The organism is Bacteroidales bacterium (assembly GCA_014860575.1).
GTDB lineage: Bacteria > Bacteroidota > Bacteroidia > Bacteroidales > JAAYJT01 > JAAYJT01.
This window is the reverse complement of record JACZJK010000025.1, coordinates 1-57671: the sequence shown is the minus strand read 5'-3', so window position 1 is coordinate 57671 and position 57671 is coordinate 1. Positions and strand designations below refer to the sequence as shown.

The following is a 57671-nucleotide window of genomic DNA, read 5'->3' as shown; positions in this document are numbered from 1 at the left end:
CGAAGCCAGGGAATTTATCCGTATCATGGATAAAATGTCGGCCAATCATACCTTACAACAGTGGATTCCATTGGGTAAGGAGAACAAGGGCAAGTTCAAGGTGGTGATGAATGAAACCGTTGCCGATTTACCGATTGATGCAAGAACTGTTTTTGGCGATAACAAACCCGATCATCGCATTTTAAATGCTGCCCTGGTTTTACAGAAGGAAAATCCTGAAAGAAAAGTTATCCTCGTAACAAAAGACGTCAACCTCAGGTTAAAAGCCAAATCGCTCAACTTGCCCGCCGAAGACTACAAAACCGGGAAAATCAAAGACGTTGAAGGCTTGTATTCAGGCAAAACCTTATTGGAAGGCCTTGATAAGGAGGCCATTGACACACTTTACCAGGATGGTGTATGTGATCCTAAAATTGTGGGTGTCAGCAACCCCATCCCAAATCATTACTACATCCTGAAAAACACCCGCAATTCTGCACTGGCATTCTACAACCCTGTAACCAAGCTTATGGAAAGGATTGAAAAGCGCAGTGCTTACCGTATCAATCCGCGCAATGCCGAACAGGTCTTTGCTATTCATGCGCTACTCAACCCCAATGTTCGACTGGTTACGCTGCAAGGTGTTGCCGGAACCGGAAAAACCTTGCTTGCACTGGCTTCAGCGCTTGAGCAGAAGCGCAATTTCAAGCAGGTTTACCTTTCTAGGCCTATCGTACCACTTAGCAACAAAGATATCGGTTACTTGCCTGGTGATATTAAGAGCAAAGTGAACCCATATATGGAGCCACTGCACGATAACCTGAAGTTTATTCAGAACCAATACGGCGAAAAGGACAAGGAATACAAAAGTATTACTGAATCAGTAGAAAAAGAGAAACTGCTGATCCAGCCTTTGGCTTACATACGTGGGCGTAGTATTTCCAATGTATTTTTTATTGTTGATGAAGCCCAGAACCTGACACCACACGAAGTAAAAACCATTATCACAAGGGCAGGTGAAAACACCAAGATTATCTTCACCGGCGATATTTACCAGATTGATACCCCTTATCTCGATTCGCAAAGCAACGGCCTTTCGGTGCTGATTGATAAAATCAAATACCATCCAATTTACGCCCATATCCGCCTCGAAAAAGGTGAACGCTCTGAGCTGGCGAATCTAGCCAATGAAATGTTATAATTGCTGGTTCTCGAGGTAAAGAACAGTGAGAACTGTTTTGCCCACAGCCTTCAGTGTGTTTTTATCAATCACATCCATATTGTCGTTTACGGTATGCCAATGTTCGAAAAAACCTGTTTCGGTATCTGTTGAATAATGGATGATATCAATCGTTGGAATACGGATTATCTCATTCACATAAGTGTGATCATCCACAATCGGGTTGGTTCGCTGGTAAGAAAAAAATGAGCCGTAGCTGATTTGATGGGCAATGTCCCACACTTTTTTCATGATGTCCGGAGCGTAATACATTGAAGTACCTTCCATTGTAAACACTGCATTTGATGCGCCTACCATATCCAGTAATATTCCGAACCGTGCTGTGTAATTTGGTTTATGTGGGTTTCTGGCCCAGTATTGCGAACCCAATGCCCAAAAATCACCTGTTCGTGCCTGCATGCTTTGATGCTCTCCATAATCCTCAGCATCAAAAAAGATAATGTCAACACCTGTATTTACTGGATTCAGTGAGAGTTGCCTGGCCAGTTCAAGTAAAACCCCCACGCCGCTGGCTCCATCATTCGCACCTAAAATCGGAGAATAATGATTTGCCGGATCCGGATCGTGATCAGCATATGGTCTTGAGTCCCAATGTGCGCATAATAAAACCCGGTTTTTTGTATCCGGGTTAAACGAACCAATAATGTTTTTGATGTTCAGGATCGTGCCATCATAGGCTTTTACACGCGCTTCCTGAACAATAACATGGGGTGTGAACCTTCCCAGGGTTTGAGAAAGATAATCTGCACAGGCTGCGTGGGCAGAAGTATTTGGAACCCTCGGCCCGAAATCAACCTGTTGTTTTACAAAATGGTAAGCAGAATCAGGATTAAAATATGGCACATCGGCTTTCATGATCCTCTCAGCCAGGCTGGGTGTATGAACACCTGATGACTGTTGCCTGCCACCACAGGAATAAAACAACATGATGAAAGCTATTGTGTATATCCCCAATCGCAAATCCGAAATCGCAAATCGTAAATTCTTATGTTTGTGTCGTGTCGTGTTCATGTTACTTAGCTGTTCACTTGTCATCAAAGAGCCCGCTTGGCTCTCCATACTTTTTTGTGAACACAAAGGTATCGAAATTATTGCGAACGCGCTCTGATTTTTCACCAGGCTGAAGGTTCGGATGAAGTTTGGATGCATCTCCCGGATAACCGATAGCCATAACTGCTAATGGTTCAATTTCAGCAGGAAGTTCCAGCAATTTCCTGGCTTTGTCCTTGTCAAAACCACCCATCTGGTGAACAAAAAGTTCCTCATGGGTTGCCTGAACGCTAAGCAGGGCAACAGCTTGTCCTACGTCGTATGAAAACACAGGACTTGGCTTATCGGTTTTTTTGCTGATGGTTTGGCCACAAATCAATACCAACATATAAGCTTCACCTGCCCACAACTGGTTAAACTCTACAAGCGTATCAAAAATTTTCTTGTGGGTTTCATCTTCTTTGAACCCAATGATAAATCTCCATTCCTGATCGTTAGAACTTGAGGGTGCCCAGCGTGCAGCCTCAAATAATCGTTTAATTTTATCAACAGGAATTTTCCTGGATGAAAATGCACGTGGGCTCCAGCGATGGGTAAGCAAAGTGTGTATCTGGTATTGAACAGGAGCAGGTTTTTTCATTTGTTTAAGTAGTTTAAGTTATAGCCTTAACAAGGGAAATATAATATATGTTTGGTTATAGTTAATCTTACAAGGATTTGGTTCATGATGATTGGAATGCCTGTAGGGCATCAATTATAGTAGTCGGTCATTGTATCGCACACAGGTTTCAAAATGTTAACGTAAAAATGCTCCCCTCACCCGGTTTCGATTTCACCGTGATATTGCCTTTGTGCAGGTACATCATTTGACGTGAAATACTCAATCCAATGCCATTTCCTTCGCGTTTGGAAGTAAAAAAGGGCATGAATATTTTATCCAGGATATCAGGTTTAATGCCATAACCGTTGTCAACAACATCAATAGATATACGTCCGTTCAGGTTTTGGTATGCAACCATAGAGATCATTGGTTCGCGATTGTCTTTTACTGCTTCCATTGCGTTTAGCATCAGGTTGATGATAACCTGGTCAATCAAATCTGGATCGGCAGTGATCATTAAGTTGGCAGGGATAATTTTGGTAGTAAATTTTATGCCGAGTTGTTCGATCTTTGGGCTCAGCAATATTTCGGCACGCTCAATAATTTCACTCACCCCGAAATACCTGAAGTTTGGTTTTGGTATTCTTGTAAGGTTACGATATATTTCCACAAAACTAAGCAAGCCCTGCCCACGGTTTTGAATCGTTTTTAATGCAAGCAGCAAACCCTCGCGATCCTCGTGATCCAGTTTATTTAATGTTAGGTCACCGTCTTCATTTTTGAAAAGCATTTGCAGTATGGTTGAAATAAGCGAGGATATTGGCGTAATAGAGTTCATGATTTCATGGGTCAGCACCCTTATAAGCTTTTGCCATGATTCAACTTCTTTCTCATCCAATTCGGCGCTTATATTTTGCAGCGAGATAAGCACATATTCCTCACCACGCATCCTGAATTCGGTGGCATAAACTGATAATTGCAGCAATTCGTCCTCAACAAAGATTTTGCAGAGGTGTTTATCGCCAGCCTTCATGTGAAGCAATATTTCCGGCAGATCTGATTTTAGTTTTGCGAGATCATTGATCAGGCGTAGGTTGTTGATGCGCAGCAGACCTTTTGCTGCATTGTTAGATAGATCAACCTTACCATCTTTTCGGAAGGCGATGATCCCAATGCTTACATGTTGCACCACAGTTTGCAGATAATTGAAGTGTTCTTCTTTTTCGGCACGCGTTTTTTTAAAATCATGGATGACCTCATTGAAAGCCCTGTTCAGTTCTTCAAAGCTTTTGCCTTTACCCTTATCGCTGAAAGAACTTGCAAAGTCAGAATGGCGGATGCTGTCGAGAAACAATGTGAGTTTACGATTGGTTCGCTCAACAAACCTGATCAGTTCGAAGATGAGTAAGATATTAACGAATATCATGATGATTCCGCTTAAGTAGTGACTGGTCAGCTTGAGCAGGTATATGGTGAGCAGGATCGCAATAGCCAGTAATATAACCCTTGCGATCACACCAAAGCGGAAACTTCTATAGACCATATTTTTCTATTCTGCGGTACAACGATGCCCTGGTGAGGCCTAACTCCTTGGCTGCTTTGCTAATATTGCCGCCATGCTTGTCGTACACCTTACGGATCAGCATTTTCTCGGTTTCTTCAAGGTTCATGTTGGCAGGCAGCATACTCTCAGCACTCGGATCTTCCATGTGAGGAAGGAAAAAATCATGGGGTTCAAGAATATTGGATTCACTCATAATCACAGCCCTTTCAATAGCATGTTGCAGTTCCCGGATGTTACCGGGCCAGCTGTGTTTTTCAAGCCGTTTAAAAGTTACCGGGCTGATTCTTTTATGAGGCATTTTGTATTTCTTGCAATAGATTTGCAGGAAATGATCCGACAAAGCAGGAATGTCTTCTACTCTTTCACGGAGCGGGGGCAAAAGAATTTCAACGGTATTAATACGGTACAAAAGATCCTGCCGAAATTTTCCGTCGTTTACCATCTGATACAATGGCATATTGGTGGCACAGATCAAGCGGACATCAATCGGGATTTCGCGGTTGGTTCCTATCCTGACTACCTTACGGTTCTGGATCACGCTCAGTAATTTCGATTGAAGCGGGAATGAAAGATTCCCAATCTCATCGAGAAAAATGCTTCCTTTATTTGCTGCTTCGAACCTTCCGGCTCGGTCTTCCTTGGCATCAGTAAAGGCTCCTTTTTTGAACCCAAAAAGTTCACTCTCAAATAAGGTTTCGCTTATTGCACCCAGGTCAACACTGATAAATACTTCATCAAGCCGCTTTGAAGCCCGATGTATTGCCCTTGCTATCAATTCTTTTCCCGTTCCATTCTCGCCTAATATCAGCACATTGGCATCGGTTTTGGCAACTTTGTCAACAGTAGCAAGCACTTTCTGCATTGATGGTGATTGCCCGATAAGGTTTCCATAGGCCTGATCCTGATGAGTGAGAAGTATTTTTTGTTTCGAACGCAATTCGTCAATTTCCTGCTTTGAGTGCCTTACCTGTAGGTTGGCGGTGATGGTGGCCAATAGTTTTTTATTGTCCCAGGGTTTGAGTATGAAATTTGTCGCTCCTTCCTTAATTCCCTGAACCGCCAGTTCAATATCTCCGTATCCGGTGATAAAAATAACTACGGCCAGCGGATCAATTTCAAGGATTTTGTTTAGCCAGAAAAAACCTTCCTTACCGCTGGTGGCATCACGTGAGAAATTCATGTCGAGCAGGATGACATCGTAATTCTCAGTTTTCAGTAGTGTGGGAATATTTTCCGGTACTTTTTCTGTGTGAACCACATTAAAATGCTGGCGCAGAAAGAGTTTGGCAGCCAGCAATACATCGGCATCGTCGTCAACGATCAGGATTTTGGAGTCTAATTTTTCGCTCATGTTTCTGGGGTTTGTAACCGCTTACAACAAAATGATTCTTACAATCCCTTGGAACTCGGTGTCGTAGCGGATATATGTCTTGTTTTACCTCGTGTTTGGCATGGCTAAATTAGTAATTGTTCGAAAGCGGACAACTATCTTGAACAAAATACCAGCTATTTTTTTAAGTTTCCAAGCGCTTAAGGTTGGAAACTAACCAACATGTTGTCGCTATTTTTGTGATGCAGTGTTGCAGCAATACAGTGATGCAGTGATACAGTATGGGGTTTTTGCCACTGCAGTCTGCCAACTGCCAACTTTTCCCTGAAGGGCGGAGAAATTTAGGACATTTTATGCAATTGATCCCAGAGCGCCTTTTGATAAACCTCAGTTTTTTATAAGCAACTTTCGCGCATCTTCATGGCCATTTGAACTCATTTTCAGAAAATATAAGCCCGGTTTGAGCCTGTTGATTTGAAATCCGATATCATGTGACCCTGTTGTGAAATTGCCTTCAGCAACATCCAACAATTTCTCTCCCAAAGAATTATACATAATGATCCGGGCATAATTTTTTTCCGGAAGCTGGAAACGGATGCTTACAAAAGATGTTGCCGGGTTTGGTTCAATGCTTATAATACCAAATAACGCAGTGTTGGGTCGTATATCATCCATACCGATTGTTCCGGTTACGATGTATTGTACAGCCGTGGAGAAATTACTTTCACCGGCTTCATTCATGGCTTTTACCCTTGCATAGAAGACACCATCAGGTAAAGTGATTTCCAGACTTGGTTCAGCAGTATTTTCATCAATAACCAGCGATTCAAAGAAAGGGCTTTGACTCACTTGTAGATTGTACTGGTCAACCACTGGCCCTTCTTCCCAACTGATGGTGTGAATATTATAAACTGTATCACCACCTGACGGTTCAGAAATTAATGGCGCTACCGGCACTGCCAGCAAACTGAGTATGCTGCCGCCGCTATAAGTCAGCACATATATCTCACCTTCTTCATCAACACCAAACGAGGAAACATTGCTGATTAAATCAAGAAGCTCAATATTATTGCCGGCTTCGCCATTTTCGTAATCATAATCAAGTGCCCATATCCTGCCGGATGTAAAATCGCCATAGATGTATTTCCCGTATAATGCCGGATTTTTAGAACCATAATACACAAAACCGCCGGTAATCGAGCGGTCTCCATTATCCTGACTGTATTCAAAAACAGGCATTTCAAGTCCTGTTGTATCACAGCCAATTGGAGGATTAAAACAATGCGAACCTTCAATAACACGCCAGCCGTAGTTTTTGCCATTCTCAATAATATGTATCCACTCCCAGGCATTCTGCCCAACATCACCGGCCCACAACGAACCGTTTTGTGAATCAAAACTAAAGCGCCAGGGATTGCGCAGTCCCCAGGCAAATATTTCGTCTCTTCCATCGGGTGAACCGGCAAAAGGATTATCAGGAGGAATGGCGTAATTAAGCTCACCAGAAGTACTATCAACATCAATGCGCAGCATGGCTCCCAGGAGATTTTGAGTGTTTTGGGCATTGTTTTGCGGATCACCACCAGAGCCTCCATCACCAGAGGCAATGTAGAGATAGCCATCAGGGCCGAATGCTATATCCCCACCGTTATGGTTTGTGAAAGGCTGGTTGAACACCAGAAGAATGGTTTCAGAATCTGGAAGTGCATGCCCGGTTTCCGGATCCGTTTCAAAGGAAGAGATGACAGTTCTCAAAGGACTGGGAGCAGTGTAATTTACATAGAAGCGGCCATTGTCTGCAAAATCAGGATGAAATGCCAGCCCGAGCAATCCGCGTTCGCCACCAGAAACCAGCCTGTCAGTAATATCAAGCCAAATCTCAGCAGTGGGATTTGAACTGTTTTTGTCAAAACGATAAATGCGGCCTTGCTGGCTCACAGGATACAAATATCCGGATTGATCGCCGGCATGCTCAAGACCGAGTATAAGGGGAACAGAAACCCCTGGAAATGGAGTTTGTGTAATAACGGACTGCGCCATTATGCCTGAATGCAGAAAAAATATTATAGGTGTTATCAGTAACGATTGAAATAGACTTTTCATGCTGCTAATATTAATTGATTTATAGAGAGTCTTCTATAAATCAATTAACAGCGTTCTGCAGTTGATTGTTTGCTTTAGATTCAACCACATGAATAAGTGCCCTAAGCCATTGTACGATCAGCTAAGTTCTAATCCATCAGGAGGTTCAGAAGAAAACAACGGGATGCTTACCTGTGGGATAAAATTAAATTAATGTCTGTGAAAGAGCTTGGTAACAATCTTCCATCCTTCTTCAAAGCGATACAAACAAAGATAATCAGTGAACAGGAGTGTACCTTCGCGGTGCAGTTCCAGTTTTACAACTGCTGCATCGCCGGTAACATCCACGTCAAGAAACTTGCAGGTTACTTCCGGAAGGTCTGCACTTGCAGGGTCAGCCTTGCGGCGCTTGATACTTATCATCCAGTTATAGATCGCCAGTTTGTTAAGTGCATTGTTTTGCAGTATAAGCATATCAAAACCGGGATGAAAGCCTTGTTCAACGGCTTCGACATCGCCCGCATTTTGAATTCCTTCAACGTAGGCTGAAAGAATAACTTGTTTGATGTCTTCTACTTCTTTATCCAGTTCCTGTGCTGAGGCAGAAGCAAGTAATAATGCCTGACAAATCAGAATTGTAATTAATTTCTTCATGGTACAGATTATTTTGGTGATAGTTGTTATTTGCCGAAACCATGCCATATTTTTCAATCCGCTAATTTACAAATAGTTGGCTTGATAAATCGTAAAGTCTTTAGTTTAGATAGTGTACGCAATTTTAACTTGCTTGCCCGAAATTGAACACACAGGAAGGATATTCATTCATACTTAATTGCATCCACCGGATTGCTCACGGCAGCCTTATAAGAATGATAACTTACTGTGAACCATGTAACGGCAATTGTGATCAATGCTGCCAGCAAAACCGAAGCCGCTTTGATACTCGTATGGAATGCGAAATCCTGCAGCCAGCGCGTAAGCAACCACCAGGCAACGGGTGTTGCAACCACAAAAGCAATTGCCAGCAACAGTGCAAATTCACGGTAAAGCAGGGTAAGGATAGCCGGTACAGTTGCCCCATGTACTTTCCTTATCCCTATTTCCTTAGTTCTTCGCTCGGTAAGGTATGAGGAAAGTCCAAGTAAGCCCATCAGAGCGATGAAAACGGAAAGTACGGAGAAAGTGGTAAATACTCTGCTGGTAGATGCCTCTGCAGAATAGCTTTCGTTTAATATTTCTTCAAGAAATTCATACTTGAGCGGGTGATTGACAGCATAATCCATCCATTTTTCACTGATTAAGGCGATAGCTTGTTGCTGTCGGTCTTCAGCAATGCGAATACTTAGAAATCGCCGGGGCCTGTCGCTTAAGAAAATTGTTATGGGCTCGATATCATTATGCAAAGAGGTAAAATGGAAATCCTTTAAAACCCCTATTACCTTGGTATTTCGGTTGGCAGTGCCGTCGAGTTGAATGCCGAAATCAATCTTCTTGCCAAGAGCATCATCGCCCCAGCCCATCCTGCGTGCAGCCGTTTCATTGATAACAACTGCCTCATTCAGGTCGGTTCCCATTTCGCGGTCGAACCAACGGCCTTCTTTGAGTGCGAGCCCATACATACTCATGAAGTCATAATCGGCCAGAAACAAGTTAAAAGTGTATTCCACCATTTGCTCTTCCTGCTCGGCCCGCATTACCTGGATTGAACGGATGTCACCTGGAACCGATGTGCTTGTGGCCATCGCGACGATTTCAGGATGATGAAGCAGTTCATCCCGGAAGGATGGCACTTTGCGGATAAATGCCGTGTCCTGCAATTCAATCACAACAATATTGTTTTTATCGTACCCTAAGTCTTTGTTTTGCAGATATTTTAGTTGCTCCGTAACAACCAAAGTGGCAATGATCATCACTATTGAAATGATAAATTGGAAAGTCACCAGTAATTTACGAAGTGTTCCTTTATTTCGACCAGCCTGAACGGAACCTTTTAAAACGGTAACAGGCTTGAACGAAGAAAGATAAAATGCCGGATAAACACCTGCCAGCAGCCCGGCGATTAATGTAATAATAAATGTAACTGTCAGTAAATTGGCTGAGAAGAGTTGTGGCAGCAGAAGCATTTTTCCGGCAAGTATGTTAAAATAGGGTAACAAAATTGCAGCCAGCGTTATAGCAATTAACATAGCAAAAATGGCTACCATCACCGATTCGGAAAGAAACTGCATGACAAGTTGTACGCGGTATGCACCCGCTACTTTACGGATCCCGGTTTCACGGGCACGTTTTTCTGATCGGGCTGTTGCCATGTTCATGTAGTTGATTATGGCAAGTAGCAATATAAACAACGCTAAAGATGAGAAGATATAAATATAAGCCCTGTTGCCGGTTGGTAAATCGGCCTCGAGCTGCGATCCAAGATGAATTTCATCAAGACGTGTCCACATAGGCGCAAACGTGGCGTTGATCTGATTGCCAATAGGTTCAATATATTTCTCATTGAAAGGTTCGTATTTTTCATAAATACCCTCCATAGTTGCACCTTCGGTAAGCAGCAAATAAGTAAAAGGATTAACATTCCAGAAACCTATGGGATCCAAACTGTTGAATTGTTCGAAACCAACAGTTTTTGCTACTGTTGCCATTGAAAGCAAGCCAATGAAACGCAAGTGAGAATTGGCAGGCAAATCCTCAATCACAGCGGTAACCCTGAAACTTTGGTTGTCCTGCGACTGAACCATTTTATTAATAGCCTCCTCATCACCAAAAAGTTTCTTTGCAAGGCTTGCCGTGAGAACCATTGAATTTGGTTCAGTAAGCGCATTTTGCGGCGAACCACTTATAAACGCATGTGTGAAAACATTAAAAATGGTTGAATCAGCAAAATAAATGTCTTTTTCACTGAAACTATTTTCTTCATACTTGATGATGAAGTTATCTCCCGGGCTGAACATCCGGACATATTCTATCACTTCAGGATATTCCAGCTTAAGCGCCGGACCAATAGGAAAAGATGTAATTGCAAACTTATCATGCCGCCCCGATATATTAAAATCTGACTCAAGTCTGTAAATGCGACTGTAATTCTCATGATGCTTATCAAACGAAAGTTCATCACTGAGGTAAAGCAAAATCAGGATGGTGCATGCCAGCCCAATGGCCAGCCCCATGATATTGAGCAAAGCATGAAATTTATTCCTGCTTAATGCCCGTAAAGCGTATTTGAGGTTGTTTGCTAGCATAATTTTCTAAGGTTATACAGTAATGCTGTGATGCAGTGGTGGAGTTATGGAGTAATGGAGTATTGGAGTAATTGAGTGATGTGTTGTTTAGTGGTTAAATTGTCAATTGGTGGTGCTTTGAATTTTGAATTTGGGACTTGGGACTTGGGATTTGGGACATTGCTACCTTGCCTGCGCTGCATGAATATTCTCCGTAACAATTTGCCCGTCGAATAACTGAATGATGCGTTGGGCATAGGAAGCATCATGCTGGGAATGGGTTACCATAATGATAGTTGTTCCGGCGTTATTAAGCTGGCTGAGCAACATCATCACTTCTTCGCCATTGGCTGAGTCAAGGTTTCCGGTGGGTTCATCGGCAAGAATTAGCTTGGGATTGGCAACCACAGCCCTGGCCACGGCAACTCTTTGTTGCTGTCCACCCGAAAGTTGCAGTGGGAAGTGTTTGCGGCGATGCATGATCTGCATACGTTCAAGTACTTCATCCACTTTTTGCTTACGATCTGCCTTAGAGATGCCCAGATAAATTAAAGGCAGCTCAACATTTTCAAAAACATTGAGTTCGTCAATCAGGTTAAAGTTCTGAAAAACAAATCCGATGTTGTGCTTACGCAAGTTGGCACGTTGCTTCTCCGAGAAGGAAGTAACTTCGTTGTCGAGAAAAAACATTTGTCCTGATGTTGCATTGTCAAGCAGGCCCAGAAGATTAAGTAAGGTTGATTTTCCGCAGCCTGAAGGCCCCATAATGGCAACAAATTCACCTTCATGAATACTGAATGTGACTTTATTCAGGGCAGTGGTTTCAATCTCATCAGTCCGGAATACTTTTGTAAGTTCAGTTGTTCTGATCATACCGGTAGTTATTTTTGGATATACTGGATTTAGACGTGAATTGATGATGCTATGTTACATTTTGTCAGGAAAAATTAGCAGCATGATTTTTGTACAAATCTAGCTCTTGTTGACAGGAATACTGTTTCACAGTTTGTTAAAAGATGTTAAAGTTACGTTGAAATGCGTGTTGAAGTAACAACTTATTAGCGTTGTTTAATAATCGGCAAGCGTTGAAGACTTCATCCACTTGTTTGACCCGTATTTAAATGCTAATCTATTAAAAGGACAGGTTAATACTTTACGGCACAATTTATTGATTAGAATTACTACAGAATGCAAAAGAAAGACATTGAAAAAACATTTGAGGCTTTTGATAACTATATGATTGCGAACCGAATCAAGGATGCTATTGAAATGCTGGAACTTAGCGAGCCCGCCACGGCAGAGTTTACTGATGAAATTGCGCGCATCAGTGAAACCTATCATAATCTTGTAAAATATACAATGCTTGGTGTGGACGATCCGCAGCGTTCAATAATTTACAAAAGCTTGCAACTGGGCTTGTATGAACTTTCGGATCGAATAAAACACAAACTATCAGAAAACATCAAATCTCAGATATACCTGCAAAACCCAGAGTCGGACCAGAAGGTGATGCAAACCTCCGCTTACGTAACTGAAATGTTTGAAAGCTATTCATTTGACTCGGAACTCAATGATGCCTTCATTGAAACAGAAATCGAGACGGGAAAATCGCCTCAGGATAAAGAACTAAGGAAAAAACATTTATTGTTTGTTTTGTTTGGCTGGTTGTGGTTTGGTGGCAAATTGACTGAAAGTGATAAACAACTCGTTCAGAAAATTCTCAACTCAGAAAGATTTGAATGGCACGAGAAATGCCTGGTAATTAGCGCTGTGACGATGGGGCTGGTCAAAGGGTTCGATGCATTCAAGTTCGAAATACTCTTTGAAAGTTACGGCCATAATGAACCTCAAATTTCGCAACGCGCTTTCACCGGGCTGTTCATTGGTCTTTATCGTTATGATGATCGTTTGTTTTTATACCCGCATATACTGAACCGCCTCAAAGCCATACAGGGTGATGAAATTCTTGAACGGGATGCCAAAACCTTGATTTTTCAATTGTTCAAGGCGAAAGATACCGATAAGGTTACAAAAAAGTTCCGGGAAGAAATTATGCCCGACATTGTGAAACATGCTCCCAAACTCGAAGACAAACTGGGACTGAATAAGATCGTTTCAGACGATCCTTCGGCAGATAAAAATCCAAAATGGCAGAAATTCTTTGAAGATAGTCCGGATCTGATAAATAAGTTGGAAGAAATCACACGGATGCAACTCGAAGGCATGGATGTGTTTATGAGCACTTTTGCCAATCTCAAGCATTTCCCTTTCTTCAATGAATTGATGAATTGGTTTATGCCGTTTCATACAAAACACAATATCGTTGAAGAAACGCTTGCCGGTGAGGAACCTCATTTCAGGGATGTGTTCATTGACGGTTTGACCCGCTCGCATTATATGTGCAATTCAGACAAATTTTCGTTTTGCCTGAGCCTGGGTTCAATGCAAAGCCAGCAAAAAGAAATAATGATTCAAATGTTTTCAGCCGAAGTGGAAGGCATGAAGGAAATGGAAAAGGAAGAAGACATTCTTGATGCCCGTAAGAAGACCAATAGCATTTATACACAGTACATCCAGGATTTGTATCGGTTCTTCAAGATTTACCCACGGCGGCAGGAACTTGACGATATTTTCAAATTCAGGTTCGATTTTCACAATAAAGGCTTCATGAAGCATATTATAACAAACAGTGCCGCATGGAAGAGCTATGCAGATTTCTACTTCGAAAAGGAATACTTTGGCGAAGCAATTGAAATTTATAAAAGAATTAACGAGGAAGGGGATAATACGCAGGAAGTGTTTGAGAAAATTGCCTACTGCTATGAAAAACTAAATAACTACCCTCAAGCATTATTATATTACCGCAAGGCTGAACTTTTTGAACAAAACAGGGCATGGAACCTGCGTAAAATTGCACGGGTTGAGTGGATGTTGAAAAATTATGAACAAGCCATTACAAGCTACAAGGAAGCAGAAAATCTTGAACCTGAGAACCTTCATTTACAAATCACAATCGGAAATTGTTATCTTAATTTAAAGGATTACAAACAGGCCCTCAATTACTATTATAAAGTTGAGTTGGCCTCTCCCGGAAACCTTGGGGTGATCAGACCAATTTCATGGTGTCTTTTCGTATCAGGCAAACTGGAGGAAGCAAAACATTACTATGAGAGATTGATTGAAGGTGATCCCAACAAATATGATTTTATGAACCTCGGGCATGTTTTGCTTTGTCAGAACCTAAAGCAGGAAGCAATCAACAGTTACCTTCATAGCCTGAATCAAAAGGATAACTCAATGCAGCAGTTTATGGCCGGTTTCGATGACGACAGGCAGTATTTGATCAAAAATGGCGTTAATGCTGAAGACCTTCCCTTGCTGGTTGATTACCTCAAATACACATTTGAACAGCAGCGCAGTTAATCGTAGCGCGAATAGTGTTATCTTTTATTAGACTCAAACCACAATTATAATGTGCTTGTATCAGGCTTCGAAATGTTGTAAATTTGGCATCAAACCAACATGTTGAACCATGAAATCAAATACTGTTATTGAGCGGTTTGGAGGCCTGATAAAAGAAGAACCGCTTACTTGCCTGAGTGATGAAACTTTGCAAGCAAATACCTGCGTGCTTGAATCGGTTTCGCCTTTTTTTGGATATTATAACCATGAACCCAAGGCACAAAAGCCTCAGTATCTGTATTTCCCTCTAAACGGATACTTCTCACTTGAAACCATTTCACGGGCTACCCAAAACATTCGTAAGAAATTCAGGCAACCGTATGATATGGTTACCGGCAACATTACTTTATTTGGGGTAACCAGCCAGGTTATCCGTATTCGAAATCTTGAGTATTATAACCACATTAGCACCTTGCAGAGCCTGTATCTCGATGAAGGGATTACATTCAGCAATAAATTCCGAAAGGCCAATAATGTTATGGCTATGATCAAGTTAAGAAAGTTCTTTTTTCTCGAACCTATTGAAGAAGATATCTTTATAGACAAAGCACAGCAGCACCATGCGTATTTTCTTGTTCCGGAACAAATTGATTGGGAAAGGTTCAAAAGCCTGACCGAACAAGTTAAATACGATCCGATCTATTTTTATTTCGACGGGGCAATTGCATTCATTTACCATAATGGAGATGTTAAAGATATGATAAGGATTTACCGCGAGAATTTCGCGCTAAACGAGATTAAAGCTATTAAGAGGAAATACATTGATCTGCTTAAGCGATAAAATCTCTATGTTTGCCTTTTTCGGGCACAATCTGATAACTGTATGAGAAAACTTAGCCTTGCTGAACTGGGCAGAATGAATAACGAAGAGCACAGAAAGGCACAGAAATTACCTGTAATTGTGGTGCTCGATAATCTTCGCAGTCAGCATAATATTGGATCCATCTTCAGAACCGCCGATGCCTTTAGGTTCGAGGCAATATACCTATGCGGAATCAGCGCCACGCCGCCACAACGCGAAATGAATAAAACCGCCCTGGGAGCCACAGAATCAGTAGCCTGGAAATATTTTGAAACTACCCTTTATGCGATTGAAGAATTAAAAGCTAAAGGCTACAAAATTTGTTCAGTCGAGCAAACCGAAGGCAGTACTCCATTAAGTGGGTTTGAAATACCTGCAGCAAATGGGTTGGCAGTTGTTTTTGGCAATGAAGTTACCGGTGTTGACCAGTCAATTGTTGATGCATCTGATTTTTGTGTTGAAATACCACAATATGGAACCAAACATTCTCTGAATGTGGCGGTTAGCGCTGGTATAATCAGTTGGGAAATTGTCAATCAGTTTATTGCAAGGCACCCGGGAATTATTAGTTAAGATAATAGATCAGCCCGAAAGCGAAGTAACTATACTTATCCCTTACTTCCCTTAGGGTTAGATCTGCATCCAGTTTGTTGGTGTTCACATTGTGGAGAACGAATTCAAGCGTTATATCTGTTTGAGACAGAAAGTAATTATTGGAGTTCAGGATTTGTTCAAGATTTGAATGAACGATAACGCCCACAGGTATTGACATTTCCCTTGTTATTACTGTAGATTTTGATCCATCAGGATTATATCCGAAAGCCCTTACAAAACTATCATCAGATAATTTTCGTTTGATGGTTCTGAAATCAACAAAACCATAACCTATGATTGCGTAAACATCAAGAGGTGTATAATCGTAATCATAAAAGAACAGGCCATTCAGGTTTATCAGGGCTTGCACTGAATAATCCAGGATGTTGGCAATAAAATATTCATCAGTTGATGGCTTTGCACCAGCAAGTTTCCCATTTGTTAACGAACCACGAATGCTTAACATAGGATTGAGGGAGTAAGTTGTTTGCAGGCCAAAGCCGGCTCGCAGTTCGTTAAATCCTTTGATGGCCGGGGCAAATTCATTGGTTTTGATATCCCCATAAAAAACCAGCAGGCCGCTATGGATTCCAGCGGACCATTGTGGTTTAAACACTTGTGCATTGACCATCTTCCCCGGAAGACCTGGAATATTGAAAACGACAACCAAATATATGAGCAGGGTTTGATGGCTCAAAATAAATTTCTTGATAGAGTAAGGGTATTTGCCTATTTGTTTGTCAGAAAATTGCTTTGTTTGGTTTTGAAGACCCATTACTGTATTGATTAATATGAATGGCTTTTTTTTAATTTTGCAAAATTAAATTATCACATCATATAAATACGAACAAACTAATAAGAAAGGGGTAATGTTTAAATAAAAATTGCAGTAAATCAACCAAATAATGTTTAATTAAGATCACATGGTATCAATAAACATTTATGAGTTTTAGCAGTTATTTTTTTGATCAGAGGATTTTCTCCCTATATTTGCATGAGAAAGCATTAAGAATTAATCAAATCAACCAAAATCTTTAGAATATGAGAAACAGTTATGAATTTTTAAAAGTGGTGGCAATTGCCTTTTTTATCGCTTTTTCACCGATGTTGACTTTTTCACAGGACAGCGGAGAGACCACAACACCTAAGGCAACTTCATCTTTCAGCCCTTACTGGTTTATAAACGGACATTTGGGATTTAACCAGTTTTATGGCGACCTAAACGAAGATTATTTTTTCCAGAATCCTGTTCAATGGAAATTTGCCGGTGGTATTTATCTTGGTCGCCAGTTTTCTCCTTTGCTTGGTTTACGCGGCGAGTTACTTTATGCAGGTCTCAGCGCTGAAAGCGATGTTGAAAACATGTATATGGTTGGCGATCTTTACGAATATAATATTAATGCCACATTAAGTTTCATCAACCTTTTTTCTAGCTACAACCCTGAACGCAAGTTTGACCTTTACGGCTTTGCCGGCATCGGACAATTCCATGCAAGAACAAACACCCGCGATATCTCCACTGACCAGCGCCTTGGCGTAGGCTACTACGGCAGGGTTGGTTACTTTGGCAAAGGAATTGACAATCGTGGTTTGTTCTTGGCCATCCCTTATGGATTGGGTATAAGCTATTCAATTGCAGAAAAATGGGACCTCACTTTTGAATCATCGCTGCGTTATACCGGTGCTGATGAATTGGATTCATACGTTGCCAACAAGTATGATCAATATGGTCCAACCACTTTTGGCGTAACATATAAGATGTATGCCGGAGTTGACCTGAATAAAATGGCCCGTGACTTTAACACCATACTTTTCACAGCTACACCAGAAGTTCTAGAGATGCATGGCGATTCGGTCCGAGTAACCATCACCGGCAAGGTTCCCGAAAATTATTTCCACAGCAAAGCAGCCATTCTTTTCACCCCTGTGCTTACTTACGAAGGCGGCGAAACACCACTGAAATCCATAAATCTGCTCGGCGAAGATGTAGTTGGTGATGGAATTACCATTAAAATGAAAGAAGGTGGAACATTTACCTACACCGAGGTATTCGCCTATAAACCCGAAATGGCAGTTTCAGAATTAGTGGTCACACCACTTATTTACGAACCCAAAGCCCCCGTTCCTGCTGGAATTACTGAAGAAGAAATCAAAGCAATGTACCGCAATGTTGAAGCTCCACAGGTTAAGCTTGTTGATGGTGTTATTGTAACCTCAACCAGGATTATGCATGATGAAATCGCCTTAATAGCTGATCATGGTTACGAAAAAGAAGTTATCATCAGCAAGGAAGCTAAAATATTTTTCCAGGTGAATATGCATAACCTTAATTGGAACCTTGCTCTTAATAAAAATGATGATGCAAAGAAAGGATTGAAAGAACTGGAAGATTTCCTGCGCCAGGGTTGGAAAATCCGCGACATTGATGTTAATGCATGGGCATCACCCGAAGGTGAGGAAAGATTCAACCAGGGTTTGTCAGAGCGGCGCTCACAAACCGGTTTGAAATATACCCAGGATATGCTTCGCAAATTGGTTCGCGAAAAAAACAGCATCCTAACCATTGCAAGTGTGGAGAACGATATTAAATATAACGTTCAAGCCCGTGGCGAAGATTGGGATGGTTTCATGAAAGCTGTTCAGGCTTCAAATATTCCAGATAAAAATGTAATTATCAATGTGGTTAATTCACAAGCTGATGTTAAAAAACGCGAACAGGAAATTCGCAACATGACCATTGTTTACAAGGAAATTGAAGAAAACATCCTTCCTCCGCTGCGCCGTGTTTCAATTAGCGTTAATGCTTACGAGCCTAAGAAAACCGATGAGCAAATTGCCGAACTTGCAACAACTGATCCTGGCCAGCTTGATGAGAAAGAATTGCTCTTTGCTGCTACGCTTACTGATGATAAGGACGTTCAACTTAATATCTTTAGATCAACAATTAACCAGTTCCCTGACAGCTATAAGGGTTATAATAATGCTGCAGCAATTGAACTTGAACGCGGAAACGATGCCAAGGCTGCCGAATATCTGCAGAAGGCTAATGAATTAGGTTCAGGCAAAGCAGAAGTATTAAACAACATGGGTGCTCTTGAGTCGAAAAAGAAAGACTTCAAGAAAGCTGAAGCCCATTATGCTGATGCACGCCGTTTAGGTGCAAATGTTGACCATAATCTCGGCATTGTCATGATCAATAAAGGCGATTACAGCCGTGCACTCACCTATTTTGGCGACAAAACCTGTAACCATAATGTAGCCCTCGCTCAGTTATTGTCGGGCAATATTGCAGGTGCGAACCAGAATGCAAAATGCGCTCCCGAAAAAGCCGAAACATCATACCTGCTTGCAGTTATTGCTGCCCGCACCAACGATGCACAGGCAATGATCAGCAATCTCAGCAAGGCCATATCACTTGATCCGGCATTGAAGACTGTTGCCAGGAATGATCGCGAATTCCTCAAGTTCTTTGAGAACCCTGAATTTAAAGCATTGGTACAATAAATGCCGATAGCGTTTTGAAATAAAAAAGGCTGGCCATTGCGGCCAGCCTTTTTTCAATGGTATCTAAAGGTTTTATTGTTTAAGCATTTCAGTGTAATACTTGTAAAAATAAGGAATGGTTTCAATTCCTTTATAGAACATCTCTACCGGATAGTTTTCATTGGGCGAGTGAATGGCATCAGACTCAAGTCCAAATCCCATCAATATGGATTTCTTGCCTAATACTTGTTCAAAGGTTGAAATAATAGGAATGCTTCCACCACTTCGTACCGGTACTGGCTTCTTGCCAAAAGTGGTTTCATACGCTTTGCTGGCTGCTTTATAGGCCGGGGTATTGGTAGGTGAAACATAACCTTGTCCACCGTGAAGCGCTTTTACTTCAACAGTTACATAAGGAGGTGCAATCGCTTTGAAATGTTTGGAAAAAAGTTCGGTAATTTTTAGGTGATTTTGATGAGGAACCAAACGCATTGAGATTTTTGCGTAGGCTTTGGAAGGCAAAACTGTTTTTGCTCCTTCACCGGTGTAACCACTCCATATACCATTCACATCAAGAGTAGGGCGGATGCCAGTGCGTTCATTGCTGGTGTAGCCATCTTCACCCCAGATTTCCTTAAGTTTGAGAGCTTGTTTATAATTTTCGAGGTTGAAAGGCGCTTTGCCCATTTCCGCCCTTTCTTCCAGACTGACATCTTCTACATCGTCGTAAAATCCAGGAATGGTAATATGGTTATTTTCATCATGAAGCGAGGCAATCATTTTAGCCAGGATATTGGCTGGGTTCGCAACTGCGCCACCAAACAAACCCGAATGCAAATCATGACCTGGGCCAGTAACTTCTACTTCAACATAACTCAACCCACGCAACCCGCTTGTAATTGATGGGATGTCTTTTGCTATCATACTGGTGTCAGAAACCAATATAATGTCAGAAGCGAGCATCTCTTTATGTTCTTCGCAAAATTTTCCAAGATTGGGCGAACCAATTTCCTCTTCACCTTCTATCATAAATTTTACATTGCAAGGCAGTGAATCGGTTTTAACCATTGCTTCAAATGCCTTTGCATGGATGAAGCCTTGTCCTTTATCATCGTCAGCACCACGGGCGTATATTTTTCCATCACGTACCTGAGGTTCAAACGGTGGTGTAATCCATTTTTCGATCGGGTCAACAGGCATTACATCATAATGAGCATACACCAGCACGGTTGGAAGTTTAGGGTCAATTATTTTCTCGCCGTAAACGACTGGATTGCCGGGTGTTTGAAAAATTTCCGCTTTGTCGGCTCCGGCCTTCAGGATAGTTTGTTTCCAATATTCGGCTGCTTTGTGCATGTCGGGTTTATGGTCGGCGATTGAACTGACAGAGGGTATTCTGATCAGGGCAAACAACTCTTCTAAAAACCTCTCCTTGTTGCTTTGAATGTAACTTTGAACTTTTTCCATCTTAAAAATCAATTAATTAATAGTGAATGATTGTAAAAAGGCAAAATTAAGAATTCTTTGTTAAACCTTTCCCCAAAATCAAATCACTACTTTTGTCAAGGATTCTGTTTTATGAAAATTTAACATGCTGTCTTATGAGAAAAATTCGTGTGGCTATCAATGGTTTTGGCAGAATTGGCCGGATTACCTGCCGGGCAATGGTGAACAATGATCAAATGGAACTCGTAGCAGTGAACGATCTGACCCAGGCCGATAACCTTGCTCATTTGCTGAAATATGATTCAGTGCATGGATTGTTTCCTCAAAGCGTTTCTGCCGAAGATGACTACCTTATTATTAATGGGAACCGGATAATTGTATTCAGTGAACCTGATCCTGCAAAAATTCCTTGGAACAGTTGCGATGTAGATGTTGTGATCGAATCAACCGGCAACTTCACCAACCTTCCGGATGCCATGCAGCACATCAAGGCAGGAGCAAAAAAAGTAATTATCTCAGCGCCGGCAAAAAACGAATCAGAACATGTGAAATACATTGTGCTTGGAATCAATGACCATATCATAGATAAGAGCGACCTGGTAATTTCAAATGCATCCTGTACCACTAACTGTGTAGCCCCATTGATCCAGATCATTGACGAAAACTGGAAAATTGAAAAGGGTTTCATTACCACAGTTCACAGCTATACACGCGATCAGAACCTGATTGATGCCCCACACAAAGACTGGCGGCGGGGACGGGCAGCAGCCTATTCAATTATTCCAACAACTACTGGTGCAGCCAAAGCTGCCACAAAAATATTTCCGCATTTAAAAAATAACCTGGGTGGCGCCGGCATCAGGGTTCCGGTTCCTGATGGATCTCTTACCGATTTTACATGCACCGTAAAAGAATCAACCAGCATTGCTGAGATCAACGCAGCATTTAAAGAGGCGGCTAAAACCCGTTATCCAAATATTCTACAATATACCGAAGACCCGATTGTATCCGTTGATGTGATCGGAAATACTCATTCGGCTGTTTTTGATGCAGGCCTTACCGCTGTGTTGGGCGATAAAAACAAGCTTGTGAAAGTGGTGGCATGGTATGATAATGAAATGGGATATGCTGCCAGGCTCGTTGAACTCATTCAAAAAATTTTCTGACCAAAAACCACTCTTTTTAGGGCGGTGCCGGATTCAATTACTCTTTCCATTAACTTTTCTGCTATAAGGGGGTTATTATATAGTGTTTTTAAATAAAATACTTAAACATTCTTTTAAAAAATCAATTACCCAAACCCTAATGAGTATGAAAACAGAATCCGGATTTACTTTGATGGAAGCTCATGAGTTCACCGATTGGCTCAATACACAAGATGTGAGCCGTGTGATCAATATCATACAGAACCATCATACCTACATTCCAGCTTACAGTCATTTTAATGGCAAGAACCACTTCGACCGTTTGAAAGCCATGCGTGATTATCATGTTGGCCACAACGGATGGAGTGATATTGCCCAAAACTTCACCACATTCCCTGACGGAACCATTGCCACCGGAAGGCAATTGCAATCCGTTCCTGTAGGCATAAAAGGACACAATGCACGCGGAATTTGTATAGAGCATCTGGGCAACTTCGATGCCGGGCAGGACACAATGACCGAAGCACATCGTAATACAATTATTCTAATCAATGCAGCACTTTGCCAAAAGTTTCGGCTCAATCCCACAGTTGATACAATTGTTTATCACCACTGGTTTGACCTGAACACCAGCCAACGCACCGGCGGAACAGGTGTAACCAAATCCTGCCCCGGAACTGCTTTTTTCGGGGGAAACAAAGAAGAAGCTGCAGTGAAATACTTCATCCCATTGATTCTCTCTAAGCTAACTGAATTGAGAGGCGGTGCTGCAGTAGCTGATAAGCCAGCCATTCCAGTCAGGTTTTATTACCACGTAACTGCCAGCAACCTGAATATGCGAACCGGGCCGGGAACAAACCACACACAGGTTGGAATGATCCATAACGGATCGGTGCTACCGGTTTATGAAGTTTCGGATACATGGCTAAAAGTTGACCCGGCGGGCAAATGGGTGGCTAAAAGCTTTGGTCTTTTGTTAGGGCAGGCAAGCATTAACGCCAATGTGCTTAACGTTAGATCCGGCCCGGGAACTAATTACCAGGTGGTTGCTTCTGTTAAAAAGGGCGAAGAGGTTTTTACTTATGCTGTTGAAAACAATTGGGTCAAAATTGCCATCAGCGAACAATGGGTTCATAAGGATCATATTGCCATGAAGCTCACCGCTCCTATATGACACGGTTTTCTAAGTTTCTCCATATTATAAAGGTATTTGTGTCCATACATTAAAGAACAGATGTACCAATTATCACCGAACCAACACAAGGTGGAAAATGGATTTTCGAATCATCACTATTGGTGATATAGCTTGTTGTAAATGAATATCCAATTGTGAAAAATCACCTTTTTACGCTAATTTTGCAAAAGTTCCGTTTGTTAATATTCGGATCAACTGGTTTTAAAGCTAACTATTCATCCCATAGGTCTCAATGGATATTCAATCAATTAAACTGCGCTTCGGGATCATTGGCCATTCTCCTTCACTTGACCGGGCGATTGACATTGCCAGGCAGGTTGCTCCCACAGATATCTCCGTACTGGTGAGCGGAGAAAGTGGAACAGGCAAGGAAGTATTCCCCAAAATTATTCATCAGCTCAGCGCCCGTAAACATGGGCCTTACATTGCCGTGAACTGCGGTGCCATTCCCGAAGGAACCATTGATTCTGAGTTGTTTGGCCATGAAAAAGGATCTTTTACCGGTGCCCACGAAGCCCGCAAGGGATATTTTGAAGTTGCAAATGGTGGAACCATCTTTCTAGACGAAGTTGCTGAATTGCCGCAATCAACACAGGTAAGGCTGCTGCGGGTTCTCGAATCGGGTGAGTTCATCAAGGTAGGATCATCAAAGGTGCTCAAAACCGATGTGAGAATTGTTGCTGCTACCAATGTGGATGTGAATGACTATGTGCAAAAAGGCAAATTCAGACAGGACCTTTATTACAGGCTGAATACAGTTCCAATTCAGATTCCGCCTTTGCGGGATCGGAAAAGTGATGTTTTGCTCCTTTTCAGAAAATTTGCCACCGATTTTGCAGAACGCTACCGTATGCCTGTAATTGAACTCGAAGAAGAAGCTCAGCAGATTCTGACTAACTACAGATGGTACGGTAATATCCGTCAGTTAAAAAATATTTCGGAACAGATTTCTATTATTGAAGAAAAACGCCTGATCAGCGCACAAACCCTGTTAAAATATTTACCCGAAGGCCAACACCGCGATTTGCCAATACTTTATAGACCTGAGCAAATCACCGGCGAGCTTTCTGAACGCGAATTGCTATACAAGGTACTATTCGATATGCGTCGAGATATTACTGACCTGAAAAAATTGGTTTTTGAGATCATGCAGGAAACCGGAAGAACAGAAACCTGGGCCAAAGAACTACCTCAGAAAATGCACAGGCTTTTCAAAGATAGCGAAGTGCATACACCTGAAGTGGATGATGTTTCCATTCATCAATCCTTTGGATCGCAAGACGAGACACTTGAAGAGCCCGAAGTGCTCGAAGAATCATTATTGCTTGAGAAAAAAGAACGTGAATTTATCGTAAAAGCGCTTGAAAAGCATGGAGGTAAAAGGAAATCAGCCGCCAGGGCGCTTGGTATTTCGGAAAGGACATTGTATAGAAAAATCAAGGAATATGACCTCAATGAATAAACTTGCAGTTTATTATCTGTTAGTCTTCTTTCTGGCCCTAACTTCGGGCTGTGGCGTATATTCGTTTACAGGCGCTTCAATTCCACCCGAAGCCAAAACGATTTCAATCCAGCAGTTTCCAAACAACGCACCCCTTGTTCAACCCGTACTCAGCCAGCTGCTCACTGATGCATTGAGTGACAAATTCTCCTCACAGACCAATCTGAGCCAGGTTCCTATAAACGGGGATCTTGCATTTGAAGGCTCTATCACTGATTACCGCACACAACCGGTAGCTATCACCGGCGACCAAACTGCCGCGATGAACCGGCTAACTATTGCAGTAAAGGTTGTTTTCACAAACCGTGTAGATGAAAAGCAGAATTTTGAGACTACTTTTTCGCAATTTAAAGATTATGACAGTTCCCTGCCACTATCATCCGTAGAAGAAACATTGATGGGTGAGATAATTGAAGCCCTTGTGCAGGACATATTTAACCGATCTGTGGTAAACTGGTAGGCATATGAATCTCCAGGATTTTGAAGCATATATTGATAATCCCGCTTTACTTGATGCCTCGGCAACAGAATTGCTGAAAAACATCCTGGCAGAATATCCTTATTGCCAGTCGGTTCATGTATTATATGCCCGCAATCTTAAGAACCTGAAACACATTTCTTACAGTTCTCAACTTCGGGTGGCAGCCGCTTATGCCGGAAACCGGGCAATATTAAAAAGTGTTTTGCATGCCGAACCCAAAGCTGATAACTTTGTATCAGACCGCGTAGATATTGAAGAAGAGTTTGAAGTACTGCCTGTGGGGTCGGATTGGTCCGGCACAGCTCAAGCTCCAGATACTGACGAACCACTAGTAACAACCAACCTTGAGGGTGAAGAAAAACCTAGACAAGAGATTTTGTCGAAAGATGAAATCGTTGACCGTTTCATTCATGCGAAACCGCATATTTCAAGGCCCCAGAAGGATTTTTTTAACCCGGTGAATTATGCCCGCCAAAGCGCTGTTGACAATGAAACAATTGTGAGCGAAACACTGGCAAAAATTTTCCTCAAACAAGGACATACCGAAAAAGCTATAAAAGTTTACGAAAAACTGAGTTTGGTTTTTCCTGAAAAAAGAACTTACTTTGCAAACCTTATCGAAAAAATAAAAGACAATCACAAGTAACACATTATCAATTTAATAACATTTTTGTCATGGGCGGATATATTTTAATTTCGGTGTTAATATTAATCACATGCACCCTTTTGGCCCTCATCGTTCTGGTTCAGAATTCAAAAGGCGGTGGATTAGCTTCAAATTTTGCTTCATCGAACCAATTCATGGGTGTTCGTAAAACGGCTGATTTCCTCGAAAAATCAACATGGACTCTTGCAGTTGTACTGTTGGTTTTAAGCCTTTTTAGTGTTTTTGTTATTCCCCGCCATCAGGCCACTAATGTTGCCGATACTGAATTAAGGCAACAAATTGAAGCCGGCACCGCAACTCCTGTTCAGGATTATCAAATGCCACCGGAAGAATAAGCTCTATTAACTCAATCTAATCAAATGTCAGAATGTCACTGGTTCTGACATTTTTTTTTGCCATAACCGGCATCATTACCTGACTTAGTAATTTTGGCAATTGCTGATTAGAACTTAATATTCGGAGTTAAATTATTGAACGGTATAGATTTACAGACACTGTTGCTCATTAATTACTGATACGCACCGAATACTATATCCTTCTTTGGCACAAATTATGTCAGTGAGGCGCTCAGGAAAAAATCCACATGAAGTTATTGTATGTCTAACATAAAAATCAATTAAAAATGGCAAGTTTGAACATTAAACCAATTGCAGGAACGCAGAATCGCGTCGTTATAGAACCTGCTCCAGCTGAGGAAAAAACCAAAAGTGGTATCATTATTCCCGATACCGCAAAAGAAAAACCACAAAGAGGAACAGTAATATCTGTTAGCGAGCTGGATGAGAAAGGTAACAAACCTTCAGTAAAACCAGGCGATAAAGTATTGTACGGAAAATATTCAGGAACTGAGATCAATGTGGAGGGTTCTGATTACCTGATCATGCGCGAATCGGACATTCTCGCTGTTATCTAATTTAAAATTCAGTTTAATCTTAAAAAAATATAACAATGGCTAAAAAAATAATATTCAATCTTGAAGCCCGCGATCAGCTTAAAAAGGGCGTTGACGCATTATCAAATGCAGTGAAAGTAACATTGGGACCCAAAGGCCGCAATGTAATTATTGATAAATCCTATGGCGCACCAATGATTACGAAGGATGGTGTTACTGTTGCAAAAGAAATTGAACTCAAGGATCCCATTGAAAATATGGGCGCACAAATGCTTAAAGAAGTTGCCTCAAAAACTGCAGATGTAGCCGGTGACGGCACTACCACTGCAACGGTTCTTGCCCAGGCAATTGTAACAGCGGGCTTGAAAAATGTAGCCGCCGGCGCAAATCCAATGGATCTGAAAAGAGGCATTGACAAGGCTGTTATCAAGGTGATTGAAAACCTGAAAAAACAATCAAAGGAAATTGGTGACAGTTTTGAAAAAATTGAACAGGTTGCTTCTGTTTCGGCCAATAATGATGCCCACATTGGCAAACTGATTGCCGAAGCTATGGGAAAGGTTAAAAAAGAAGGTGTGATCACAATTGAAGAAGCCAAAGGCATTGAAACAACTGTGAAGGTTGTTGAAGGTATGCAGTTTGACCGTGGTTATATTTCTCCATACTTTATTACCGATGCTGAAAAAATGGAAGCAGTTTATGAGAACCCTTATATCCTGATCCATGATAAAAAAATCAGTGTCATGAAAGACATGCTTCCTGTGTTGGAAAAAGTTGCACAGTCAGGCCGTCCGATGGTTATTATCTCCGAAGATGTTGATGGCGAAGCGCTGGCAACCCTTGTTGTAAATAAGATCCGCGGTTCGTTGAAAATCGTTGCCGTTAAAGCTCCTGGTTTTGGTGATCGCCGAAAAGAAATGCTGGAAGATATTGCCATCCTCACCGGCGGTACAGTTATTTCAGAGGAAAAAGGCTACAAACTTGAAGATGCAACCCTCAGCTATTTGGGTCAGGCAGAAAAAGTAAGTGTTGATAAAGACAACACAACCATTGTCAGTGGCAAAGGACAGAAGTCGGATATTGAAGGCCGGATCAAACAGATTAAAGCACAAATGGAAACCACCACTTCCGATTACGACCGCGAAAAACTACAGGAACGCCTCGCAAAACTTGCCGGTGGTGTTGCCGTGATTTATGTAGGCGCTGCCAGTGAAGTGGAAATGAAAGAGAAGAAAGACCGCTTCGACGATGCTTTACATGCAACACGTGCCGCTATTGAAGAAGGCATAGTGCCAGGTGGCGGTATTGCTTACATTCGTTCGATTGATGCGCTTGGTTCAGTAGATTGCGAAAATGAAGACGAAGAAACAGGCGTTCAGATCGTGAAAAGAGCCCTTGAAGAACCATTGCGCCAGATCGTAGAAAACGCAGGCATGGAAGGATCAGTTGTAGTTCAAAAAGTAAAGGAAGGCTTAGGTGATTATGGCTTCAATGCCAGGACCGATGTGTACGAAAACCTTTATGAAGCCGGTGTTATTGATCCAACCAAAGTTACCCGTGTTGCGCTTGAAAATGCCGCTTCTATTGCAGGAATGCTGCTTACAACTGAATGCGTTGTAGCTGATATTAAAGAAGATAAAGACACGCCTGCCATGCCAAATCCCGGAATGGGTGGTATGGGCGGAATGTACTAATCAATTCCTGTTTACCTTATCTCCAACAGCCGTTTTGTCAGCAAAACGGCTGTTGCTGTTTTATATCTGAAGCCTGACACGCTTATTTACCGGTTCCTGAGTTTTTTATACCCGGCTTACTTAATTTAACTAACTTCGTATAATTAAATATAAATTTTACTGATTATGAAATCAATAAGATATTTCCTGGCATTGATGATAATGTTGTTTTTCGCTTTTGTTAATCTATATTCGCAAAACATTGAACAAAGTTCAAAAATCCCTGTTGATGGTGTTACTGGTTTGATCACGTACCAGGATGTAGTGCAAACAGAAGGCAACAAACAGGAACTATTTAACAGGGCCGTTGGCTGGGTTAACCAGTTTTATGTGAACCCAACAGAAGCAACAAAGGTAAGAAGTCCTGAAAGCGGCATAATTGAAATAGTTCACCGTTTTAAGATCACCAACGAAGTGGAAGGGGGTGTCCAAGCCGATGCAGGCACTATCTTATATTCTTTGAAAATTGAATTGCGTGATGGACGGTTCAGGTACTCAATGGACAATTTCGTTTTGCGGCAAGCTTCCCGGTTTCCTGTAGAACGTTGGCTTGACAAAAGCGATCAGGCATATAATCAGAACTGGGATAACTATCTGAGTCAGGTTGATGTTTTTGCAATAAGCCTTGTGGAAAGTTTGAAAACGGCAATGCAACCAGAAGTAATATTAAAAGAGGAAGAGTGGTAAAACACTTTAAGGTCTTTTTGTGAATTTATAACAGTAACATGAAAAAGAATGATACAATCAAAGGGTTTTCAAAATTAAGTAAAGAAAACAAGATTGAGAGGATCGCATCTTTTCTTCAGGAACCGCAAGCGGGGGTAAGTTTGCTTAAGTCGTTCTGGCATGCAGATTCAGGTGTTCAAAAACTTCTTGATGAGTTTAGTGAAAATACCATTTCAAATTATTTTTTCCCCTATGGTGTTTCACCCAATGTTATGATCAACGGTGAAGTACTGATGGTTCCGATGGTTATTGAAGAGAGTTCGGTAGTTGCAGCAGCCGCCAACAGCGCCCGTTTCTGGATCGAGAGAGGTGGATTTCACAGCAAGGTAATTTCAACAACAAAAGTTGGTCAGGTGCATTTCATCTGGGAAGGTGATCACGATTTATTAAATGCATACTTCCATGAGCTACGCTCATTAATGCTTGGTCGAACAAGGACCATTACTGCAAACATGGAGAAACGGGGCGGTGGTATTTTGGATATTGAACTGCTCAATAAGCGTCATGAGATTTCAGGCTACTATCAGATTGTTGCTTCGTTTGATACCCGTGATGCCATGGGGGCAAATTTTATAAATACCTGCCTTGAAGAATTTGCTGAGGTTCTGAAAACAAACCTGGATATGAATCCCAAATTAGGAGGCTACGAATGCCAGGTGATCATGTCAATATTATCAAATTATACACCTGAATGCCTCGTTGAAACATGGGTCGAGTGCCCTGTTGAAGAACTTAAAGGCATTGATGATGCCACTGATCCTGAAGAATTTGTTAAGAAGTTCATTAAAGCTGTTGAGATTTCGCATGTTGATGTATTCAGGGCCGCGACCCATAACAAAGGTATCTTTAATGGAATTGATGCAGTAGCCCTTGCTACTGGTAATGATTTCCGTGCCGTTGAAGCCTGCGGGCATGCTTATGCTTCCCGCACCGGCAGGTATAAAGGCTTAACCGAGGTTGAAGTGAAAAACAATATTTTCAAATATAAACTTTCTATTCCGCTGGCCCTAGGAAGCGTTGGTGGTTTGACCCACTTGCATCCATTGGCAAGATTCTCACTTGAATTGATGGGAAACCCATCAGCAGAAAAACTTATGATGATTGCCTCTGCTGTTGGTCTTGCGAACAATTTCAGTGCATTAAAGTCGCTGGTGACCAAAGGCATTCAAAAGGGTCATATGAAAATGCATTTGCTTAACATACTGAATACCTTTAAAGCTTCAGAGACTGAAAAAAAACTGGCAGTTGAATATTTTAAAACAAATCTTGTATCGAACCTTAATGTTTCAAACTTCCTTAATCAAATAAGGTTCAAAAAAATAAAAGGTAACTAAACGTGGCTCCCCATTATTACAAATCGAACGGTAAATTATTGATTTCAGGTGAGTACCTGGTGATGCATGGTGCGGTTGCCTTTGCTATTCCGGTCCGTTTCGGTCAAAGCCTGGAAGTGCTGGAGTCTGATGCTGAAAGCGTGTTAAGGTGGGAGACGTATGTTGAGGAAAATTCCTGGTTCAAGGCTGAATATGAATTGCCAGGGCTTGGGATCGCAAACCATAATAACAGTAAATCTGCTGCATTTGTACATGAAGTTCTTCTTGCCGCCCAAGGTGTGAACCTAGATTTTTTAAATGGTTCTGGCGGATTGCAGGTTGATTGCAGAATTGATTTCAACATGGAATGGGGTCTTGGATCAAGTTCTTCCCTCATTTCCAATATTGCTTATTGGGCTGGTATTGATCCTTTTATGCTTCATGAAAAGGTTTCAAATGGCTCAGGCTATGATATTGCTTGTGCGCGATTAAACAAACCTATCTTATACGAAAACTCAAATGGCACCAAGAAGATTATTACCGTTGAGTTCCAACCGAAATTTCTTAAGAACCTGTATTTTATTTACCTCGGCAAAAAGAAAGACTCTCAAGCCGATGTGAAATTATTTAAGAATGATAAGCGTGACTTCATAGTTGAGGTTAAACAAATCAGTGACATCAGCAGGAAAATGGCATCCAGCAACAACTATGAAGAGTTTGGCAAGCTGATGCGCGATCATGAAGAGATACTGACTTCAGTATTGGGGAGGCCATCACTCAAAGAAACCAATTTCAACGATTTTGACGGCGAGATAAAATCTCTGGGAGCCTGGGGTGGTGATTTTGCAATGGCATTGTGGCCTCATGAATCGGAAGAACTTAAAATGTATCTTGCCACGAAAAACCTTGGTGTCTACTTTGGCTATAATGAAATGATATACAAAACCGATGAGCAGGCATAACGAGAAAAATAAAATACCAGCAATGGACGAACCAACATTTGAGTTCGAAGCAGGTTGGCAAAGTCCATCTAACATTGCGCTTGTAAAATACTGGGGAAAAACCGCTAACCAAATTCCCATCAATCCGTCGTTGAGTATGACCCTGCATTCTTCAGTTACCCGAACGAGTATTCGGGCGGTGAAGAAGAATAAAGCATCAAGAAAAGTTCAGCTTAAGTATAGATTCGAGGGAGAGGAAAATATTGCATTCCAATCAAAGGTCTTGGTTTTACTTAATAACCTGGTTGATGAATTCCCTTTTTTAAATGAGTATTCACTTGAGATTGATAGCACAAATACATTTCCGCATTCGGCTGGTATTGCATCTTCGGCGTCATCCATGAGTGCACTTGCACTTTGCCTGTTAAGCATTCAGGAAAAAATCACAGGAAAAAAAATGAATTTTCATGCGTTTTATAAAAAAGCCTCTCATATTGCCAGGCTTGGATCAGGAAGCGCAAGCCGCTCAGTTTACGGAAATTATGTTTTGTGGGGCAAGTACATCAAGGTGCCTAAATCGGGCAATTTAACTGCCATTCCGTTACCTGTGAAATCCCATCCTTTATTTTCAAACCTTAACGACAGTATTCTTGTTATTGATCAGGCAGTTAAACCTGTATCAAGCCGGGCCGGACATGAGAAAATGGGAACACACTTTTTTAGAAAAGGTCGCATCGAGCAAGTAAACGAACATTTAATAGTAATAATAAAAGCAATAATGTCAGGCGATTGGGATTCTTTTAGCCGGGTTGTTGAAAATGAAGCGTTCACATTGCATGCGTTAATGATGAGTTCTGATCCCGGCTTTACCCTTATGCAACCTGCCACATTAAAAGCAATTGAGAAATTAGCTTCTTTCCGATCACAGTACGGTGTAAAGATTACCTTTACACTCGATGCAGGCCCCAACCTTCATCTGCTCTATCCGGATGAAAACAAAGCTAACATTCAGGATTTTATCAAACAAGAGCTTGCCCCCTTATGCACGAACAATTACGTTATTCACGATCGGATCGGTTCAGGGCCGGTTCAAATCAATTAAACCATCATTCATGAAAAAAAAACCAGATATATTTTATTCCAAAATACTCTTATTTGGAGAGTACAGTATCCTCTGTGATTCTATGGGGCTTACAATACCTTACACCCACTTTAAAGCTGAACTGAGTTTTGTCAAAGACAATAAATATACTGACCTCGATTATGCCCACAGCAGCAATGAACTGTTGGCCCAATATCTGCCTTACATCCAAAATCTAAAGCTCAAAAACGAATTGAAATGTAACTTTGATGTTGATGCATTTGCCAGGGATCTGAAAAATGGTCTTTATCTTGAAAGTAATATTCCGCAAGGATATGGTGTAGGAAGTTCCGGCGCACTGGTTGCTGCTTTATACAAAAGATATGTTTCCGATCCGTTTCCTGATGATGGTGTAATGACATCAGAGCAAATTAACGAGTTCCGCTTGCAGCTATCTCAATTGGAATCATTCTTTCATGGAACCAGTTCGGGCATTGACCCATTGAACTGCTATCTTGGACAACCTCTCCTCATCCGTTCGCGCAAGGATATTTCAGTTGTGGGTATTCCAGGTGATGAACAGAATAAAGAAGGAGGTATTTTCCTGCTGAATACCGGTACGCCAGGAAAAACTGAACCATTGGTAAATTTGTTCATGGAGAAATGCCAGGATGATTCTTTTAAGCAAAACCTCCAAAACATTATGATCCCACTCAACAATAATTGCATCACAAGCCTGATCAATGGTGAAACTGCAGCATTTTTTGAGAACCTTCATAAACTTTCTGCCTTCCTGCTTGAGAACCTCAAACCTATGATCCCGCATAATTATGAGAAATTATGGAAACTTGGCCTTGAATCCGGTGATTTCTATATAAAATTATGTGGTTCCGGTGGAGGTGGTTTCCTCCTTGGGTTTACACGTAATTATGAAAAAGCCAAACGCATATTGAAGTCGCAGAACATTGATGTAATTCCTGTCTATCTCAATTCGTAATACATGGTTCTGGCTATTTTTATAAGTGTATTGACATGCTTGCAGTCATGACCTATATTTGCAAATGGGTCATCATTTATTTTATGTTTATAATTCATGCATGTTATGCCAACAGACAAACTCATTTTATCTGGTCAAATAGTTGATGTAATCAACCGAAGGATATTTCCGGGACATATCGAAGTAAAAAATGGAAAAATTCAAACTGTGATTGAAGACGCAGATGTCCCGTCGCAATTTATCTTACCCGGTTTGATTGATGCGCACATACATGTGGAAAGTTCTATGCTGATTCCATCTGAGTTTGCAAGTATAGCCGTGGTTCATGGCACTGTGGCTGCAGTAAGCGATCCGCATGAAATTGCCAACGTTCTTGGAATTGCTGGCGTAAAGTTTATGATTGAAAATGGCAAGAAAGTTCCTTTTAAGTTCTTTTTCGGAGCGCCTTCCTGTGTGCCTGCAACTGGTTTCGAAACATCAGGCACATCTTTAGGACCCAATGCAGTTGCTGAAATGCTGGACTGGAAAGAAGTTTACTACCTCTCTGAAATGATGAATTTTCCTGGCGTACTTTTTCACGATCCCGATGTAATGGCCAAACTTGAAGCCGCACAAAAGCGTAATATGGTGATTGACGGGCATGCACCTGGCCTCACAGGAGAGGATGCCCGGAAATACGCCCAGGCTGGAATTTCAACCGATCATGAATGTTTTACATTGGAAGAAGGGCGCGAAAAAGCTTCTTATGGCATGAAGATCCTGATCCGCGAAGGCAGCGCTGCTAGAAATTTTGACACATTAATTCCCCTGATAAAAGAATGCCCTGATCAGATAATGTTCTGTTCTGACGATAAACATCCAGACGAACTCATTAAAAGCCATATCAACTGCCTTGTATCAAAGGCTGTAAATGCAGGGTACGATGTGCTGGACACTGTAAGTGCCTGCACAGTTAACCCTGTAAGACATTATGGTTTGCCTGTAGGTTTGCTGCAGCCGGGTGATGATGCAGATTTGATCGTCGTGGATTCGCTTGCAAACATGAATGTTTTACAAACATATATCAAGGGCGTTAAGGTAGCGGAAAATGGACAATCACTTCTATCAAAGATTGATGAAAAACCGATAAACAGGTTCGAAGCAACAAAAGTGACTTCAACTGACATAGTAGTTGCGGCTCAAGGTTCACATATTAATGTTATTGAAGCCTTGGATGGACAGATTGTTACAAAACGTAAGACAATGAAAGTCAGCGTTCAGAATGGTAAAATAGTTAGCGATCCTATCCGGGATGTGCTGAAAATGGTTGTACTCAATCGCTATTTTCCCGCTCCACCATCTGTAGGGTTCGTAAATGGGTTCGGAATGAAGCGAGGTGCAATAGCATCAACAGTAGCGCACGACAGCCATAATATTATCGCTTTGGGAACCGATGATGCAGCGATTTGTGAAGCAATCAATCATTTAATTGATGCCAAAGGTGGAATAGTTGCCGTTGATGACAATAACCACCTGCTGCTTTCACTTCCTGTTGCCGGACTGATGTCGCTTGAAAATGGATTCGAGGTTGCCCGTAAATATGAGCTTCTCGATGCGATGGTTAAGCAAATGGGATGCAGTTTATCTGCCCCCTTCATGACTTTGTCTTTCATGGCTTTGCTGGTTATCCCGGAGCTAAAACTCAGTGATAAAGGGCTTTTCGATGGAAACAAATTCGCATTTGTTTCTTTGTTTGACAACAAGGATAAATAAATTTATATATTTAACAGCAAGTTATGTCAATTGGCTTATATTTGCACAAATAATTATTCACATGAAAAGCAACGATTTGGACGTAGTTAAACTAGAAGCTGCTGCGAGCAAGCTTAGGGCCATGGCCCACCCCATGCGGATAGCCATCATTGATCTTCTGAAAGAAGAAAAGAAATTGAGTGTAACTCAGATTTACGAACGCCTTAATATTGAACAGGCTGCTGCCTCCCATCATTTGAATATCTTGAAAACCAAGGGTATATTGGTATCAAAAAGAGATGGAAAGAAAATCCATTATGCGCTGAAGCATAAAGCACTTACTGATATAATTTATTGTATCAATAAGTGTCATAGCGACTAAGCCTGCAATAGTAGGCAAAGATCAATCAGCAGGTTTTGAAGTTTAGTAGATAATCATTTGATTGTTCTCAGAAGTTAGCAGTTAGGCATAAATTAATCTGACCCTGCAAGGTGAAACATTCAAATTCACCGTGCAGGGTCGTATTTGTATCCGAGGTTCTGTTTCAGTTGCCGGGTATAGTAAAGGTTTCTTCGAGATCCCAATTGGCGCGCAATTCCAATGTTTTGTCGAAAACATACACACGCTCAGGCTGATGAGCCGGGTACGCTCCTGTATCCCACTTATTATTTGAATTGATATCGTGAGTTAGTTTTACCTGGTACTTAACGGGGTTTAAAAATGAAAACCGAATTTGTTTTTGCTCCAGACCAATGATTTTCTGTTGCATTACCACGCCTTTTTCATCAAGCAAATCAACAATAAGTTGTCCCTGAGAAAAGCTATGTGCCAGGTTGACCACTAAATTGCCATAATCGCTTTGCATTTTCGTTTTGAAACTTTGCTGAAGTGTATCATTGCTATGGCCAAAAATACTAACAAAAGTTGAGTCAGGGATGAGTAAATCGTACATGGTGCTGTCCTTCCATTTGTAACTTAGAAATGCCAGTCTTTTTACTTCATCAATGAACTGAATTTCTGGCTCAACCCGTATAGAATCTTCGAGCAGCAAAATCTTTTCCAGGTCGAAGGAATCAACGGGTTCATTGAAAGTCAGTTTTATCGGTTGATGAATATCCAAAGGCCCTGAACGGGGCAAATTACTTTTGATATCCAACCAGGTTTTGGTTGTATCAGATTGTTTATCTGCTCTGTAAGTTTGCATTTGGGTAAGGGCAATTCTCACGGTATCGGTTTCCATCCGGCTTGCGATCACTTCCATTGCAATGCTATCCTGCTGAAAATTCATAATCCAGTAGGTAATTGTATCAGAGTTGCTGCTATTCTCAGTGATTTTCCATTCCTCTTCGATCGGTGGTATTGGATTTATGCTTAAACCTTTAACCGGAAACCGGAAAATGAACTGTAGTTTGTTTGGGTGCAGGTATTCGGATTGCATTAGGCGTTGGGTTGAATCAACTTCGTTAAACAAGAATAGCGTCAGGCTTTTGGTTTCCAGGCTTATATCCAATGAGTCGTTTGCGGCTATGGTATCTTGAACAACCAATGAATCCCGTTCCACCAGCACCACTTCATATTCATCTTTTTTATCATAATCGAGATCCAGACTCAGCTCATCTTCCGGATGATGGAGCAGTACTGTGTCAATTACGGTTATGTATTCTTTTTCCTGAACCAATGTATCAACTTCGGAAAGTGTATCTGCTATCTGGGGCCTCACGGGTGCATTGGGATAAACTTCGGTTTCTAAAAAGGCGATTTCCTCATTAGGCTGATCGTAAATGAGGTTAGCGTTCACATCGCGCAAAGCGAAGATTTTGTAAGGGATATCACGCAGGTTTGTAAATGTAAAATCACCTTTGTCGTTGGTTCTGGAAATATAATATGGCCGCTCCAGCATCGGAATTGAATCTTCGTAGCTGTCGTAAAGCATGACAAACACTTCTTTTTCAGGTAGCAATGTTTTGGCATTAAGTACCTTGCCTTTTAATTCCATTGAGTCAAGGACCGCTCCGGTTGAAAAAACAAAACGGTAATTATCCAAAGGGTTTCCTTCGTTGAAGTCTGAAATTGCATTGCCAAAAAAGAGGGTATAGGTAGTCTTTGGCCTCAACTCTTCGGTGAGCTTAATAACAAGAGATTTGCCCTGTAGCCGGGTTTCCGGGGTTTTAATAAATGGCGGCGAGCTTAAAAACTGCTGCGAAAGATTCTTTATCTGTACATATTCATTGAAAGTGAGCCTGATTTCAGAAGCAGCAAAATTAACTGAACCGTTTTCTGGTTCGGATTGCAAAATAACCGGAGGTTCTGTATCACGCGGGCCACCGGTTGGCGCTACAGGGTTGGCACAGGCTGAAAGGATCAGCAAAACAATCATTGCAAAATACCTTGAAGGAAAATTACACAAAATACCCGGAATCGTTTTTTTATTACTCATGCCTGTGCAGAAAGTGCTGATTGAGTTACAAACCTAAATGAAATATCTTTATGAGCGTAAATCTGTGCCAGATTATTGCGTTATATGCATTAATAAATACTGTGGGTGCTAAACCCTTATCTTTATCTGTTGTTATGTAAAAGAACAAATTCTATTTTTTGCCATGAAACAATTTATCTCTCTATTACTTTGCCTTGGATTTGGTTATATACTTTCAGCGCAGGTGCATGACTTTAATCCCGAACACATTGGTTGTGCCTGCAACAAGCAAATATCTCACCTAAGGCTTGAGAATAAGCCTGAATCCTCAGGTTTGGAGATGGATCAGAAATATAACCGATATGAATGGTTTATTGATCCGGCGGTTTTGTATATCAGCGGCGCGGTTACTTCAGTACATGTATTGAATGAAGATAGCGATCAGGTTACCTTTGATCTTTCCCCGGCGCTAACAGTTGATTCAGTAATATATCACGGCCAGGCAGCAGGCTATCTTCATGCCGGCCATGTGCTTACAATATCCCTACCTCAAACTGTGATGGCAGGCTCGCTGGATTCAGTAAGCATTTATTATCAGGGCGCACCCCAATCAGGTTCTGGATTTGGCTCATTCGTGCAAGATTCTCATGCCGGTATTCCGATTATCTGGACACTTTCCGAACCTTATGGCTGCTCCGACTGGTGGCCTTGTAAGAACGGGCTCACTGATAAAATTGACTCTATTGATGTTATTGTTACATCACCACTACCACACCGCACAGCATCGAACGGCTTACTTGTAAATGAATGGGTTGAAGACGGAAACAGGACGTGCCACTGGAAACACCGTTATCCCATTGTTCCTTACCTGGTTGCTATTGCAGTAACCGATTATGGGATTTATAGCGATTGGGTTCCATTTGAAAACGATTCCATTGAAGTGCTCAACTATGTGTTCCCGGGCCAGATGGGGACTATACAAACCCAAACGCCTGGCCTCATACCAATTATGGAGTTATTCAACGATTTGCTCGAACCTTATCCTTTTATCCTCGAAAAATATGGGCACGCCCAATTTGGATGGGGTGGGGGAATGGAACATCAAACTATGAGCTTTATGGGAAGCTTTGGCCATGAATTGATGGCCCATGAGCTTGCACACTCCTGGTTCGGAAATAAAATTACTACAGGTTCCTGGGCCGATATATGGATAAACGAAGGTTTTGCTACTTATTTAACCGGGATTACCTACGAACATATGTTTGACGGATTTTATTGGATGCCCTGGAAAGAGCAGAATATTAACTGGGTAACATCGCAGCCTGGAGGTTCAGTTTTTGTTGACGATACAACATCGGTTTCCCGGATATTCAGTTCAAGGTTATCGTATAGCAAAGGAGCGCTTGTACTGCATACGTTGCGATGGGTTATTGGCGATGAAGCTTTTTTCCAGGCACTTCATGATATGCTTAACAGTCCGGAGCATGCCTACAACTTTATGGTAACTCCTGAATTGATCACTTTTTTTGAACAAGCCTCGGGAATGGACCTAACCTATTTTTTCGATCAGTGGTTTTACGGACAAGGTTTTCCTTCTTATATTACCCAATACCATACTTTTGATGAAACCGAAGCCGTAATTACACTTTATCAGAGCCAGTCGCATTCATCAGTTCCGTTTTTCCGTTTGCCTGTTCCTATCCGCTTAAGCGCTCCAGGCTACGACACCTTGATCGTATTGGATAACACATTTAGCGGTCAAACCTTTGCAATTGATCCGGGCTTCGTGCCAACGAGCATTGAGATTGACCCTGATCTCTGGTTGATCTCAAAAAATAACCAGGTAATTATTGGCATAGGAGAAGTTGAGAAAAACAGCCAGGTTAAGGTCTTTCCCAATCCGGCTGCTGATAAAATTTTTATTGAAAGTCAATTGCCAATAAATGCCATAAGCTTTATTGCGGCTGACGGAAAAATGGTGCAAGCCAAAGAGTTTGTTCAAACGCATGGAAGTCTTTATCAGGCAAATGTTGAATTTCTTTCGCCCGGTTTTTGGGTTGTGAGAGTTCAGGTTGGCGAGCAGGTAATGCATCAAAAAGTAATGATTGACAGGTAGTGTCTGTTTCAAAAGGCCTAAATAATCAGGTAATGCCTGGAACTGATTATCATTTTCTTACACACCTGACAAGATAAGCCTGAATAAGGTTCAGATTGCATTTGATTTAGTACAAGCTCCTGAATGTAACATAAGAAATAGTCTATCTGAAGTTTTTTATGTAGGTTTGATCTCTAAATTTCAATGCATTGGTAGCAAACGCAAGTCAATCACTTTATACTCGAAATTTTGTTTTACTCTGTATTGCCAACCTCTTCATGGGCACAGGTTTTTATTTCCTGATCCCAACCTTGCCCGTGTATATTGTTGATGTGTTGGATGCCGGACCCGGCATGGTAGGTTACATTCTGGCTGCATATACACTTTCTGCAATGATTATTCGTCCACTCATCGGCTATTCACTGGATGCTTATGGACGTAAATGGATTTACCTGTTTTCGTTTCTGGCTTTTTCGGCCATGCTTGGACTTTACACACTTGCCTATACCTTCATCTGGCTGATGATTCTGCGTTTTATGCATGGATTTGCGTGGGGCGCAGCTACCACTTCCTCCTCCACCATTATTGTGGATATTGTGCCCGGAAAAAGACGCGGCGAAGGTATTGGTATTTACGGACTCTCGTTTACACTGGCAATGGCCATAGGGCCGGTAATCGCGCTGGCGATAATGGGCGATGGCAATTACAATCGCATGTTCCTCTCATCAATGGCGATTGCCCTTACGGGATTTCTGTTGGTGTTGCTTGTAAGTTTCCCAGCGTATGAAGAACCTGTAAGTCAGGGCAAGCTTAGTTTAAGCCGTTTTATTGAGCCAAGAACCTTGCCTGTAGCTTCGATCCAGTTACTTTTTGGTATTGCCTACGGTGGCCTGATGTCGTTTATTACCCTTTATGCCAGGCACTACGAAGTGGGCCAACCAGGTATATTTTTCACTGTTTTTGCCATTGGAATAATGGTTTCCCGCCTTGTGTCAGGCAGAATATTCGATCGCAAAGGCCCGTCGCTGCTAATGCTTACCGGCCTGGTTTCAGGTGCAGGCGGCTTTCTGGTTCTGGGATTGATGGGAAGTTTTTCAGGATTTATACTGGCAGCAATACTCGTAGGGATTTGTATGGGAGTGGTGATGCCAACCCTTCAAACAATGGCCAACAATGTGGTTGAATCCCACCGCCGTGGCGCTGCCAATGCAACATTTATTACTGCCTTTGATATAGGTATTGGCGGAGGGTCTATGGTACTTGGTTTACTTGCTGAATTAACCTCGCTGAAGGGGATGTACCTGGTATCGTCAGGAATTTTGATTATTGCTGTAATACTGTTTTTTACGTTCGTGCTCGGATTTTATAGGAGAAACAGGGTAGTGGATATATAGTTGATATTTTGTGAACACAAATCTGCCGTTCAATCTTTGTTTGCAGTTGAGCCTGAGTTTAATTCCGATGTAAAGTGAAATTCAATTTCCGGGAAAGCTTCCCGCATAGTTTTCAGCATCCACTCACTTTCGGCCAGGTAAACCGGGCGATTCTCTTTGTCGTAAGCAATATGCTGGATCCGGTTCTGAATAAATTTGTCCAGAACCGTCTTACTGGCTGAGGTAATCCAGCATGCCTTGTAGTAGTTGAGTGTATGAAACGAGCAGGAAGCGCCATATTCGTGCAAGAGCCTGAACTGTATCACTTCAAACTGCAATTCGCCAACGGTGCCAATTACTTTAATATTTCCTGGCTGCTTAACAAATAACTGGGCCACACCTTCATCGGTCAACTGGCGGACTCCTTTTTCAAGTTGTTTTGTTTTTGCCGGTGTTTTATTTATCAGTTCCTTGAAAATCTCGGGAGAGAAACTTGGAATTCCTTTGAAAGAAATTACTTCGCCTTCAGTCAGCGTATCGCCAATTTTAAAAGTTCCTGTATCGTATAAACCAATTACATCGCCGGGAAAAGCAACATCAATTACATTTCTGTCGCCGGCCATGAAACTTGCCGGACTTGAGAAACGGATTTTTTTGTTGAGCCGCACATGATGATACACCTTGTTTCGCTCAAACATGCCCGAAACAATCCTGCAAAATGCAATCCTGTTGCGGTGATTGGGGTCAATGTTGGCATGGATCTTAAATATGAACCCGGAAAAAGTTTCCTCTGAAGGTAGAACCGTTCTTTTATCCGTTTCCCGGCTTCGGGGCTTTGGCGAAATGCGGATGAAGGTTTCCAGCAGTTCCTTGATGCCGAAGTTGTTGATTGCACTTCCAAAAAACACAGGGGCCAGGTATGCTTCGCTATACAAATGCTGGTCGAAAGGTTCGTAAACATTTTCAATCAAATCAACTTCTTCTCTTAGTTTTTTTGATGCTCTTTCGCCAATCTGATTTTCCAATTCCTCATCGTTCAAGTCGTTGATTACTATTTCGAGGTCAGAAAGGCTTGTTTTATTGGGTGCAAAAAGCCGCAGGTATTTTGACAGCAAGTTATAAACGCCCTGAAATTCAGATCCCATTCCTATAGGCCAGGTAAGCGGGCGGGTATGAATGTTGAGTTCTTGCTCAACCTCTTCGAGCAGATAGAATGGGTCTTGCCCTTCGCGGTCTAATTTGTTGATGAAAATGATGACAGGTGTATGGCGCATCCGGCAAACTTCCATGAGTTTGCGGGTTTGCTCCTCCACGCCTTTGGCACTGTCAATCACCAGTATCACACTGTCAACAGCCGTTAATGTCCGATAAGTATCTTCAGCAAAATCTTTGTGGCCGGGTGTATCAAGTATATTGATCTTGTGATCCATATACTCAAAACTCATCACGGAGGTAGCAACCGAAATGCCTCTCTGCTTTTCAATTTCCATGAAATCGGAAGTGGCGGTTTTAACGATCTTGTTGCTTTTTACAGCGCCCGCAGTTTGTATAGCCCCTCCGAATAAAAGCAATTTTTCGGTCAGCGTGGTTTTTCCGGCATCAGGATGACTGATTATGCCAAAGGTTCTTATTCTTTCAGTTTCTTTTTTTAGTCTCACAATAGTCAGTTATAAGTATGGGGATACAAACCCTCTTTCAATTAAAATCCGGGATACTTTTATACGAAGCGCAAATATTATATTTTAACGCGCCTTGAATAGCGCAGGATCAGGGCGGGATTTGTAAGTAAAGGCAGGAATGTAGCTTCATAAGGATTTGCAAAATCACCTCATCAACCCCTCAATTATCTTCTCCACCCCAACGCCATCGGCTTCGGCTTTGTAGTTGCGCACGATGCGGTGGCGCAGCACATCATAGGCTACGGCCTGCACATCCTCAATATCGGGAGAATATTTGCCGTTGACAGCGCCGTGGCATTTGGCGCCAATGATCAGGTATTGCGATGCCCTTGGCCCGGCGCCCCAGGTGAGGTAATTATTGACTTCGGCTGTGGCTTCGGGTGTTCCCGGACGGGTTTTGGCCGCTAATTTCACGGCATATTCATACACGTTGTCAGCCACTGGAATACGGCGGATCAGGTTCTGAAAAAACACAATTTCTTCGCCGGTTAAGACAATTTGTGGCTGGTAACTACTGCCTATGGTTGTGCGTTTCACCACATCCACTTCTTCCTGAAATGAAGGGTAATCAAGCCAGATATTGAACATGAACCTGTCGAGCTGGGCTTCGGGCAGTGGATAGGTGCCTTCCTGCTCAATGGGGTTTTGGGTAGCCAATACAAAGAAAGGTTCATTCAAGCGGTGACTTTGCCCTGCAACAGTTACTGAGAGTTCCTGCATGGCTTCCAGCAATGCCGATTGGGTTTTAGGTGGGGTGCGGTTGATTTCATCGGCAAGGATAATATTTGCAAACACAGGCCCGCGCACAAACTTAAAATGCCTGTCTTCGTCAAGAATTTCTGTTCCGGTAATATCCGATGGCATCAGATCGGGTGTGAACTGTATGCGCGAATAGGTCAGCCCCAGCGATTTTGCAATCGTATTCACCATTAAGGTTTTGGCGAGGCCCGGAACCCCAACAAGCAACGCGTGCCCTTTGCTGAATATTGAGATCAGGATCTTCTTGACCACCACATCCTGGCCTACGATTACTTTGGCTATTTCTGTTTTAAGATCCTGGTATTTATCCTTGAGAGCATCAAGTGCTTCAACGTCTGACTTATATTGCATTTTTATAGCTGATTTAGTTGGGCGGACAATAGGGTTGCTGAAAGATCAATTAATTGATCCAACCAGTATTAAATTCGCATTCACGGTAGCGCTCAACAATGTTTATGTAAGTTATTTTATTCTTTTCCCTGACCCAATCAACGATTGCCGCCCGTTGTTTGTTTTCAAGGGCCCAATTTTTTATGCGATCGTAGTCATCGGTTAAATTGGAGCGGTGCGGATCGGTTCGCACTTTCAGATAAAGCAAACGGAAAGCGCTGTATCCTTCTTCATCAAGAAATGGAACAGCATTTGAAACTTCACCCAATTTCATTTTATCAACCACAAAGAAAACAGCAGGGTCAAGATGTTCTGCTTCATGGCGTGGAGTGCCTGAGTAGGGGCTTATCATCAGGCCACCATGCATTTTGCCTGGATCGTCAGAGTGTTTCAGCGCATCTTCAAAACTCAGATTTCCAGCCCTGATTTCGAGCGCGAGGCTATCGAGGAAGGTTCGGGCTTGTTCAAGTTCAATGGGTGATGGCTTGGGTCGCAGCAACATATGGCGCACATTCACAGTTTCGCCGCGGCGCTCAATCATTTGTATGATATGAAAACCGGCTTTGGTTTTTACTACATCAGAAACTTCGCCTTTTTCGAGCCGGAATGCAACAGCTTCAAACTCAGGAAATAATTCTCCACGCCTGTAAAAACCCAATTCACCTCCACGGGAAGCCGAACCGGGATCTTCAGAATATAAAGCCGCGAAAGTTTCAAAGCGCTCGCCGGCAATAATCCGCGTACGGTATCCTCTCAAACGTTCGCGAACGGCATTGAGTTCCTCGGTGCTCACCGGTGGTTTTTTAACAATCTGGCCTACTTCAAATTCTGCAGGGATCAGCGGAATACTATCGGCATGAATACCAACAAAAAAAGCCCGAACCTCTGAAGGTGTAACTACTACGTTTTCAATTATGCCTTGCTGTACCGCCTCGGCCATCAATTGTTCCTTAATGATATCGCGAAACTCACTTTTAATCTCCATGACTGATTTGCCATAGAAAGTCTCCATTTTTTCCTGTGATCCAAATTGCGAAATAAAATACCTGACGCGCTGGTCAAGTGCAGATTCAACCTGGCTATCGGTAACCTCAACGCTGTCAACTTCGGCCTGGTTCACAAGTAATTTCTGAATCATGAGATCTTCAAGAATCTGACATTTCAAGGTTTGTACCCCGATGGTGATTCCCTCGGCTTTGTATTGTAGTACCTGGGTTTCAAGGTCTGACTCAAGTATAATTCGGTTGCCGACAACCGCGATTACTTCATCAATGAGAACTTCACCCTGTTGTGCAGTTAGTTGGGTTGCGAATAGTGACAAGCTGAGGATTAAGGCAATTAAATGTTTCATTTAAGCTGTTTTGCTTGGTTTTGGTAAATATCAAAATGGTTGTTGATCAGGGCGTTTTCAAAGATTTCATTTTGCAGTTTCTGAATAAGATCCAGTTTGCGGCGGTTCACAATTATCTTCCTGATATTATTTTCCTGCATACTTAACGGTGCAACACTTTCTTTTATTTGAAAATCCTTGAATTCAACAAGATAAACATAAAGTGAATCGCTGGCTTCAATGGATCGGTTAAACTGCAGAAAGTTTTCCTGGTTATAGGTTCTGATTGGTATTTCTTTAAGCAGGTCATTAAAATATACCCATTCGTCTCCGGACAAGGAATAGTTCAATCCATTTTGCAAACAGTATTTCTCAAGTTCATTGCGGTTCTTTTCAGGCCCTGCCTGCCATAGTCGCCGGAGTTTCGCCAGTTCTTTCGAGTTACTTTCTACCTGGATGAAGTTTACTTTTACTATGTTTTCTTTGAGTTCAAAGTTAGTCCGGTTATTATCGTAATATTCCTTTATTTCTCTCTTCGAAATCACAGTATCAAGCTTTTGCCCTATCAAACTAGATTCGTACTCATAAATGATGAGGCTGTTGCGGTAATCTTCGAGCTGCTTACTGAAATCTTTCTGGCTTTGCGACAGGTTTTTCTCTGCATGGTGCAAAAACAATTGCACCTTAACCCAGTTATTGATATAATTTGAAACAATATTGATGCTATCAATAGCTGAAGTTCCTGGTGAAATTAAGCTTTGAATTTCTGATGCATAGAGGTATTTGCTGTGAACCCTTGCCAGTACATCATCATTTTTCTTAGCCCAGGGTATAAGATTACATCCGCTTACTACAAGCGCTGCCAGAAGCAATGGCAGCAGGTGTTTTATCATTGAAAAGCCTTATTTTACTTGATTTGCGACAATAAATCATAATTGACCTTTATCGGGTATTTTGCCCTCAGCTCTTTGATCCATTCCTTTTCAAGATGATTTTGATAATCGGCAGTAACAAGCCCACGAACTTCGTTAAGTTGTTTCGTGCCGGGTTCAAGAGTGTTATGTATTACTACCATCAGGGTTTTACCGTCTTGTTCAACAGGGTCCTTAGGTCCATAAGTCCAATACACTGAATCAATGAGTTCGCTGTCGCCTTTTTGATAAAGCTTGCGGGTTATTTTCAACACTTCCTGCTCATTATTAATTGCCTCAAGTATTGTGTCGTTTGGAACCTCATCAGCAGCAAGCTGCATTGCTTTTTCTATCATTGAAGCATCGGCATCAGTAAATGTAAATATGGAAGCATCTGCCCGCTCGCCCCACATGTAATTATGTTCTACACCAGCATGGTATGCCATTAGTCCGGCAGTATCTTTTACCGCCATTGACCAGATCTTTTTATCGGTGAGTTCGAACAACAAAATACCATCCCGGTACTCGCGCACCAGCGCCTTGAACTCTGGATATTTGTTCTCAAGCTGTGCGTCTTCATAATCCATCAGTACCTCTTCAACAAATTTGTCGTAGTTTGCGTTCACATAAAAACGAATGTCTTCACGAGTGGTTTTACGCTGGGTTTCCGCGAGATATTTCGCAAAATCCATCTGTGTGTATTTTTTATTTCCAAGGCTGAAAAGTTCGCTGTTTAACTTAGGCTTGGATGGGATTTTCCAGGTTCCTTCAAAAATAGAATCAGTAACAGCGGTGTAAAATACCTCCAATGCTTTGGATGATTCTTTGAAGCCGTAATCTTTTTTAATGCGCTTCACAAGCGATTGTTTGATTACTACCGAGCGTTCATTCTTTTGAACCTTGTCTTTGAGTTCGGTATATGAATCCTCAAAACTTCCGGGTTTTTGCTGATCGAGCAATTTAATGATATGCCATCCAAAATGCGTTTGGAACGGGGCGGAATAGCTGCCAAATTCTTTCAATAATGAAATCTGGTAAATGAAGTCAGGGATCATACGGTTCGATCCAAACCACTGCAACTCACCACCCTTGTCTGCAGTAGAGCGGTCGTCGCTGTGAGCTAGGGCGAGAGATTCAAAAGTTTCGCCGGCTTGGAGTTTTTCATACACCATGTTGATTTTTTCTTCCAGCGCAACGGAATCCTGCTTTTTTGCATCGGGAGGATAGAGCAACAGAATATGCGCAGCCAATACCTTGCCCATAGCAGGTTTGCGATCAGTGAGCTTAATGAGGTGGTAACCGAAATCGGTTCTAATGGGTAATGAAACCTCTCCTTTTTTCAATTCATAGGCAGCAGCTTCAAAAGCATACACCATATCAAAAGCTGTGAAATAACCGAGGTCGCCTTTGTTTCCGCGAACCAACCTTCCACCGGCATCGCGGTCGCGGGCTGATTGGTCTTCAGAGAACTCAAATGCTATTTTTGAGAAATCTTCTCCATTCATGATTCTTTCCCTTAAGCCCATGATCCTATTATAGGCCAATAATGTATCCCTAGGCGAAGCTGTTTTTTCCATCCTGATAAGTATATGACTGGCCCTGAGATCCTCGAGCGATCTTTCGTAGCTTTCTTTCACCAGGCTTTCCGTTGCTTCCTCATCAACCAGGTATGGTTTGGCAAGTTGTGCACGGTATCCCTGCAATTCGTCCTTAAAAGATTGTTCGTTATGGAGTCCATTCTCTTCGGCTTCCAGCACTTTTAAGCGGAAATTGATGTACAGTTCGAGGTACTCTTCCAGCGACTTGGGGTCAAGATCAGCAACCTGGGTGTTGTTTTTGCGGTAAATCTGAAGAAATTCTTCTACCGTGATCTTTTCATTTCCTATTTCAGCAAGTATTTTTTTACTGTTGTCTTGTCCGTGAACAGAGCTGAAGACGATCAGGAATGTAACAAGCAAAGGCAATAGTTTGCTAAGTTTTACTGCATTGAAAATCATGTTTGATTTTGTCATTGGATAAGGTTTTTGATTCAGCGTGATTGGTTTCGGCTAATAAGGTTTTAAAAAACAGGAAACTGATTGTGAATTTATCAAAACGTATAAACGATTATTTACGGCTATAGTTTGGCGCTTCGCTGGTAATGGTAATATCGTGCGGATGGCTTTCAATCACACCGGCTTGCGTTACTTTAATGAATTTTGCTTTTTGTAATTGAGCGATATCGGCCGAACCGGTATAACCCATGCCTGCCCGCAACCCACCTACCATTTGATGAATGACTTCTGAAAGGGCGCCTTTGAATGGAACCCGACCAACAATTCCTTCGGGAACAAGCTTGCTGATATCGTCTTCTTCAAACTGATAATATCTGTCTTTCGATCCTTTGTTCATGGCTTCGATCGAGCCCATTCCACGATATTTTTTGTACTTGCGGCCTTCGTAAATAAATGTTTCGCCCGGCGATTCTTCAACGCCTGCAAACAATGAGCCTGCCATAACAGTGTGTGCCCCGGCAGCAAGTGCCTTTACAATGTCACCGGTGTATCTGATTCCACCGTCGGCAATCACAGGAATTCCTGAACCCCGAAGCTCGCGGCTTACTTCATAAATAGCGGTAAGCTGAGGCACCCCAATGCCGGCGATTACCCGCGTGGTACAAATTGATCCTGGCCCGATCCCTACCTTTAACGCATCAACGCCCGCTATGGCAAGGTCACGGGCAGCCTGGGCAGTGGCAATATTACCAACAACAAGTTGAATATCCGGAAAATTTTTCCTGATCAGTCTGGTAGCATCAAGAACCCCTTTTGAGTGGCCATGTGCGGTATCAATTACAATTGCATCAACATCGAAAGATATCAATTCATTTACTCTTTCAAGGATGTCGGGTGTGATCCCAACGGCAGCAGCAACCCGAAGGCGTCCGCGTTCATCCTTGCATGCATTCGGGCGTGCCTTTATTTTAATGATATCCTTATAAGTGATAAGCCCGATTAACTTATTGTGCTTATCAATAACAGGGAGTTTTTCAATTTTATATTTTTGGAGGATTTTCTCAGCGCTTTCAAAATCGGTAAATTCTGTTGTTGTTATCAGGTTTTCACGAGTCATTACTTCGGCAGCAGGGCGTTTGGGGTTGCGCTCGAACCGAAGGTCACGGTTGGTAACAATACCCACCAGTTCATTCTGGTGGTTTACCACAGGAATTCCACCAATTTTAAATTCCGCCATGATTTTAAGCGCATCTTCTACCAGGGCATCTTCATCAATGGTGATGGGATCGAGGATCATACCATTTTCGGCGCGTTTTACCTTACGAACCTCGTTGGCCTGTTCCTGAATGCTCATGTTTTTATGCAATACTCCTATGCCACCTTCCTGGGCCATAGCGATAGCCATTCCGGATTCGGTTACGGTATCCATTGCGGCCGATACTATTGGGATATTAAGCTGAATGGAGCGGGAGAAAAAGGTGGAAGTGCTTACCTTGCGGGGATGAACTTCAGAGTAGGCAGGTACCAACAGTACATCATCAAATGTAAGGCCTTCACCGGCAAATTTCTCAGAGTCGAACGACATGTTTTTGTTGTTTTGGTTTTAAAGCCGATCACTGGTGCGAACCAGGATAACTTGTTCGTCCTTTTTCAGGATGAGGGGCAAAGGTATTAAAAATAGATAAGAGCAACTCTAAAAAATTGTTAAAGCAATACTGAGTTGCGAGCGTAAACCCTTTCAGTGGTAAAGGTCGTTGTAAGAAATCTGTTGAGAAAGGGACTGGTAAATAAATACTAAGCTGTAGCTTACCTCAGCAGCATAAGAGCTCCGCTATTCCCGATAGTACCTTTGCTCTCGCTGGCTGAAACTAAGATCCAATGATATAAACCGGCCAGGCAGGCCTCTCCTGTATTCATCATGCGGCCATTCCATCCCTGGGTTGGATCATTGGTTTCAAAAACCAATTGTCCCCATCGGTTATAAATTTCAAGTCTGAAGTCAGTGATATTTACCCCCGAAGTGACAGGCATTTTGAAAGTCCTGTTTTTTTCGATTAATGAATTTGGGCTGAAAGCGTTGGGAAAAGAGCCTTCAACCTCAACAAATAATTCAGCCGTAGCAATTACTTCGCCCCAGCAGGAAGTAATTTCAGCAAGGTAGGTTGTGTTTGTTTTTGGTTTTATCACAACTTCTTTTTCATCACTGATCGGAACCCAGGTATCGAAGGTATCCGGTTTGTACCAGGTAATGTTTTCTGCAACCGGTACTGGTTCATGATATATGCTTTCCACTTCATAATCGCTGTTCAACCAAGTGAATCTCCAACTTTCAGATGAAACTGGGGGCCAGGGGCCATAAATTCTTTGAGGCGCAACCAAACCCTGAAACGGATTAGAAGCTTGTATGCCAACTGTAGAATAATTGCCAGCGTAGTTTGAAAACGGAATTTTGATAAGATGTATATCAATCTCTCCTGATTCGTGCAAAACGATTTGAAAGGTGCCTGTGGAATCTGATTGCAGGGCGGGCACATCGCACCAGGTAACTATCAGCATACGGTTGGGTTCTTCGCCAAGAGTTAATCGGGTAACATTATTGCCCCCTACCACATCCCAACCCTTAAAAGTCCCAAATATGCTGTTTCTGGGGAACTCCGGGTTTGATGTATTATAGGGAATGGTATCTAAGGTAGGAGCAGGGTTCCAGGGAGGGTTTTCGAAAGTGATATAACCATTGGCGCCAATGAAATACTCGGTATAGACTGCTTCATAAAATACAAATGGAAAACCTATTTCATAAGGTACGTCGCTGCTGGTCCGGTGGTTGTCCGGGAACAAAACATTGGCACCCCTAATTTCATCATAGTTTGTGCTTAGTAGCAAAGAAGTGCCGGCAATAATGCTAACCTCACTGATGGCGCCACCCGGACCAATGATTGAAAACTCCGGTGGCTGGCCATTGAGTTTGGCTAAGACTATAAAAAACAATATCAGGTGAAGTAGCCTGATCATAAGTGTTCTGATTAATATGAGGACAAAGATAGTAAAAGCTTGCATGTTCTTTATGTGAGAACCAAAATAGAGAATGCCAGACAATATTTTGCACACAAGAACAGCCTTATCCACAGCAGCGAGATGCTAAGCGAATGCAGGTTTCTCCCTTTTATTGTGATCCTCATAGAGCTGGAGTGAAGCTTCGTGACAAAACAGTTTGTGAAAAAATACAAAGGAAAAGTTAATTGTCTATGCAAGAATCTTTTTAACTTTATCAAATTATCAAAATCCCCTCCTATTTTATCATTATTAACACAAAAACAACAATTTATGAAAAACCATGGCTTTGTTTTGATTATCCTTTCATTGCTTTTAGCAAGCTGTCAACCACCTGTTAAAGAAGAATTGGAAAAATCCCGAGATGGTGTTTTTATCCATATCACACACGATCACAATAGTCCGCATCGTGTGCTTATGCCATTGAGCATGGCCACTATGATGGCCGGCGACAAGGACGTGCTAATCTATATGGATATTGACGCCGTTAAACTGGTTGTAAAAGATGCAGCAGATATTGATTACGGACACTTCACTTCCCTGAAAAGCAGCCTTCAGAAATTAATAGAAATGAATGTTGGAATTTATGCTTGCCCGAGTTGCATGAAGACAGCAGGAATAGTGCCCGAAGACTTGATTGAAGGAGTCAGAGTAGCTGAAAAAGACAGGTTCTTTGATTTTACGAAAGGCAGGATCATCACATTGGACTATTAAACTCAGGTGCTTGATTTCATAAGAAATTTCCCGTTCAGGCAGGATTGATAAAATGCTCTTAACACTATTTAACACCCCCGGATTCTCTGTTTGCTTCAATCTGAGTACTTTCGTGGTTTCTAAACCATGAGATGAAATTTGTCTTCTTTCTTATATCTGTGTTCATAACCTTAGCGCTTTCAGCGGAAGAGGAACCGGCCAAATTTACCCATTTCGAAGGCAGGATCGTTGATATTTACCACAGCAACCTCGAATACGCCCATATCATAAATCTTACACAACGCTTTGGGGTTGTAAGCGACCGCAGTGGCAGGTTTGTTATGCCCGTCAGACTTGGTGATAGCCTCATGATCACGCATGTAAGCCACCTTGTTCGTTTTGTGATGATTGAACAGGAGCACATTAATGCTGAAGGACCTTATGAGCTGATTATGTTGCCCAAGGTTTTCGAACTCCGCGAAGTAGTAATCCGATCCTTGCCCCGCACACGCCTGGAGTTCCGGCAGGAATTTGTAAATATTGACTTGCCACCACCACCAGATTCAGTGAAGTTGAAGATGCCTCATATAAATACGATGGTTTACAGCGGGCCTGAACATGGTTTTGGCGTTGTTATGAAAGGCCCGTTTCAAACCTTTTATGATTTGTTTAGCAAGGAAGCCAAACAAATGAAAAAGCTGGAGAAAGAACTTAGCGCCCTGCAATTGCAGGAAGAAATAGAAAAAGTTTATAACCACGACCTGATCTACAGGTTAACAGGAATTGAAGTTCAGGAGGATCGTGAGGAATTTATGCAATATTGCCAACCTCCGGTAGATTTTATTCTCAACGCCACCGATTATGACCTTTGCATTGCTATTTTACGCTGTTTCGAATCTTACCGGGCAAAAAGAAGAGTGAGTGGAAGCTTGAAGTGGCAATAGGGTTTCTTCAATCCACCATTTTACCAAATGACCATTTCACCAACCCATCACTCCATTACTCCATCACTCTACCAATTAACTAATTCACCAATCAACTAATTTCCTTTATTGCCTGCAACTGTTTGATAAAAAGTATCAGGTTGCAGATATTCGTTGGCCAGCGCCTGAATACGTTCAGGGGTGATGTTTTGGATGGTGGCAGCGTAATCTTTGTAATAATCCATCGTTTGCCCAAACTCCAGTGCCGATCGCAGGCGTTCAGCAATGGCAAATGGCCCGTCCATGCTGCGCATCAGCGAACCCATGAGATAGTTTTTTACGAGCGATAATTCTTTGGGGCTTACCTTTTCATCGCAAAGAGTACGAACCTCCTTAAAAATTTCGTCGGTGGCGGCTTTAAGCACATCACTTCCTACTTCGCTGGTAATTACAAATAACCCGCTATGCTTCAACGAAACCAGGGCAGAACCAATGCCGTAGGTATAGCCTTTGTCTTCTCTGATATTGATCATCAGCCTCGAACCAAAATATCCACCCAATATTGTGTTCACAATAAAAAGCGCCGGGTAATCGGGATGAAGGCGGTTAATGGTGGGCTTGCCGATGCGGATAGCTGCCTGTAGCGCATCTTTTTTCTGTACGAATTGCGATTTATCATCAGATGGCGAAACAGGAATCACAATTCCATTTGGGGTTTGATTGCCATTACTCTTAAAATTACCGAGATATTTATCTAGTAATTGATCAAATCCTGCTGGAATTTTCCCGCTTACAACAACGAAACACTCCTCGGCCCTGTAATGATTGCGGTGGTGCTCAATAAGGCTTTCTCTCTTTAAATCATCCAGATGCTGGGCTTGCAGTCGCATCCCGTAAGGATGGTTCGAACCGAAAACCTGTTCATGGAAATGCACCCTTGCCAGGTATTTCACTTTCTGTTGGTTCACCTCCAGATGTTGTTTGCGGGTTGAACGAAACAAATCAAGTTCGTGTTCAGGAAAAACCGGATCCATAATCAGCTCAGCCAACAGCGGCAAGGTGTTATCGAGGTGCTTGTTAAGAGTGTATAAACCCAGGTGGGCATTGTCTTTGTTGTTGCTGGTTTCAAGATAGGCGCCATAAAAATCAAAATGCTCGGAGATAACTTCGGCTGAATGCTTTGAAGTGCCGGAAGCCAGCAAGGTATTAGTGGCTTTGGCTACCTGTTTTTGTTTTTGGTAAAAATTCCCGGCCTTGAAAACCAATTCAATGCGCAGCACTTCCTGTATGCCTTCGTCAATCAGATACACCAGTAAGCCATTGCTTAGCTGAATATAACGGGGTTCAATGCTTTTGAGGAATTCCACCAACTTCACAGCCGGCGCCTTTTTTCGGTTTATTATTGGCATTTCAAATCAACTTTTCATGTGGTAAAACAAGGTAGAGCAGTTATTTTCAACAAGCATTTCCTGTGCGAACCGCATAATTGCCGCTGCATCCACCGCGTTGTATTTATCAATTTCATTGTTTATAAGTCCGGCATCGCCCAGCAATTCATACATCGAAAGATTGAGTGCTTTTTCAAGCACTTTCAATTCCGCGAATACAAGCATGGATTCAATTCGGTTCTTAACTTTTTGCAATTCACGTTCATTCAAGGGTTGTTCCTGCAATTCTACAATAATTTTGCTGATTGCATTTTCAGCGGCAACTGGATCGGTTCCATTCATGATCTTTCCTGAAATTACAAACAAGCCCGGATCGAGGCTGCCGGTTATGTAAGCATTTATATCGCTGAAGAGTTGTTGTTTTTTAACAAGCTCAACGTAAAGTCGCGAGGATTCACCGGCTGATAAAACATCGGAAGTAAGATCAGCAGTATAATACATGGGTGACAAGCGGTGAGGAATATGCCAGGTTTTGTATATGGCATTGCAGGGTAAGTCACGCTCAACGTGCAGGTTGCGGGCTTCAGTCTGAACCGGTTCTAACGGCAACCGACGATTGTTGGGCAGCCCAGCAGGGATTTCTGCAAACCATTTTTCGCAAAGTTCCCTGATCTCAGCAGTTTCAACCGGACCGGCCACAGTGAGAATGGCATTGCAGGGATTATAGAAGCGATGGTAAAAATCTTTCACATCTTCCATAGTAGCCTGCGCAATATGATTGATATCCGCACCAATTGTTGACCAGCGGTAAGGGTGCACTGTATAAGCCAGTGGCCGAAGCAACAGCCATGCATCACCGAAAGGTTGGTTCAAATGTGTTTGCCTGAATTCTTCCATCACAACATTGCGCTGTACTTCCAGGCTCTTTTTTGAGAAAGCGAGGTTGAGCATACGATCTGATTCCAGCCAGAAAGCAGTTTCAAGGTTGGTTTTCGGAATGGTGATATAATAACTGGTGACGTCGTTGGAAGTGAATGCATTATTCTCGCCACCCACTCTTTCCAGTGGTTCATCGTAGCGCGGTATGTTTGCCGAACCACCAAACATCAGGTGTTCGAAAAGGTGAGCAAAACCTGTCTTTTCAGGTATCTCATCCCTTGCGCCAACATTGTAAAGTATATTCATTGCCACCATTTGAGTGGTGGCATCATGATGCACAAGAACTTTAAGGCCATTATCAAGTTGAAAACGGTCGAATGATATCATCGGGTAATTGGAGTGTTATTTTTTTGAGGTTGCAAAGTTAGTGTTTAATCCCGAGCGGGCTTGCGGTAATGAAAAGGCAAAATGGTAATTCAAGGATAATCTGAAAGTTACTGATTACATTATAGGAGGATCAGTGGGGGTTAATAAGCAAATTGCTTTTATTGATCCTGAAAAGCTTTCTTCGTCTGCAATACGCAATTGTAATCAGAACCGAGAGAGCAATAGTTATAATCCTGAAAATATTGGCTTCAAACCCGCCCAGTGCATTGCTACTTACATCGAAAATTGTCCAGGAAAGATTCATCAAGATATGCATCCAGATGGGAACCCATAGATTATCATCCCATTCAATGTATAACCAGGCAAACCAGAGAGCCCCGATAAAGGTGACAGTGAAAATCCCAAGGGTTTCAGTGATGCCGGAACCCTGGTAAAGATGCGACATTCCAAAGATGATCGCCCCCGGAAGCGACGCCGGAATAAAACCCCATTTCAATTTCCTGAAAAGCAAGCCGAAAAGAAAACCTCTGAAAAGCAGTTCTTCCATGAAACCGGCAAGAAAAGTTTTATGAAATACTTGCAGCAGGTTCATATCCGCTACAAATTTCCCGATGATGGCTGAACCCAAAAACATTGGCAGTACCACGATGATTGAGAAGGCGAGACCCATGAGAAAGCCTTTTTGCAAGCCCAGGTTCTTTAATACATTCCGAAAACCATACAGCGCCGCAGTTACAATCACAACAGGAATCACCCACCAGGAATAGGAATAAATAATGCGTATGGCGTAGGAAGAAAATTGAAGTTCAATAAAATTCTGAAGCAAACTTTTGCCATACAAAGCAACGAGAAAAGTCAGAATTATGATCGAAGCATGAAGTGTAGTCTTGGGTTTCATTATACGAATTAAATTAATTGTAGTCAGGTTTATTCAAACATCAACAGTATGGCCAGGCAAAATAACAATGCAAACGATTTTTGGTTTTGGCATAAAAAAAGCTTCCGGTTTTGGAAGCTCTTAATTTCTTTGACTTAGGTTATTTAACCCCTGAGGCAACCAGTGAACGCATTCCATTGGCGTTCAGTAAGAACATTATTCAGGTTCTGCATAAGCATACGGAATGATCTGGAAAAATCAGAAGCATTCGATTCTTTGATGCGTATCAAGGCTTGCTGATACTGAGTGCGCAACTGTGTCATTTTTCTTTTGAACTCAACGCGGTCAATTTCTCCGCTTCTCAACTGCCGGATAAGTTCCGTGCGGTTATTTTCCATTCTGTCATGAAGTTGGGAAAAGGCCTGGCGGTGCTTTTGTATGATTCTCTCGTTTCTGTTTTCATAAGCCTTCAGCGCTCTTCTTGCCTGAGGGATTTGTTCATCATCGAGGTTGACGGATTTCAGACACCTGATAAACCTATTATTGACCGATTTATCCTGGTTTTCAAAAGAACTTTCTGATGCCAGGTATTCATCAATCAGTCCTTCGTTGGTAACGAAAAACGGAGTTTGCTCATCGCCTTCAATAACGTTTGATCCGAGATAATTCTGATTGACGATTTCAACGATTTCATCAACCGTTATTTGTTGTTCTTGCAATGAATCCTGTCGTTCCTTGTTGCAGGAAACAAGAATGGCAAGTGAAAAAACCGAAACAACAATAAGCCTGACTTTCAGATTTTTCATGATTGTGTTTTTTGTTGGTTTATAACAGTAAATACCTGTTTTAGGTTTTACAGATTGCGAATATACAACATTTTCAAGACTCAAGCTCCAAATTCCAAGCTCAAAATTCAAAGTACAAAGCCCAAAATTTGAGTCCCCTCCGAAAAGTCACAAATTGCTGATTTTTATCGTTTTTAGCCCCTGACACCTAAAGGGGAAACGCTAAAAATCAGCAATTTGTGAAAGTCCCCTTTAGGGGATTTAGGGGCAAATTGACTTTTCGGAGTGCACTCAAAATTCAAAATTCAAAACCCCAAAGCTCAAAATTTCATATTCAATATAGCTGCCATAATTAGTTTTGTGAATCTTAAATCTGGAATTTTGAATTCCACCACTCCATCCTCTGACTCGTCCTGAAATTTGTTTACACTTTATGATTAATAAATTCCCTTTTTCAAAGCCTTTTTTATTTCAACAATGGGTAATGTTGAGCCGGATTTCTGTTGGGCAAAAACGGTATGGGGCTCGATGCCCCATCCGTTT

46 protein-coding genes (1 of these 46 running past the window's edge) are annotated in these 57671 nt (G+C 42.0%); 24 read left to right on the top strand and 22 right to left on the bottom strand.

Going from position 1 to position 57671, the window contains the following annotated elements:
* On the top strand, nt 1-1180 hold the 3' portion of the coding sequence (locus IH597_06805; GenBank protein MBE0662160.1) for a PhoH family protein. 212 nt of this gene lie to the left of the window's left edge; 1180 of the gene's 1392 nt are visible here — the last part of the coding sequence; its start codon lies off the left edge, out of view; it ends in the stop codon at nt 1178-1180.
* Here the strand turns inward: IH597_06805 and IH597_06800 are convergent.
* From IH597_06800 to IH597_06765, 8 genes are all read right to left on the bottom strand, one after another.
* Complete coding sequence (locus IH597_06800; GenBank protein ID MBE0662159.1) at nt 1175-2230, bottom strand: M28 family peptidase; 1056 nt, start codon at nt 2228-2230, stop codon at nt 1175-1177. The two genes, IH597_06805 and IH597_06800, sit on opposite strands and share 6 nt — an antisense overlap.
* A gap of 13 nt (nt 2231-2243) precedes the next feature.
* Nucleotides 2244-2849, bottom strand: a complete 606-nt coding sequence (locus IH597_06795) for a nitroreductase family protein (protein MBE0662158.1) — start codon at nt 2847-2849, stop codon at nt 2244-2246.
* Nucleotides 2850-2997: 148 nt separating this feature from the next.
* Nucleotides 2998-4353 (bottom strand): ATP-binding protein, encoded by a 1356-nt coding sequence (locus IH597_06790; GenBank protein ID MBE0662157.1) that lies wholly within the window; start codon nt 4351-4353, stop codon nt 2998-3000.
* Nucleotides 4343-5725 carry a sigma-54-dependent Fis family transcriptional regulator gene (locus IH597_06785; protein ID MBE0662156.1) on the bottom strand — a complete coding sequence of 461 codons (1383 nt, stop codon included), beginning with the start codon at nt 5723-5725 and terminating at the stop codon, nt 4343-4345. Before IH597_06785 ends, IH597_06790 begins: the two co-directional genes overlap by 11 nt.
* 366 nt (nt 5726-6091) lie before the next feature.
* Nucleotides 6092-7807, bottom strand: a complete 1716-nt coding sequence (locus tag IH597_06780; GenBank protein MBE0662155.1) for a PQQ-dependent sugar dehydrogenase — start codon at nt 7805-7807, stop codon at nt 6092-6094.
* A 189-nt stretch (nt 7808-7996) separates the two neighbouring features.
* The gene (locus IH597_06775; protein ID MBE0662154.1) at nt 7997-8440 is read right to left on the bottom strand and encodes a nuclear transport factor 2 family protein; all 444 of its coding nucleotides are present in this window, start codon (nt 8438-8440) and stop codon (nt 7997-7999) included.
* Between the two features lie 164 nt (nt 8441-8604).
* Nucleotides 8605-11028 (bottom strand): ABC transporter permease, encoded by a 2424-nt coding sequence (locus tag IH597_06770; GenBank protein MBE0662153.1) that lies wholly within the window; start codon nt 11026-11028, stop codon nt 8605-8607.
* 162 nt (nt 11029-11190) lie between these two features.
* The gene (locus IH597_06765; GenBank protein ID MBE0662152.1) at nt 11191-11880 is read right to left on the bottom strand and encodes an ABC transporter ATP-binding protein; all 690 of its coding nucleotides are present in this window, start codon (nt 11878-11880) and stop codon (nt 11191-11193) included.
* Between the two features lie 315 nt (nt 11881-12195).
* On the opposite strand from IH597_06765, the gene IH597_06760 reads away from it, so the two are divergent.
* The 3 genes from IH597_06760 (at nt 12196) to IH597_06750 (ending at nt 15844) form a co-directional block, all read left to right on the top strand.
* The gene (locus IH597_06760) at nt 12196-14430 is read left to right on the top strand and encodes a hypothetical protein (protein ID MBE0662151.1); all 2235 of its coding nucleotides are present in this window, start codon (nt 12196-12198) and stop codon (nt 14428-14430) included.
* 109 nt (nt 14431-14539) lie between these two features.
* Nucleotides 14540-15250, top strand: a complete 711-nt coding sequence (locus IH597_06755) for a hypothetical protein (protein ID MBE0662150.1) — start codon at nt 14540-14542, stop codon at nt 15248-15250.
* Nucleotides 15251-15292: 42 nt separating this feature from the next.
* Nucleotides 15293-15844 (top strand): RNA methyltransferase, encoded by a 552-nt coding sequence (locus tag IH597_06750; protein ID MBE0662149.1) that lies wholly within the window; start codon nt 15293-15295, stop codon nt 15842-15844.
* Here the strand turns inward: IH597_06750 and IH597_06745 are convergent.
* Entirely contained in the window at nt 15837-16640 is an 804-nt protein-coding gene (locus tag IH597_06745) for a hypothetical protein (GenBank protein ID MBE0662148.1), read from the bottom strand. The two genes, IH597_06750 and IH597_06745, sit on opposite strands and share 8 nt — an antisense overlap.
* 266 nt (nt 16641-16906) lie before the next feature.
* Here IH597_06745 and IH597_06740 point away from each other — a divergent pair, with 266 nt between their 5' ends.
* Nucleotides 16907-19369 (top strand): hypothetical protein, encoded by a 2463-nt coding sequence (locus IH597_06740; protein ID MBE0662147.1) that lies wholly within the window; start codon nt 16907-16909, stop codon nt 19367-19369.
* A gap of 72 nt (nt 19370-19441) precedes the next feature.
* On the opposite strand, the gene IH597_06735 is transcribed toward IH597_06740, so the two are convergent.
* The gene (locus IH597_06735) at nt 19442-20815 is read right to left on the bottom strand and encodes a dipeptidase (protein MBE0662146.1); all 1374 of its coding nucleotides are present in this window, start codon (nt 20813-20815) and stop codon (nt 19442-19444) included.
* Between the two features lie 134 nt (nt 20816-20949).
* Between IH597_06735 and gap the strand changes: the two genes are divergently transcribed.
* The 15 genes from gap to IH597_06660 all read left to right on the top strand — a co-directional run bounded on the left by gap (nt 20950) and on the right by IH597_06660 (nt 35579).
* Complete coding sequence (gene gap, locus IH597_06730; protein MBE0662145.1) at nt 20950-21960, top strand: type I glyceraldehyde-3-phosphate dehydrogenase; 1011 nt, start codon at nt 20950-20952, stop codon at nt 21958-21960.
* Between the two features lie 145 nt (nt 21961-22105).
* On the top strand, nt 22106-23113 hold the full coding sequence (locus tag IH597_06725) for an SH3 domain-containing protein (GenBank protein ID MBE0662144.1): 1008 nt from the start codon (nt 22106-22108) through the stop codon (nt 23111-23113).
* A 253-nt stretch (nt 23114-23366) separates the two neighbouring features.
* Nucleotides 23367-24596 (top strand): sigma-54-dependent Fis family transcriptional regulator, encoded by a 1230-nt coding sequence (locus IH597_06720; protein MBE0662143.1) that lies wholly within the window; start codon nt 23367-23369, stop codon nt 24594-24596.
* Nucleotides 24589-25095, top strand: coding sequence for an LptE family protein (locus tag IH597_06715; protein MBE0662142.1), 507 nt, complete (start codon nt 24589-24591; stop codon nt 25093-25095). The genes IH597_06720 and IH597_06715 overlap by 8 nt, the downstream gene beginning before the upstream one ends.
* 4 nt (nt 25096-25099) lie before the next feature.
* Nucleotides 25100-25762: a hypothetical protein gene (locus tag IH597_06710; GenBank protein MBE0662141.1), complete on the top strand. Its 663-nt coding sequence runs from the start codon at nt 25100-25102 to the stop codon at nt 25760-25762.
* Between the two features lie 29 nt (nt 25763-25791).
* The gene (gene secG, locus IH597_06705) at nt 25792-26118 is read left to right on the top strand and encodes a preprotein translocase subunit SecG (protein MBE0662140.1); all 327 of its coding nucleotides are present in this window, start codon (nt 25792-25794) and stop codon (nt 26116-26118) included.
* A 287-nt stretch (nt 26119-26405) separates the two neighbouring features.
* Nucleotides 26406-26696 (top strand): co-chaperone GroES, encoded by a 291-nt coding sequence (locus IH597_06700; protein MBE0662139.1) that lies wholly within the window; start codon nt 26406-26408, stop codon nt 26694-26696.
* A gap of 35 nt (nt 26697-26731) precedes the next feature.
* Nucleotides 26732-28369, top strand: a complete 1638-nt coding sequence (groL, locus tag IH597_06695; GenBank protein MBE0662138.1) for a chaperonin GroEL — start codon at nt 26732-26734, stop codon at nt 28367-28369.
* A 165-nt stretch (nt 28370-28534) separates the two neighbouring features.
* Nucleotides 28535-29095 carry a DUF4468 domain-containing protein gene (locus tag IH597_06690; GenBank protein MBE0662137.1) on the top strand — a complete coding sequence of 187 codons (561 nt, stop codon included), beginning with the start codon at nt 28535-28537 and terminating at the stop codon, nt 29093-29095.
* Between the two features lie 38 nt (nt 29096-29133).
* A complete protein-coding gene (locus tag IH597_06685; GenBank protein ID MBE0662136.1) occupies nt 29134-30468 on the top strand; it encodes a hydroxymethylglutaryl-CoA reductase, degradative in 1335 nt (444 codons plus the stop codon).
* A 2-nt stretch (nt 30469-30470) separates the two neighbouring features.
* Entirely contained in the window at nt 30471-31409 is a 939-nt protein-coding gene (locus IH597_06680; protein MBE0662135.1) for a GHMP kinase, read from the top strand.
* Nucleotides 31410-31431: 22 nt separating this feature from the next.
* Nucleotides 31432-32490: a diphosphomevalonate decarboxylase gene (gene mvaD, locus IH597_06675; GenBank protein MBE0662134.1), complete on the top strand. Its 1059-nt coding sequence runs from the start codon at nt 31432-31434 to the stop codon at nt 32488-32490.
* A gap of 10 nt (nt 32491-32500) precedes the next feature.
* Nucleotides 32501-33466, top strand: a complete 966-nt coding sequence (locus tag IH597_06670) for a mevalonate kinase (protein ID MBE0662133.1) — start codon at nt 32501-32503, stop codon at nt 33464-33466.
* A 105-nt stretch (nt 33467-33571) separates the two neighbouring features.
* Nucleotides 33572-35218, top strand: coding sequence for an adenine deaminase (gene ade / locus IH597_06665; protein ID MBE0662132.1), 1647 nt, complete (start codon nt 33572-33574; stop codon nt 35216-35218).
* Nucleotides 35219-35279: 61 nt separating this feature from the next.
* Nucleotides 35280-35579 (top strand): winged helix-turn-helix transcriptional regulator, encoded by a 300-nt coding sequence (locus tag IH597_06660; GenBank protein MBE0662131.1) that lies wholly within the window; start codon nt 35280-35282, stop codon nt 35577-35579.
* A gap of 163 nt (nt 35580-35742) precedes the next feature.
* Here IH597_06660 and IH597_06655 read toward each other — a convergent pair whose 3' ends face one another.
* A complete protein-coding gene (locus IH597_06655) occupies nt 35743-37635 on the bottom strand; it encodes an Ig-like domain-containing protein (GenBank protein ID MBE0662130.1) in 1893 nt (630 codons plus the stop codon).
* A 163-nt stretch (nt 37636-37798) separates the two neighbouring features.
* Between IH597_06655 and IH597_06650 the strand changes: the two genes are divergently transcribed.
* Nucleotides 37799-39730: a peptidase M1 gene (locus IH597_06650; GenBank protein ID MBE0662129.1), complete on the top strand. Its 1932-nt coding sequence runs from the start codon at nt 37799-37801 to the stop codon at nt 39728-39730.
* 257 nt (nt 39731-39987) lie between these two features.
* Complete coding sequence (locus IH597_06645) at nt 39988-41103, top strand: MFS transporter (protein ID MBE0662128.1); 1116 nt, start codon at nt 39988-39990, stop codon at nt 41101-41103.
* Nucleotides 41104-41132: 29 nt separating this feature from the next.
* Here IH597_06645 and IH597_06640 read toward each other — a convergent pair whose 3' ends face one another.
* From IH597_06640 to IH597_06610, 7 genes are all read right to left on the bottom strand, one after another.
* A complete protein-coding gene (locus IH597_06640; protein ID MBE0662127.1) occupies nt 41133-42740 on the bottom strand; it encodes a peptide chain release factor 3 in 1608 nt (535 codons plus the stop codon).
* Nucleotides 42741-42905: 165 nt separating this feature from the next.
* Nucleotides 42906-43871 (bottom strand): AAA family ATPase, encoded by a 966-nt coding sequence (locus IH597_06635; GenBank protein MBE0662126.1) that lies wholly within the window; start codon nt 43869-43871, stop codon nt 42906-42908.
* Nucleotides 43872-43920: 49 nt separating this feature from the next.
* Nucleotides 43921-45261 carry a peptidylprolyl isomerase gene (locus IH597_06630; GenBank protein ID MBE0662125.1) on the bottom strand — a complete coding sequence of 447 codons (1341 nt, stop codon included), beginning with the start codon at nt 45259-45261 and terminating at the stop codon, nt 43921-43923.
* Entirely contained in the window at nt 45258-46133 is an 876-nt protein-coding gene (locus IH597_06625; GenBank protein ID MBE0662124.1) for a hypothetical protein, read from the bottom strand. Before IH597_06625 ends, IH597_06630 begins: the two co-directional genes overlap by 4 nt.
* Nucleotides 46134-46147: 14 nt before the next feature.
* On the bottom strand, nt 46148-48163 hold the full coding sequence (locus IH597_06620) for a peptidylprolyl isomerase (protein ID MBE0662123.1): 2016 nt from the start codon (nt 48161-48163) through the stop codon (nt 46148-46150).
* 94 nt (nt 48164-48257) lie between these two features.
* The gene (gene guaB, locus IH597_06615) at nt 48258-49730 is read right to left on the bottom strand and encodes an IMP dehydrogenase (protein MBE0662122.1); all 1473 of its coding nucleotides are present in this window, start codon (nt 49728-49730) and stop codon (nt 48258-48260) included.
* A 221-nt stretch (nt 49731-49951) separates the two neighbouring features.
* On the bottom strand, nt 49952-51157 hold the full coding sequence (locus IH597_06610; protein ID MBE0662121.1) for a gliding motility-associated C-terminal domain-containing protein: 1206 nt from the start codon (nt 51155-51157) through the stop codon (nt 49952-49954).
* A 312-nt stretch (nt 51158-51469) separates the two neighbouring features.
* Here IH597_06610 and IH597_06605 point away from each other — a divergent pair, with 312 nt between their 5' ends.
* The gene (locus tag IH597_06605) at nt 51470-51910 is read left to right on the top strand and encodes a DsrE family protein (protein ID MBE0662120.1); all 441 of its coding nucleotides are present in this window, start codon (nt 51470-51472) and stop codon (nt 51908-51910) included.
* A gap of 131 nt (nt 51911-52041) precedes the next feature.
* Nucleotides 52042-52833, top strand: a complete 792-nt coding sequence (locus IH597_06600; GenBank protein ID MBE0662119.1) for a hypothetical protein — start codon at nt 52042-52044, stop codon at nt 52831-52833.
* A 95-nt stretch (nt 52834-52928) separates the two neighbouring features.
* Here IH597_06600 and IH597_06595 read toward each other — a convergent pair whose 3' ends face one another.
* From IH597_06595 to IH597_06580, 4 genes are all read right to left on the bottom strand, one after another.
* Nucleotides 52929-54221, bottom strand: a complete 1293-nt coding sequence (locus IH597_06595; GenBank protein ID MBE0662118.1) for an insulinase family protein — start codon at nt 54219-54221, stop codon at nt 52929-52931.
* A 6-nt stretch (nt 54222-54227) separates the two neighbouring features.
* On the bottom strand, nt 54228-55466 hold the full coding sequence (locus IH597_06590) for an insulinase family protein (protein MBE0662117.1): 1239 nt from the start codon (nt 55464-55466) through the stop codon (nt 54228-54230).
* Between the two features lie 130 nt (nt 55467-55596).
* A complete protein-coding gene (locus IH597_06585; GenBank protein ID MBE0662116.1) occupies nt 55597-56364 on the bottom strand; it encodes a CPBP family intramembrane metalloprotease in 768 nt (255 codons plus the stop codon).
* A 143-nt stretch (nt 56365-56507) separates the two neighbouring features.
* A complete protein-coding gene (locus IH597_06580) occupies nt 56508-57149 on the bottom strand; it encodes a hypothetical protein (GenBank protein ID MBE0662115.1) in 642 nt (213 codons plus the stop codon).
* Nucleotides 57150-57671 lie beyond the last annotated feature (522 nt).

What these genes read in the sequence shown, in the direction of transcription:
- IH597_06745 (MBE0662148.1), bottom strand. Translation starts at nt 16,640, where the DNA reads ATGGGTCTTCAAAACCAAACAAAGCAATTTTCTGACAAACAAATAGGC.
- IH597_06645 (MBE0662128.1), top strand. Translation starts at nt 39,988, where the DNA reads ATGGGCACAGGTTTTTATTTCCTGATCCCAACCTTGCCCGTGTATATT.
- IH597_06755 (MBE0662150.1), top strand. Translation starts at nt 14,540, where the DNA reads ATGAAATCAAATACTGTTATTGAGCGGTTTGGAGGCCTGATAAAAGAA.
- IH597_06770 (MBE0662153.1), bottom strand. Translation starts at nt 11,028, where the DNA reads ATGCTAGCAAACAACCTCAAATACGCTTTACGGGCATTAAGCAGGAAT.
- IH597_06750 (MBE0662149.1), top strand. Translation starts at nt 15,293, where the DNA reads ATGAGAAAACTTAGCCTTGCTGAACTGGGCAGAATGAATAACGAAGAG.
- IH597_06650 (MBE0662129.1), top strand. Translation starts at nt 37,799, where the DNA reads ATGAAACAATTTATCTCTCTATTACTTTGCCTTGGATTTGGTTATATA.
- guaB (MBE0662122.1), bottom strand. Translation starts at nt 49,730, where the DNA reads ATGTCGTTCGACTCTGAGAAATTTGCCGGTGAAGGCCTTACATTTGAT.
- IH597_06605 (MBE0662120.1), top strand. Translation starts at nt 51,470, where the DNA reads ATGAAAAACCATGGCTTTGTTTTGATTATCCTTTCATTGCTTTTAGCA.
- groL (MBE0662138.1), top strand. Translation starts at nt 26,732, where the DNA reads ATGGCTAAAAAAATAATATTCAATCTTGAAGCCCGCGATCAGCTTAAA.
- IH597_06625 (MBE0662124.1), bottom strand. Translation starts at nt 46,133, where the DNA reads ATGATAAAACACCTGCTGCCATTGCTTCTGGCAGCGCTTGTAGTAAGC.
- IH597_06700 (MBE0662139.1), top strand. Translation starts at nt 26,406, where the DNA reads ATGGCAAGTTTGAACATTAAACCAATTGCAGGAACGCAGAATCGCGTC.
- gap (MBE0662145.1), top strand. Translation starts at nt 20,950, where the DNA reads ATGAGAAAAATTCGTGTGGCTATCAATGGTTTTGGCAGAATTGGCCGG.
- IH597_06690 (MBE0662137.1), top strand. Translation starts at nt 28,535, where the DNA reads ATGAAATCAATAAGATATTTCCTGGCATTGATGATAATGTTGTTTTTC.
- IH597_06635 (MBE0662126.1), bottom strand. Translation starts at nt 43,871, where the DNA reads ATGCAATATAAGTCAGACGTTGAAGCACTTGATGCTCTCAAGGATAAA.
- IH597_06715 (MBE0662142.1), top strand. Translation starts at nt 24,589, where the DNA reads ATGAATAAACTTGCAGTTTATTATCTGTTAGTCTTCTTTCTGGCCCTA.
- IH597_06775 (MBE0662154.1), bottom strand. Translation starts at nt 8,440, where the DNA reads ATGAAGAAATTAATTACAATTCTGATTTGTCAGGCATTATTACTTGCT.
- IH597_06585 (MBE0662116.1), bottom strand. Translation starts at nt 56,364, where the DNA reads ATGAAACCCAAGACTACACTTCATGCTTCGATCATAATTCTGACTTTT.
- IH597_06620 (MBE0662123.1), bottom strand. Translation starts at nt 48,163, where the DNA reads ATGACAAAATCAAACATGATTTTCAATGCAGTAAAACTTAGCAAACTA.
- IH597_06720 (MBE0662143.1), top strand. Translation starts at nt 23,367, where the DNA reads ATGGATATTCAATCAATTAAACTGCGCTTCGGGATCATTGGCCATTCT.
- IH597_06735 (MBE0662146.1), bottom strand. Translation starts at nt 20,815, where the DNA reads ATGGAAAAAGTTCAAAGTTACATTCAAAGCAACAAGGAGAGGTTTTTA.
- IH597_06760 (MBE0662151.1), top strand. Translation starts at nt 12,196, where the DNA reads ATGCAAAAGAAAGACATTGAAAAAACATTTGAGGCTTTTGATAACTAT.
- IH597_06580 (MBE0662115.1), bottom strand. Translation starts at nt 57,149, where the DNA reads ATGAAAAATCTGAAAGTCAGGCTTATTGTTGTTTCGGTTTTTTCACTT.
- IH597_06610 (MBE0662121.1), bottom strand. Translation starts at nt 51,157, where the DNA reads ATGATCAGGCTACTTCACCTGATATTGTTTTTTATAGTCTTAGCCAAA.
- IH597_06710 (MBE0662141.1), top strand. Translation starts at nt 25,100, where the DNA reads ATGAATCTCCAGGATTTTGAAGCATATATTGATAATCCCGCTTTACTT.
- IH597_06790 (MBE0662157.1), bottom strand. Translation starts at nt 4,353, where the DNA reads ATGGTCTATAGAAGTTTCCGCTTTGGTGTGATCGCAAGGGTTATATTA.
- IH597_06670 (MBE0662133.1), top strand. Translation starts at nt 32,501, where the DNA reads ATGAAAAAAAAACCAGATATATTTTATTCCAAAATACTCTTATTTGGA.
- IH597_06660 (MBE0662131.1), top strand. Translation starts at nt 35,280, where the DNA reads ATGAAAAGCAACGATTTGGACGTAGTTAAACTAGAAGCTGCTGCGAGC.
- secG (MBE0662140.1), top strand. Translation starts at nt 25,792, where the DNA reads ATGGGCGGATATATTTTAATTTCGGTGTTAATATTAATCACATGCACC.
- IH597_06765 (MBE0662152.1), bottom strand. Translation starts at nt 11,880, where the DNA reads ATGATCAGAACAACTGAACTTACAAAAGTATTCCGGACTGATGAGATT.
- IH597_06630 (MBE0662125.1), bottom strand. Translation starts at nt 45,261, where the DNA reads ATGAAACATTTAATTGCCTTAATCCTCAGCTTGTCACTATTCGCAACC.
- IH597_06800 (MBE0662159.1), bottom strand. Translation starts at nt 2,230, where the DNA reads ATGAACACGACACGACACAAACATAAGAATTTACGATTTGCGATTTCG.
- IH597_06590 (MBE0662117.1), bottom strand. Translation starts at nt 55,466, where the DNA reads ATGATATCATTCGACCGTTTTCAACTTGATAATGGCCTTAAAGTTCTT.
- ade (MBE0662132.1), top strand. Translation starts at nt 33,572, where the DNA reads ATGCCAACAGACAAACTCATTTTATCTGGTCAAATAGTTGATGTAATC.
- IH597_06740 (MBE0662147.1), top strand. Translation starts at nt 16,907, where the DNA reads ATGAGAAACAGTTATGAATTTTTAAAAGTGGTGGCAATTGCCTTTTTT.
- IH597_06780 (MBE0662155.1), bottom strand. Translation starts at nt 7,807, where the DNA reads ATGAAAAGTCTATTTCAATCGTTACTGATAACACCTATAATATTTTTT.
- mvaD (MBE0662134.1), top strand. Translation starts at nt 31,432, where the DNA reads ATGGACGAACCAACATTTGAGTTCGAAGCAGGTTGGCAAAGTCCATCT.
- IH597_06685 (MBE0662136.1), top strand. Translation starts at nt 29,134, where the DNA reads ATGAAAAAGAATGATACAATCAAAGGGTTTTCAAAATTAAGTAAAGAA.
- IH597_06600 (MBE0662119.1), top strand. Translation starts at nt 52,042, where the DNA reads ATGAAATTTGTCTTCTTTCTTATATCTGTGTTCATAACCTTAGCGCTT.
- IH597_06785 (MBE0662156.1), bottom strand. Translation starts at nt 5,725, where the DNA reads ATGAGCGAAAAATTAGACTCCAAAATCCTGATCGTTGACGACGATGCC.
- IH597_06725 (MBE0662144.1), top strand. Translation starts at nt 22,106, where the DNA reads ATGAAAACAGAATCCGGATTTACTTTGATGGAAGCTCATGAGTTCACC.
- IH597_06595 (MBE0662118.1), bottom strand. Translation starts at nt 54,221, where the DNA reads ATGCCAATAATAAACCGAAAAAAGGCGCCGGCTGTGAAGTTGGTGGAA.
- IH597_06655 (MBE0662130.1), bottom strand. Translation starts at nt 37,635, where the DNA reads ATGAGTAATAAAAAAACGATTCCGGGTATTTTGTGTAATTTTCCTTCA.
- IH597_06795 (MBE0662158.1), bottom strand. Translation starts at nt 2,849, where the DNA reads ATGAAAAAACCTGCTCCTGTTCAATACCAGATACACACTTTGCTTACC.